This window comes from Mesorhizobium sp. M0715 (assembly GCF_040320355.1).
Classification (GTDB): domain Bacteria; phylum Pseudomonadota; class Alphaproteobacteria; order Rhizobiales; family Rhizobiaceae; genus Mesorhizobium.
This window is the reverse complement of sequence record NZ_JAMYPL010000026.1, coordinates 1-54,626: the sequence shown is the minus strand read 5'-3', so window position 1 is coordinate 54,626 and position 54,626 is coordinate 1. Positions and strand designations below refer to the sequence as shown.

The 54,626-nt window shown below is 63.1% G+C and carries 60 protein-coding genes and 1 pseudogene; 40 read left to right on the top strand and 21 right to left on the bottom strand.

Going from position 1 to position 54,626, the window contains the following annotated elements:
* Positions 1–20 precede the first annotated feature (20 nt).
* The 5 genes from NKI21_RS26025 to NKI21_RS26005 all read left to right on the top strand — a co-directional run bounded on the left by NKI21_RS26025 (position 21) and on the right by NKI21_RS26005 (position 6,336).
* Positions 21–2,057: a pseudouridine synthase gene (locus NKI21_RS26025; protein ID WP_352868058.1), complete on the top strand. Its 2,037-nt coding sequence runs from the start codon at positions 21–23 to the stop codon at positions 2,055–2,057.
* A complete protein-coding gene (rsmD, locus tag NKI21_RS26020) occupies positions 2,054–2,608 on the top strand; it encodes a 16S rRNA (guanine(966)-N(2))-methyltransferase RsmD (protein WP_127257966.1) in 555 nt (184 codons plus the stop codon). The genes NKI21_RS26025 and rsmD overlap by 4 nt, the downstream gene beginning before the upstream one ends.
* 134 nt (positions 2,609–2,742) lie before the next feature.
* Positions 2,743–4,131, top strand: coding sequence for a M16 family metallopeptidase (locus NKI21_RS26015; RefSeq protein WP_352868055.1), 1,389 nt, complete (start codon positions 2,743–2,745; stop codon positions 4,129–4,131).
* A gap of 4 nt (positions 4,132–4,135) precedes the next feature.
* Positions 4,136–5,476, top strand: a complete 1,341-nt coding sequence (locus NKI21_RS26010; RefSeq protein WP_352868053.1) for a M16 family metallopeptidase — start codon at positions 4,136–4,138, stop codon at positions 5,474–5,476.
* Positions 5,473–6,336, top strand: a complete 864-nt coding sequence (locus NKI21_RS26005; RefSeq protein WP_352868051.1) for a patatin-like phospholipase family protein — start codon at positions 5,473–5,475, stop codon at positions 6,334–6,336. The genes NKI21_RS26010 and NKI21_RS26005 overlap by 4 nt, the downstream gene beginning before the upstream one ends.
* A 42-nt stretch (positions 6,337–6,378) precedes the next feature.
* Here NKI21_RS26005 and NKI21_RS26000 read toward each other — a convergent pair whose 3' ends face one another.
* Positions 6,379–6,921 carry a dihydrofolate reductase family protein gene (locus NKI21_RS26000; RefSeq protein WP_352868049.1) on the bottom strand — a complete coding sequence of 181 codons (543 nt, stop codon included), beginning with the start codon at positions 6,919–6,921 and terminating at the stop codon, positions 6,379–6,381.
* Between the two features lie 128 nt (positions 6,922–7,049).
* On the opposite strand from NKI21_RS26000, the pseudogene NKI21_RS32400 reads away from it, so the two are divergent.
* From NKI21_RS32400 to NKI21_RS25990, 3 genes and pseudogenes are all read left to right on the top strand, one after another.
* Positions 7,050–7,251: pseudogene (locus NKI21_RS32400) on the top strand (patatin-like phospholipase family protein); the annotation flags it as partial.
* A 186-nt stretch (positions 7,252–7,437) separates the two neighbouring features.
* Positions 7,438–7,794, top strand: coding sequence for a MarR family winged helix-turn-helix transcriptional regulator (locus NKI21_RS25995; protein WP_352553916.1), 357 nt, complete (start codon positions 7,438–7,440; stop codon positions 7,792–7,794).
* Between the two features lie 17 nt (positions 7,795–7,811).
* The gene (locus NKI21_RS25990) at positions 7,812–8,546 is read left to right on the top strand and encodes an NADPH-dependent F420 reductase (RefSeq protein WP_352553918.1); all 735 of its coding nucleotides are present in this window, start codon (positions 7,812–7,814) and stop codon (positions 8,544–8,546) included.
* A 338-nt stretch (positions 8,547–8,884) separates the two neighbouring features.
* On the opposite strand, the gene NKI21_RS25985 is transcribed toward NKI21_RS25990, so the two are convergent.
* Positions 8,885–9,538, bottom strand: coding sequence for a TetR/AcrR family transcriptional regulator (locus tag NKI21_RS25985; RefSeq protein WP_352553920.1), 654 nt, complete (start codon positions 9,536–9,538; stop codon positions 8,885–8,887).
* Positions 9,539–9,665: 127 nt separating this feature from the next.
* On the opposite strand from NKI21_RS25985, the gene NKI21_RS25980 reads away from it, so the two are divergent.
* Positions 9,666–10,544, top strand: coding sequence for an SDR family oxidoreductase (locus NKI21_RS25980; protein ID WP_352868046.1), 879 nt, complete (start codon positions 9,666–9,668; stop codon positions 10,542–10,544).
* Positions 10,545–10,706: 162 nt separating this feature from the next.
* Here NKI21_RS25980 and efp read toward each other — a convergent pair whose 3' ends face one another.
* Complete coding sequence (gene efp, locus NKI21_RS25975) at positions 10,707–11,276, bottom strand: elongation factor P (RefSeq protein ID WP_127289004.1); 570 nt, start codon at positions 11,274–11,276, stop codon at positions 10,707–10,709.
* A 117-nt stretch (positions 11,277–11,393) separates the two neighbouring features.
* On the opposite strand from efp, the gene epmA reads away from it, so the two are divergent.
* Positions 11,394–12,434 (top strand): EF-P lysine aminoacylase EpmA, encoded by a 1,041-nt coding sequence (epmA, locus tag NKI21_RS25970; protein WP_352868043.1) that lies wholly within the window; start codon positions 11,394–11,396, stop codon positions 12,432–12,434.
* A gap of 113 nt (positions 12,435–12,547) precedes the next feature.
* Positions 12,548–13,798 (top strand): NAD(P)/FAD-dependent oxidoreductase, encoded by a 1,251-nt coding sequence (locus tag NKI21_RS25965; RefSeq protein ID WP_352808443.1) that lies wholly within the window; start codon positions 12,548–12,550, stop codon positions 13,796–13,798.
* Between the two features lie 24 nt (positions 13,799–13,822).
* Here the strand turns inward: NKI21_RS25965 and NKI21_RS25960 are convergent, their stop codons facing one another.
* Positions 13,823–14,239, bottom strand: a complete 417-nt coding sequence (locus tag NKI21_RS25960) for a VOC family protein (protein WP_013532348.1) — start codon at positions 14,237–14,239, stop codon at positions 13,823–13,825.
* 166 nt (positions 14,240–14,405) lie between these two features.
* Here NKI21_RS25960 and NKI21_RS25955 point away from each other — a divergent pair, with 166 nt between their 5' ends.
* The 6 genes from NKI21_RS25955 (at position 14,406) to lpxK (ending at position 20,037) form a co-directional block, all read left to right on the top strand.
* Complete coding sequence (locus NKI21_RS25955) at positions 14,406–15,749, top strand: TldD/PmbA family protein (RefSeq protein ID WP_352679973.1); 1,344 nt, start codon at positions 14,406–14,408, stop codon at positions 15,747–15,749.
* Positions 15,736–16,551 (top strand): 3'(2'),5'-bisphosphate nucleotidase CysQ, encoded by an 816-nt coding sequence (locus NKI21_RS25950; RefSeq protein WP_352868040.1) that lies wholly within the window; start codon positions 15,736–15,738, stop codon positions 16,549–16,551. The genes NKI21_RS25955 and NKI21_RS25950 overlap by 14 nt, the downstream gene beginning before the upstream one ends.
* A 103-nt stretch (positions 16,552–16,654) precedes the next feature.
* Positions 16,655–16,900 carry a DUF4170 domain-containing protein gene (locus NKI21_RS25945; protein WP_056593794.1) on the top strand — a complete coding sequence of 82 codons (246 nt, stop codon included), beginning with the start codon at positions 16,655–16,657 and terminating at the stop codon, positions 16,898–16,900.
* A 5-nt stretch (positions 16,901–16,905) separates the two neighbouring features.
* Positions 16,906–17,697: a lysophospholipid acyltransferase family protein gene (locus tag NKI21_RS25940; protein ID WP_352868037.1), complete on the top strand. Its 792-nt coding sequence runs from the start codon at positions 16,906–16,908 to the stop codon at positions 17,695–17,697.
* Positions 17,694–19,010 (top strand): lipid IV(A) 3-deoxy-D-manno-octulosonic acid transferase, encoded by a 1,317-nt coding sequence (gene waaA, locus NKI21_RS25935; protein WP_128305059.1) that lies wholly within the window; start codon positions 17,694–17,696, stop codon positions 19,008–19,010. The genes NKI21_RS25940 and waaA overlap by 4 nt, the downstream gene beginning before the upstream one ends.
* Before the next feature lies 1 nt (position 19,011).
* Positions 19,012–20,037 (top strand): tetraacyldisaccharide 4'-kinase, encoded by a 1,026-nt coding sequence (gene lpxK, locus NKI21_RS25930; protein WP_128305060.1) that lies wholly within the window; start codon positions 19,012–19,014, stop codon positions 20,035–20,037.
* A 121-nt stretch (positions 20,038–20,158) separates the two neighbouring features.
* Here the strand turns inward: lpxK and NKI21_RS25925 are convergent, their stop codons facing one another.
* Positions 20,159–20,392, bottom strand: a complete 234-nt coding sequence (locus tag NKI21_RS25925) for a DUF2093 domain-containing protein (RefSeq protein WP_031213688.1) — start codon at positions 20,390–20,392, stop codon at positions 20,159–20,161.
* Positions 20,393–20,469: 77 nt separating this feature from the next.
* On the opposite strand from NKI21_RS25925, the gene NKI21_RS25920 reads away from it, so the two are divergent.
* A complete protein-coding gene (locus NKI21_RS25920) occupies positions 20,470–21,105 on the top strand; it encodes a hypothetical protein (protein ID WP_352442456.1) in 636 nt (211 codons plus the stop codon).
* 39 nt (positions 21,106–21,144) lie between these two features.
* On the opposite strand, the gene NKI21_RS25915 is transcribed toward NKI21_RS25920, so the two are convergent.
* Entirely contained in the window at positions 21,145–22,071 is a 927-nt protein-coding gene (locus NKI21_RS25915; protein ID WP_128305062.1) for a LysR family transcriptional regulator, read from the bottom strand.
* Positions 22,072–22,162: 91 nt separating this feature from the next.
* On the opposite strand from NKI21_RS25915, the gene NKI21_RS25910 reads away from it, so the two are divergent.
* From NKI21_RS25910 to NKI21_RS25890, 5 genes are all read left to right on the top strand, one after another.
* Entirely contained in the window at positions 22,163–23,056 is an 894-nt protein-coding gene (locus tag NKI21_RS25910) for a DMT family transporter (RefSeq protein WP_128305063.1), read from the top strand.
* An 84-nt stretch (positions 23,057–23,140) separates the two neighbouring features.
* Complete coding sequence (locus NKI21_RS25905; RefSeq protein WP_352442455.1) at positions 23,141–24,016, top strand: alpha/beta fold hydrolase; 876 nt, start codon at positions 23,141–23,143, stop codon at positions 24,014–24,016.
* A 58-nt stretch (positions 24,017–24,074) separates the two neighbouring features.
* Positions 24,075–24,401, top strand: coding sequence for an antibiotic biosynthesis monooxygenase family protein (locus tag NKI21_RS25900; RefSeq protein WP_023813566.1), 327 nt, complete (start codon positions 24,075–24,077; stop codon positions 24,399–24,401).
* Between the two features lie 12 nt (positions 24,402–24,413).
* A complete protein-coding gene (locus NKI21_RS25895) occupies positions 24,414–24,809 on the top strand; it encodes an EamA family transporter (protein WP_352442454.1) in 396 nt (131 codons plus the stop codon).
* A 2-nt stretch (positions 24,810–24,811) separates the two neighbouring features.
* The gene (locus tag NKI21_RS25890; protein ID WP_352442453.1) at positions 24,812–25,162 is read left to right on the top strand and encodes an EamA family transporter; all 351 of its coding nucleotides are present in this window, start codon (positions 24,812–24,814) and stop codon (positions 25,160–25,162) included.
* A 72-nt stretch (positions 25,163–25,234) separates the two neighbouring features.
* Here the strand turns inward: NKI21_RS25890 and mutL are convergent, their stop codons facing one another.
* Together mutL and NKI21_RS25880 are read right to left on the bottom strand one after the other, a co-directional pair.
* Positions 25,235–27,109 carry a DNA mismatch repair endonuclease MutL gene (gene mutL / locus NKI21_RS25885; RefSeq protein ID WP_352442488.1) on the bottom strand — a complete coding sequence of 625 codons (1,875 nt, stop codon included), beginning with the start codon at positions 27,107–27,109 and terminating at the stop codon, positions 25,235–25,237.
* Positions 27,110–27,385: 276 nt separating this feature from the next.
* Positions 27,386–28,288 carry a LysR substrate-binding domain-containing protein gene (locus tag NKI21_RS25880; RefSeq protein ID WP_127288978.1) on the bottom strand — a complete coding sequence of 301 codons (903 nt, stop codon included), beginning with the start codon at positions 28,286–28,288 and terminating at the stop codon, positions 27,386–27,388.
* Between the two features lie 90 nt (positions 28,289–28,378).
* On the opposite strand from NKI21_RS25880, the gene NKI21_RS25875 reads away from it, so the two are divergent.
* The 4 genes from NKI21_RS25875 (at position 28,379) to NKI21_RS25860 (ending at position 32,800) form a co-directional block, all read left to right on the top strand.
* Positions 28,379–29,929, top strand: coding sequence for a trimethylamine methyltransferase family protein (locus NKI21_RS25875; RefSeq protein WP_013532332.1), 1,551 nt, complete (start codon positions 28,379–28,381; stop codon positions 29,927–29,929).
* A gap of 41 nt (positions 29,930–29,970) precedes the next feature.
* Positions 29,971–31,620, top strand: a complete 1,650-nt coding sequence (locus NKI21_RS25870; RefSeq protein WP_023813570.1) for an ABC transporter substrate-binding protein — start codon at positions 29,971–29,973, stop codon at positions 31,618–31,620.
* A 96-nt stretch (positions 31,621–31,716) separates the two neighbouring features.
* Positions 31,717–32,196 (top strand): DUF3828 domain-containing protein, encoded by a 480-nt coding sequence (locus NKI21_RS25865; RefSeq protein WP_023813571.1) that lies wholly within the window; start codon positions 31,717–31,719, stop codon positions 32,194–32,196.
* A gap of 4 nt (positions 32,197–32,200) precedes the next feature.
* The gene (locus tag NKI21_RS25860) at positions 32,201–32,800 is read left to right on the top strand and encodes a hypothetical protein (protein WP_023813572.1); all 600 of its coding nucleotides are present in this window, start codon (positions 32,201–32,203) and stop codon (positions 32,798–32,800) included.
* 9 nt (positions 32,801–32,809) lie between these two features.
* Here NKI21_RS25860 and queF read toward each other — a convergent pair whose 3' ends face one another.
* The gene (queF, locus tag NKI21_RS25855) at positions 32,810–33,271 is read right to left on the bottom strand and encodes a preQ(1) synthase (protein WP_010915503.1); all 462 of its coding nucleotides are present in this window, start codon (positions 33,269–33,271) and stop codon (positions 32,810–32,812) included.
* A 101-nt stretch (positions 33,272–33,372) separates the two neighbouring features.
* Here queF and NKI21_RS25850 point away from each other — a divergent pair, with 101 nt between their 5' ends.
* A complete protein-coding gene (locus tag NKI21_RS25850; protein WP_352868033.1) occupies positions 33,373–35,418 on the top strand; it encodes an oxidoreductase in 2,046 nt (681 codons plus the stop codon).
* A gap of 144 nt (positions 35,419–35,562) precedes the next feature.
* Here NKI21_RS25850 and NKI21_RS25845 read toward each other — a convergent pair whose 3' ends face one another.
* Positions 35,563–35,970, bottom strand: a complete 408-nt coding sequence (locus NKI21_RS25845) for a hypothetical protein (protein WP_127258021.1) — start codon at positions 35,968–35,970, stop codon at positions 35,563–35,565.
* 115 nt (positions 35,971–36,085) lie between these two features.
* On the opposite strand from NKI21_RS25845, the gene NKI21_RS25840 reads away from it, so the two are divergent.
* From NKI21_RS25840 to NKI21_RS25830, 3 genes are all read left to right on the top strand, one after another.
* Positions 36,086–36,511 (top strand): MarR family winged helix-turn-helix transcriptional regulator, encoded by a 426-nt coding sequence (locus NKI21_RS25840; RefSeq protein WP_128305073.1) that lies wholly within the window; start codon positions 36,086–36,088, stop codon positions 36,509–36,511.
* Positions 36,512–36,588: 77 nt separating this feature from the next.
* A complete protein-coding gene (locus tag NKI21_RS25835; RefSeq protein WP_023813576.1) occupies positions 36,589–36,831 on the top strand; it encodes a type II toxin-antitoxin system Phd/YefM family antitoxin in 243 nt (80 codons plus the stop codon).
* A gap of 8 nt (positions 36,832–36,839) precedes the next feature.
* On the top strand, positions 36,840–37,289 hold the full coding sequence (locus tag NKI21_RS25830; RefSeq protein WP_023813577.1) for a type II toxin-antitoxin system VapC family toxin: 450 nt from the start codon (positions 36,840–36,842) through the stop codon (positions 37,287–37,289).
* Here the strand turns inward: NKI21_RS25830 and NKI21_RS25825 are convergent.
* The gene (locus NKI21_RS25825) at positions 37,277–38,017 is read right to left on the bottom strand and encodes a polysaccharide deacetylase family protein (RefSeq protein WP_352442452.1); all 741 of its coding nucleotides are present in this window, start codon (positions 38,015–38,017) and stop codon (positions 37,277–37,279) included. The genes NKI21_RS25830 and NKI21_RS25825 overlap by 13 nt on opposite strands.
* A 133-nt stretch (positions 38,018–38,150) precedes the next feature.
* On the bottom strand, positions 38,151–40,217 hold the full coding sequence (locus NKI21_RS25820) for a putative bifunctional diguanylate cyclase/phosphodiesterase (protein WP_352611656.1): 2,067 nt from the start codon (positions 40,215–40,217) through the stop codon (positions 38,151–38,153).
* Positions 40,218–40,549: 332 nt separating this feature from the next.
* Between NKI21_RS25820 and NKI21_RS25815 the strand changes: the two genes are divergently transcribed.
* On the top strand, positions 40,550–41,737 hold the full coding sequence (locus NKI21_RS25815; RefSeq protein WP_352611657.1) for a glycine C-acetyltransferase: 1,188 nt from the start codon (positions 40,550–40,552) through the stop codon (positions 41,735–41,737).
* 52 nt (positions 41,738–41,789) lie between these two features.
* Entirely contained in the window at positions 41,790–42,824 is a 1,035-nt protein-coding gene (tdh, locus tag NKI21_RS25810; RefSeq protein ID WP_352678558.1) for an L-threonine 3-dehydrogenase, read from the top strand.
* 8 nt (positions 42,825–42,832) lie between these two features.
* Here tdh and NKI21_RS25805 read toward each other — a convergent pair whose 3' ends face one another.
* Together NKI21_RS25805 and NKI21_RS25800 are read right to left on the bottom strand one after the other, a co-directional pair.
* Positions 42,833–43,339, bottom strand: a complete 507-nt coding sequence (locus tag NKI21_RS25805) for a DUF2380 domain-containing protein (RefSeq protein ID WP_352678555.1) — start codon at positions 43,337–43,339, stop codon at positions 42,833–42,835.
* A gap of 154 nt (positions 43,340–43,493) precedes the next feature.
* A complete protein-coding gene (locus NKI21_RS25800; RefSeq protein WP_352611658.1) occupies positions 43,494–43,961 on the bottom strand; it encodes a MarR family winged helix-turn-helix transcriptional regulator in 468 nt (155 codons plus the stop codon).
* 87 nt (positions 43,962–44,048) lie between these two features.
* On the opposite strand from NKI21_RS25800, the gene hmgA reads away from it, so the two are divergent.
* The 5 genes from hmgA to NKI21_RS25775 are packed head-to-tail and all read left to right on the top strand — an operon-like array spanning position 44,049 to position 48,104.
* Positions 44,049–45,362, top strand: coding sequence for a homogentisate 1,2-dioxygenase (hmgA, locus tag NKI21_RS25795; protein ID WP_352868029.1), 1,314 nt, complete (start codon positions 44,049–44,051; stop codon positions 45,360–45,362).
* An 11-nt stretch (positions 45,363–45,373) separates the two neighbouring features.
* Complete coding sequence (locus NKI21_RS25790) at positions 45,374–46,261, top strand: MBL fold metallo-hydrolase (RefSeq protein ID WP_164893029.1); 888 nt, start codon at positions 45,374–45,376, stop codon at positions 46,259–46,261.
* On the top strand, positions 46,258–47,271 hold the full coding sequence (locus tag NKI21_RS25785; protein ID WP_352868026.1) for a fumarylacetoacetate hydrolase family protein: 1,014 nt from the start codon (positions 46,258–46,260) through the stop codon (positions 47,269–47,271). Before NKI21_RS25790 ends, NKI21_RS25785 begins: the two co-directional genes overlap by 4 nt.
* 4 nt (positions 47,272–47,275) lie before the next feature.
* A complete protein-coding gene (locus NKI21_RS25780) occupies positions 47,276–47,563 on the top strand; it encodes a hypothetical protein (RefSeq protein WP_352868024.1) in 288 nt (95 codons plus the stop codon).
* A gap of 4 nt (positions 47,564–47,567) precedes the next feature.
* The gene (locus NKI21_RS25775) at positions 47,568–48,104 is read left to right on the top strand and encodes a DinB family protein (protein ID WP_127288940.1); all 537 of its coding nucleotides are present in this window, start codon (positions 47,568–47,570) and stop codon (positions 48,102–48,104) included.
* Positions 48,105–48,123: 19 nt separating this feature from the next.
* On the opposite strand, the gene NKI21_RS25770 is transcribed toward NKI21_RS25775, so the two are convergent.
* From NKI21_RS25770 to hppD, 3 genes are all read right to left on the bottom strand, one after another.
* Positions 48,124–48,501 (bottom strand): type II toxin-antitoxin system VapC family toxin, encoded by a 378-nt coding sequence (locus NKI21_RS25770; RefSeq protein WP_352553954.1) that lies wholly within the window; start codon positions 48,499–48,501, stop codon positions 48,124–48,126.
* A complete protein-coding gene (locus NKI21_RS25765) occupies positions 48,498–48,722 on the bottom strand; it encodes a type II toxin-antitoxin system Phd/YefM family antitoxin (protein WP_023813589.1) in 225 nt (74 codons plus the stop codon). The genes NKI21_RS25770 and NKI21_RS25765 overlap by 4 nt, the downstream gene beginning before the upstream one ends.
* 68 nt (positions 48,723–48,790) lie before the next feature.
* Positions 48,791–49,903 carry a 4-hydroxyphenylpyruvate dioxygenase gene (gene hppD / locus NKI21_RS25760; protein WP_352868022.1) on the bottom strand — a complete coding sequence of 371 codons (1,113 nt, stop codon included), beginning with the start codon at positions 49,901–49,903 and terminating at the stop codon, positions 48,791–48,793.
* A gap of 138 nt (positions 49,904–50,041) precedes the next feature.
* On the opposite strand from hppD, the gene NKI21_RS25755 reads away from it, so the two are divergent.
* Positions 50,042–50,509: an Lrp/AsnC family transcriptional regulator gene (locus tag NKI21_RS25755; protein WP_023813591.1), complete on the top strand. Its 468-nt coding sequence runs from the start codon at positions 50,042–50,044 to the stop codon at positions 50,507–50,509.
* A 231-nt stretch (positions 50,510–50,740) separates the two neighbouring features.
* Here NKI21_RS25755 and NKI21_RS25750 read toward each other — a convergent pair whose 3' ends face one another.
* The 4 genes from NKI21_RS25750 to aztA all read right to left on the bottom strand — a co-directional run bounded on the left by NKI21_RS25750 (position 50,741) and on the right by aztA (position 53,883).
* Positions 50,741–51,079: a protein tyrosine phosphatase family protein gene (locus tag NKI21_RS25750; protein ID WP_127288934.1), complete on the bottom strand. Its 339-nt coding sequence runs from the start codon at positions 51,077–51,079 to the stop codon at positions 50,741–50,743.
* A 150-nt stretch (positions 51,080–51,229) separates the two neighbouring features.
* Positions 51,230–52,171 carry a zinc ABC transporter substrate-binding protein AztC gene (gene aztC, locus NKI21_RS25745; RefSeq protein ID WP_023810167.1) on the bottom strand — a complete coding sequence of 314 codons (942 nt, stop codon included), beginning with the start codon at positions 52,169–52,171 and terminating at the stop codon, positions 51,230–51,232.
* Positions 52,172–52,198: 27 nt separating this feature from the next.
* Positions 52,199–53,074: a zinc ABC transporter permease AztB gene (gene aztB, locus NKI21_RS25740; protein ID WP_031212890.1), complete on the bottom strand. Its 876-nt coding sequence runs from the start codon at positions 53,072–53,074 to the stop codon at positions 52,199–52,201.
* A complete protein-coding gene (gene aztA, locus NKI21_RS25735) occupies positions 53,074–53,883 on the bottom strand; it encodes a zinc ABC transporter ATP-binding protein AztA (RefSeq protein ID WP_352868018.1) in 810 nt (269 codons plus the stop codon). The genes aztB and aztA overlap by 1 nt, the downstream gene beginning before the upstream one ends.
* Positions 53,884–54,110: 227 nt before the next feature.
* Here aztA and NKI21_RS25730 point away from each other — a divergent pair, with 227 nt between their 5' ends.
* Positions 54,111–54,455 carry a RidA family protein gene (locus tag NKI21_RS25730; RefSeq protein ID WP_352721281.1) on the top strand — a complete coding sequence of 115 codons (345 nt, stop codon included), beginning with the start codon at positions 54,111–54,113 and terminating at the stop codon, positions 54,453–54,455.
* Positions 54,456–54,626: the final 171 nt, after the last annotated feature.

Here is a 54,626-nt window from a genome sequence, read left to right as displayed (position 1 = left end):
CGCAAACGGATAAAGGCCACATGGACGACAACGACAAGAAATTCCGACCCAGGAAGGGTCCGGCCAAGAGTGGGCCGAAAGCCGCGGGACCGCGCAGCCGTGATGGCGCCGCCGGCAAGGGCGGCAAGCCGTCCTTTGGCGCCAAGAAGCCTTACGCACCGCGTGGCGATCGGCCGATGGCCGCCGATGGCGAGCGGCCGAAGCGCGATTTCAAGGGCGGCGACAAGCCTTTCAGCAAAGGCCCGCGACCCGAAGGGAAGCCTTTTGAGAAGCGCGAAGGGCCGCGCAAGCCCTACGCACCGCGCGGCGACCGCCCGATGGCCGCCGAAGGCGAGCGCAAGCCCTATGAAAAGCGCGAGGGGCCGCGCAAGCCTTATGCGCCCCGTGGAGATCGCCCGGTGGCCGCCGAAGGCGAGCGCAAGCCCTATGAAAAGCGCGAGGGGCCGCGCAAGCCTTATGCCCCCCGTGGCGATCGCCCGGCTGCGGCGGCAGCGGGCGGCGAAAAGCGTTTCGACCGTCCCAAGCGTGATTTCAGTGACCGCGCGCCGCGCGACGCCGGCGATCGCCCGAAGCGTGACTTCGCCGACCGCCCCAAGCGCGATTTCAGCGACCGCCCCAAGCGCGACTTTGGCGATCGGCCGCAAGGCGCATCGGGTGGCAGCTTCAAGCCACGCCCGCGTCCCGCCGAGGGCGCGGAAGAGGCAGGCGAGCGCATCGCCAAGCGGCTGGCGCGCGCCGGCCTGGCCTCGCGCCGCGATGCCGAGGAGCTGATCGCCGCCGGCCGCGTCAAGGTCAATGGCCGCGCCCTGACTTCACCGGCCTTCAACGTCATGCCTGATGACATCATCCATCTCGACGGCATGGAAATCCCGCCGATCGAGCGCACCCGGCTGTTCCTGTTCCACAAGCCGGCCGGCGTCGTCACCACCAACCGCGATCCCGAGGGCCGCAAGACCGTCTTCGACGTGCTGCCGGCTGAATTGCCGCGGCTGATGACCATCGGCCGGCTCGACATCAACACCGAAGGCCTGCTGCTGCTCACCAATGATGGCGGCCTCTCGCGCGTGCTCGAACTGCCGGCCACCGGCTGGCTGCGTCGCTACCGGGTGCGCGTCCACGGCAAGGTCGAGGAAAGCGCGCTTGCGGGCCTGCGTGAAGGCATTGCCGTCGACGGCGTGTTCTACGGTGCCATCGAAGCGACGCTCGACCGTGAGCAAGGCACCAATGCTTGGCTGACGATCGGCCTGCGCGAGGGCAAGAACCGCGAAGTCAGGAACATCCTGGGTTCGCTCGGCCTCGACGTTACGCGGCTGATCCGCATCTCCTACGGGCCGTTCCAGCTCGATGACCTCGCCGAGGGCCATGTGCTGGAGATCAAGGGGCGCGTGCTGCGTGACCAACTCGGCGAGCGCCTGGTTGAGGAATCCGGCGCCAATTTCGACGCCGATGTCACCAAGCCGTTTTCCAACAAGCCGGTGCGGCGCACCGAAGTTCGCGAGCCGGAGCCGGAGCGGCCGAAATTCACCCGCGACGGTGAGCGCCGCCCGATCGGCGAGGGCGGTTTGATCAAGAACCGCAAACGCCGCGAAGGCAGCCGCGACGAGGCTCTGGGCAAGCTGTCGACAAGCCCTGACAGAAGCGCGGAGAAGAGTTTTGGCGAACGCGGCCCGCGTCCCGAACGCAGCTTCGGCGACAAGCCACGCGGCAGTTTTGGCGACAAACCGCGCGGCGGCTTCGGCGACAAACCGCGTGGTGCTTTTGGCGGCAAGCCGGGCGGCGGGAAAAAGTCCGAGCGCGAGCAGCGGCCGATCGAGCCGCCCGGCCAGCGCAAGGCCAATGTCTGGATGGCACCGGGCGCGCGGCCGATCGGCAAGGGCAGGGCCGACGCCGATGCCGCCAAGGCAGCTGAAGCCAAGGCGCGCAAGGCATCGTTCAAGCCGACCTATGGCAAACCGGCCGGTGCAAAGCCGTTCGGCAAGCCGCGGGGCGAACGTCCGGGCGGGGCCGGCGGCGGTGAGCGTCCGCGCAATGGTCCCCGAGGCGCCAAAGCGAGATGAGAATCGTCGGTGGTGAGTTTCGCGGGCGTCCGCTGGCGACGCCCCGTTCGAGCGCCATTCGTCCGACGACCGATCGCACCCGCGAGGCGGTCTTCAACGTGCTGGCGCATCGCTTTGCCGAGCAGTTGGACGGCGCGCGCGTGCTCGACCTGTTCGCCGGCACCGGTGCGCTGGGGCTTGAGGCGCTGTCGCGCGGTGCCTCCTATGGCGTCTTCATCGAGGAATCAGCCGAAGGCCGTGGCCTGATCCGCGACAATGTCGAAGCGTTCGGCCTGACCGGCCGCACCAAGATCTTCCGCCGCGACGCCACCGGCCTTGGCGAAGCGGGCACGCTGGCGCCGTTCGGCCTCGTCTTTGCCGACCCGCCCTATGGCAAGGGTCTTGGCGAGCGCGCCTTGCAGTCGGCGAAAGCCGGCGGCTGGCTTCGCCCCGGCGCGCTGTGCGTGGTCGAAGAGGCGGCAGTGGCGCCGTTCGAGCCGGGCCCCGGGTTTTCGGTGCTGGACGAGCGCAACTATGGCGAGACCGTTATCCGCTTTGTCGAGGCGGTCTGATACGCCTCGTATCCTTGGCCGTGCATCCATGAGCCGGCCTCTTTGCCGCCGCCTTTGCCGGCAACATGACCAACAATTCACTTTGCTTGTCGCCAGCACCTTGCCTATCGTCCGCCAAGAAACCGGAGCCATCGATGACATTTCAGGCTGAATGGCTGCGCGGAACGCTGTTGGCGACCTCTTTGGCTTTTGCGATAACCGGTCCGGTGCTGGCCGAGAGCCCCGTCTTGCCCAACACGGTTCCGGCCGAGTTCAAGGTCACGGATTTCCTGCTCGACAACGGCATGGAGGTGGTCGTCATTCCCGACCACCGTGCGCCGATCGTCACCCACATGGTCTGGTACAAGATCGGCAGCGCCGACGAGCCGCCAGGCAAATCCGGCATTGCGCATTTCTTCGAACATCTGATGTTCAAGGCGACGACCAACCATGCGGCCGGCGAGTTCGACCGCGCCATCTCCGATATCGGCGGCTCCAACAACGCCTTCACCTCTTACGACTACACCGCCTTCCACGAAACGGTGGCGCCGTCGGCGCTCGAGCTGATGATGAGCTTCGAGGCCGATCGCATGCGCAATCTCATTCTCACCGACGATGTGATCAAGACCGAGCGCGATGTCATCCTCGAGGAGCGCCGCTCGCGCATCGACAACAGCCCCGAGGCCGTGCTGGACGAGGAGGTCGATGCGACGCTGTGGCAGAACCAGCCCTATCGCATCCCGGTCATCGGCTGGATGCAGGAGATGCAGCAGCTGAACCGCGCCGACGCTGTCGCCTTCTACGACCAATATTACCGGCCCAACAACGCGGTGCTGATCGTTGCCGGCGATGTCGAACCGGACACGGTGCGGGCGCTGGCCGAAAAGACCTATGGCAAGGTGGCGCGCGGCCCCGATCTGCCGCCGCGCATCCGTCCGGTCGAGCCGGAGCAGAACACCAAGCGCACGGTGACGCTCGCCGATGCCCGCGTCAGCGTGCCGAGCTTTTCCACGCAATGGGTGGTGCCGTCCTATCACACCGGCAAGCCGGGCGAGGCGGAAGCGCTCGACCTCTTGGCGGAGATCCTTGGCGGCGGCAATCGCAGCCGGCTCTACCAGGCGCTCGTCGTCCAGCAAGGTATCGCATCCAGCGCCGGCGCCTTTTTCCAGGGCACCATGCTCGACGACACCAACTTCACTGTCTATGGCGCGCCGCGCGGCGATGCCAGGATTTCCGACGTCGAAGCGGCGGTCGATGCCGAAGTGGTGCGCATCGTCAAGGATGGCGTCACGCCATCGGAGCTGGAAAAGGCCAAGGACCGCTATGTCAGGTCGATGATCTTTGCCCGCGACAAGCAGGATTCCATGGCCAACATCTACGGCTCGACGCTGGCCACCGGCGGCAATGTGCAGGACGTCCAGCAGTGGACGGACCGCATCCGCAAGGTCACGACAGACGAGGTCAAGGCCGTCGCCGCGCGCTATCTCGTGCTCGCACGGTCGACCACCGGCTATCTCTTGCCGCAGCAACAGGCGGGGAATTGATTTGATGACGAGCACGAACGCGGTACGCGCACCCCTCACCACCCTTTTCCTCTCCATCCTCTTCCTCATCCTGCCGGCACTCACCGCGCGGGCCATGGACATCCAGTCCGTCACCTCGCCGAAGGGCATCACCGCCTGGCTGGTCGAGGACTATTCCGTGCCGGTCGTTGCCATCCGCTTTGTTTTCGGCGGCGGCTCGACGCAGGATCCGGTCGGCAAGGAGGGACTGGCCAATCTGATGACCGGCCTGTTCGACGAAGGCGCCGGACCGCTCGACAGCGAAGACTTCCAGATCAAGCTCGACGATGCCGGCGCCGAGATGAGCTTCGACGAGAGCCGCGACGGCATCTACGGCTCGATGCGCATGCTGGCCGAGCAGCGCGACCAGGCCTTCGACCTGTTGCGGCTGGCGGTCAACGAGCCGCGCTTCGACCAGCTGCCGATCGACCGCATCCGCGCCCAGATCCTTTCCGGCATCATTGCCGGCGAGAATGATCCCGACACGGTGGCGCAGAACAAATGGGCGCGTGCCCTCTATGGCGATCATCCCTATTCCCGCTCCGATCAGGGCACCAAGGAAAGCATCGCCACCATCACGCCCGATGATCTCAAAGCCCTGCACAAAGCGGTGTTCGCCCGCGGCGGCCTGCGTGTCGCCGTGGTCGGCGCCATCGACGCGGAGACGCTGAAGAAGAAGCTCGACATGGTGTTCGGCGACCTGCCGCAAAACCAGGCGCTGAGGCCGGTGGCCGATATCGACCCGAAGCTGGCGCAGCATATCGAGGTCGATTACGACCTGCCACAGACCTCGCTTCAGCTCGCTTTTCCCGGCGTGAAGCGCAAAGCGGCGGATTTCTTCCCCGCCGTTCTGATGAACGAGATCCTCGGCGGCGGCACCTTCACCTCGCGCCTGTTCCAGGAAGTGCGCGAGAAGCGCGGGCTGGCCTACAGCGTCAACTCCTCGCTCATCAACCAGGACCACGCCAACGCGCTGATTGTCAGCACCGGCACCCGCTCCGACCGTGCGGCCGAGACGCTGGGCATCATCCGCGATGTGGTCAAGCGACTGGCCGAACAAGGCCCGACCGAGGCGGAACTGGCGGCGACCAAGAAATACATGATCGGCGCCTACGCCATCAACAATCTGGACTCCTCCAGCGCCATCGCCTCGACGCTGGTCGAACTGCAGCTCGACGATCTCGGCATCGACTACATGCAACGCCGCGCCGGCTACATCAACGCGGTGACGCTCGACCAGGTCGAGGCGGCGGCGAAGAAGCTGCTGACCGCCGAGCCGACCATCATGGTCATCGGCCCGAAACTGGCCGGAGCCGGCAAGGGATGAGCCCGACCTTCGGCATCGCCTTCGGCGGCGGCGGCGCGCGCGGGCTGGCGCATATCCATGTCATCGAGGCGCTGGACGAGTTGGGCATCAAGCCGGTGGCGATTGCCGGCTCGTCGATCGGCGCCATCATGGGCGCCGGCATGGCATCGGGCATGACCGGCAAGGACATCCACGACTATGCCCGCTCGATCCTCGGCCGCCGCGCCCAAGTGGCGAGCCGCATGTGGCGGGCGCGGCCGGGCACCATCGCCGAAGCCATGCAGGTCCGCGTCAGCCAGTTCAACGTCGAGCGCATCCTGAAAGCCTTTCTGCCCGAGGCCATTCCCGAAACCTTCGCCGAGCTGAAAATCCCGCTCAAGGTGACGGCGACCGACTATTTCGGCCACAAGCTCGCTGTCTTCGAAGACGGCGACCTGCACTCGGCGCTGGCGGCGTCAGCTGCCATTCCCGCCGTGTTCCGCCCGGTGATGCGCGACGGCAGGCTGCTGATCGACGGCGGCATCTACAACCCCGTGCCGTTCGACCTGATCGAGAACGATGCCGACATCATCATCGGCGTCGACGTGGTCGGCGCGCCGGAGGAAGTCGACCGCAAGCACCCGACCTCCGTCGACCTGATGTTCGGCGCCACGCAGCTGATGATGCAGTCGATCATCGCCAACAAGCTAAAACAATGCCGCCCCGACATCCTGGTCCGCCCGGCGGTGTCGAGATACCGCGTGCTCGATTTCCTGAAGATCGACGCCTTGATGAACGAGACGGTGGATATCAAGGACGAGCTGAAGCGGCAGGTGGAGAAGGTGCTGGAGGCGAGGAATAGCGCCGCCGTTAAAGGGAGGCGGGGGAAACAGGTCGGGTGAGGTGCATCTTTCCTTCACCTGAGAGGAGAGAGCCCAACCGTCTTACGACTTAGCCATCACCGTTGCATACTCTAGCGCCACCACGCCGTTGCTAAATGGTTTTGCCGAAATCAATTCGAGCGACACCGGCTCGCCGGCTGGGAACAGCGGCTTGCCCTGGCCGACGGCGCCGGGATAGCTGAGCAGCCTGACGCGGTCGACCAGGCCGTGGCGCAGCAATTCCTGCGCGACGCTCAGGCTGCCATGCACATAGATGTTGCCGCCGCTGTCTTGCTTCAGCGTCCTGACCGCTTCCGGCAGGGAGCCCTTCAGCAATTGCGCCGGCTTCCAGTCGAGCGCCTTCAGGCTGGTCGAGGCGACATATTTCGGCAGCGCGTTGAACCGGTCGGCAAAATCTCCGATTTCCGTGGGCCAGGACCCGGCAAAGATCTCATAGGTCGTGCGCCCCAAAAGCATGGCGCCGCTGTCGGCAAGCTCCTCCTCCTTGAACCTGTTCATCTCGTCGTTCCAGATCACCCTGGGCAGCTTCTCGACCTCGGCAATGCCATCGACGCTGATGAATTCGGTGACGATAAGTTTTCGCATGGCGCGCTCCTTCTTTGGTCAAAGGACGGAATGCGCAGGCCTTTTGCGACACGTTTCATGAAAAATAGCACGGCGCCTTGTCGTTTTCGGTCAACGCCATAGACACGCATTGACCTCACTGGCCTGACGGCGCCACGCAATTGATGTGCAGTCGATCATCGCCAACAAGCTGAAACAATGCCGCCCTGACATCCTGGTTCGCCCGGCAGTGTCGAAATATCGCGTGCTTGATTCCTGAAGATCGACGCCTTGATGAACGAGACGTCTGACATCAATGGCGAGCTGAAGCGGCAGATGGAGAAGGTGCTGGAGGCGCGGCATGCGGTTTGACTCCAAGTGCAGCTGGAGGGTTGCATTCCTCCACAGTAACATTATCTAGTGCACTAGATACTAGTTCGCCAGTGAAGTCGGCTTGTCTCTTTGGGCTATGGTATGGCACCTCAAAAAAGCGCGTCACGTTTGGTTCGAATGCAAATCTCGTTCGCCCTGTACGGGGCGGCGGGCCGGATGGCACGCATGCACAAGCCGTTCCTCGATCCACTGGGCCTGACCTTTCCACAGTACCTTGTGATGCTGGAGCTCTATGCGTCCGCGCCCCGGTCCGTAGGTGATCTTGGAAACGCTTTGGGCATGGACACCGGCACGATCACCCCATTGCTCAAGCGGCTCGATACCTGCGGGATGGTGACGCGAATGCGAGATCCCGAGGACGAACGCCGGGTCCTTGTCGATCTCACACCTGCCGCTCACAGCATCAAAGACGAGGTCTGGAGCATCTCCGGCAAGATCAAGAGTGCCTGTCAAATGTCCGAGGACGAGATCATAGCGCTGCGAGACACTCTTCATGACTTCGCTCACCCTGCTAAAATTTGAAAACCAAAGGATGTAAAATGAAAATCGGAATCATTGGGGCCGGCAACATCGGCTCGCTGGTTGCAAAGAAGCTGGACGCCGCTGGCCACCAGGTGAAACTGGCGAACTCGCGTGGCCCCGAAAGTCTTGCGGACACAGTTGCCGGCACCGGCATCCAGGCCGTTGGGAGAGAGGCGGCAGTACTGGATGCCGATGTGGTCATCCTGTCAGTGCCCTTTGCCAAGAACCCAGACCTGGCAACGATTCTTGCCGGCGCCCCTGCTGGCGCAATCGTGGTGGACACCTCCAACTACTATCCAACCCGTGACAGCAAAATCTTCGAGGTTGATAGCGGCAAGCCGGAGACCGTTTGGGCCAGCGAGCAGGTGGGGCGCCCCCTTGTTAAGGCTTGGAACGCACTGCTAACGCAGACATTGGCAGAGGCCGGTTTGGAGGCCGGTGCTCCAGGTCGCATTGCCATCCCGATTTCGGGTGACGACGCCGCGGCCAAAGCACTTGTATCCGATCTCATCAGCGTCACTGGCTTCGATGCGGTGGATGCGGGTACTCTTGAGGAGTCCTGGCGACTGCAGCCGGGCACTCCCGCCTATTGCACTGAGTTGACCGCCCACGAACTCAAGACTGCGCTCACCGCCGCTGACAGGAAACGCGCTCCTTCGAACCGCGACGCCATCATGGCATCGTTCTCCAAGCCGGATGCAGAGTTCACCCGAGCTGGCGCAGTCGCAACCAATCGATCTCTCTCTGCCTGATTTAGATTGCGGCCGCCCGCGATAAGCGGGCGGCACGCAGCCTTCGCCAACTTACTGGGGCGCCTCTTTCACTAGGGCCATCGCCATGGACCCTCGCTCTCCACATGCCCTGAAAATTTCTGGAAGGGTTGATGCCTCACGAAACCGTGGCCCAGGGCGTCTTGTCGTCAACGACAATTTCGCCGTTATTCTTTCGATTTGCTAGCTGGAATATGCATCGATCGTCCTCATTGATGTTGCGCTTACTTTTTCTTCATCGAGCGGAGGCCGAATTTGCTCCATTCGCCGCCAAATTCTGGCGCTCGGCCTGCGGCCGCGTTTTTCGTCTGAGCTGACCATCAGGCGCTGCAGACGTCGAAGTTTCGATCAGCCGGCTCAACCGCAGCCTTGAGCAGCATCTTGGCCGCGTCGCGCGTTGCAAGAGGTTCAACGCCCCCCCTCATGGCTTGTGCGTTCACGAGCGAGCCCTGGATGAGCGCTAGGATCTGGACGACCACGCTCTCTTGATTTTTCAACTTCAAGGGCTGGATGAGCGACACGACAAACTCATGTAAGTTATGGAAATATGCTGCGAGCGTTGCCTGCACCTCTGGCGTTTCCGCGTCCGGTCCGAACTCGGCCAGCCCTCGAACGAAAGGACAGCCGCGGAAAGTAGGCTCCTGAAAGGACGCGTTCAGTGTGTCGAAAATAGCCAGCACGCGATCCAGCGGCACCGGTCCGGCTTGTTCTGTCGCAGTCGCCAGCATGTCGAACCACAGCGCGCTTTTGTGGCGCAGATAGGTAGCGGCAAGATTGGCCTTCGAGGGGAAGTGCTTATAGAACGTCATCTTTGCGACGCCGCTCTCGGCGATGATGCGATCTATTCCCACCGTATGGATGCTGTTTCGGTAAAATAGTTCAGACGCTGTTTTCAGAATTCGCTCTCGCGGAGCCAAGGCGTGCAACGACCGCGATTCCAGGTCGAGGTACTCACTCACATCCAAAGTTTTCATTCTCGCCTGCCGGGTGCGCGTTCGGTGTAGAAACAGAATAGTCTGTCTATTTTCTCTTTGCAACGGACATACAGGTCTGTATATTCCTGCTTGCCCCGTTAGGTGGGCAAGCGAGAGGATCGAGAAAATGTGCAGCAAGGTTGTAGTTGGTACCGGCGCGAGCAGCGGTTTTGGAAAGCTCACCGCCTTGGAGCTCGCCAGGCGCGGGCACGTAGTGGTCGCGACCATGCGCGACATCGAAGGCAAAAACAGCCAGACGGGCAGTGAGCTAATCAACGCTGCAAAAGCCGAAGGGCATGAGCTCCAGGTCATTGAGATGGATGTGACGGACGAAGCGTCGGTCAACGCTGCGATCGATCGGGTCGTCGAGCAACACGGCAGGATTGATGCGCTCATCAACAACGCGGGCACGATGTTCGTCGGCGTGACCGAAGCCTACACGGTGGCAGACATCGAGCAGCAATTTGCGGTGAACTTTTTTGGGGCCGTAAGGGCCGACCGCGCCGTCCTACCCCATATGCGTGCTGCGGGCAGCGGCGTGCTGATCCATGTCACCTCGTTGATGGGGCGTGTCATCTTTCCGTTCTTTGGTGTCTATTCCGCGAGCAAGTTCGCGCTTGAAGCGCTTGCCGAGGCATATCGATATGAACTGTCCAGCTTCGGCGTAGACTCGGTGATCGTGGAACCCGGGCCATTTCCGAGCAATCTGCTTCCATCTAGCCCAGCGCCCTCGGACGAGCAGGTCTTGGCGACATATGGCGCAGTTGCGTTGGTCCCAGGCCAAATCAAAAACAACTCCGATCAGGGACTTGATCCTGCGAATCCACCCCGCCCTCAGTTGGTGGCTGACGCCATCGCACGGCTAGTCGAGGCTACGGAACGGCGCCCATTGCGCACCGTCGTCATGCCAGAGGGCATGGACTTCGGGGTGGAGGGACTGAATCAGGCCGTCGCTCCTATTCAAAACAACCTGCTTACTGCGCTCGGTATGTCAAACATGATCTGATAGCGGAACCGCCATCACGTCGCCGCCTATGACCTCAACGTCAGCTTCCGGCGCACGGGCGCCGAAAGCCGTCGGTCTGATTGCGGGCCTTCGATGCCTCGTCTCTAAGGGTCGCTCGCTGAGGAATAACCGCCTTCACCCTGAAGCTAAAAGCCAGCCCCCTCAGTCCTTCGCGCGCTCCACATAAGCCCCGTCCGCCGTCATCACGACCACGCGGGTGCCTGGCGCGATGTGGGGTGGCACCAGGGTGCGCACGCCGTTGGACAGCACGGCCGGCTTGTAGGAGGACGAGGCCGTCTGGCCCTTGGTGGTCGGCTCGGTTTCCACCACTTCGAAGGTGGCGCGCTGCGGCAGCACCAGGGAGATGGCGATGCCGTTGAACTGCGACACCTGCACGGCCATGCCTTCCAGCAGGTAAGGCGCCATGTCGCCGACCACGGCTTCCGACACCGCGACCTGGTCGTAGCTTTCCGGGTTCATGAAATGAAAGCCTTCGCCGTCACGGTAGAGGAAGGTGTGCTCGCGCTCTTCCACATAGGCGCGCTCAACCTGTTCGGTGGTGCGGTAGCGCTCCGAAACCTTTACCCCGTCGCCGATGCGGCGCATATCGAGCTGCGTCACCGGCGTGCCCTTGCCTGGGTGGATGTTTTCGGCAAAGAGGATCACATAAAGCTTGCCGTCCTTTTCGACGACGTTGCCTTTGCGGAGCGAACTGGCGATGACTTTCACCACGGTTTTATATCCTGCAAGAAGAGTTGACTGGCGTTTGCCGGCTTGTGCGGCGCTGGATGGGGGCCTACCGCATCTTGGCCGCCGCCGCCAGCCCCCTTCCACCATGTTCCGAGCCGCATGACCGAAGCTTCGCCCTGGTGGACGCCGCATGTCCACGCCGACCGCCGCCCGCGGCTGATGCTGCGCAACGGCATCGCCGCCAGCCTGCGCGACTGGTTCGCCGCCCATGATTTCGTCGAGGTGCAGACGGCAGCGCTGCAGGTCTCGCCCGGCAACGAGGCGCATCTGACGGCCTTCGCCACGGAAGCGGTCGGGCCGGACGGTGCAAGGGCGCCGCTCTATCTCCACACCTCTCCGGAATTCGCCTGCAAGAAGCTGCTCGCCGCCGGTGAAGTCAGGATTTTCAGCTTCGGTCCGGTCTACCGCAACCGTGAGCGCGGGCCTTTGCACCATCCCGAATTCACCATGCTCGAATGGTACCGGGTGGGCGAGGCCTATGAGAGCCTGATGCAGGATTGCGCGGCCTTCCTGGCGCTGGCCGCGACAAGGGCAGGGGCTACTCTTTTCTCGTTTCGGGGCCGCGACTGCGATCCGTTTGCCGAGCCGGAACGGCTGACGGTGGCGGAGGCCTTCACTCGCTACGCCGGCATCGATCTGCTGGCAACGGTCGCCGCCGACGGCAGCACCGATCGCGACGCGCTGTATGCGGCGTTGACCCAGGCCGGCCTGCGCACTGCGCCCGACGATAGTTGGGCAGATTTGTTCAGCCGTGTGATGGTGGAAAAGATCGAGCCGTTGCTCGGGCAGGGGCGGGCGACCATCCTGTGCGAATATCCACTGGCCGAGGCGGCATTGGCGCGGCCGAGCCCGAGCGACCCGCGCGTCGCCGAGCGCTTCGAACTCTATTGCTGCGGCGTCGAACTCGCCAACGGGTTTGGCGAACTGACGGACGCCGACGAGCAGCGCCGGCGTTTCATCCTCGAGATGGATGAGAAAGAGCGCATCTATGGCGAGCGCTATCCGCTGGACGAGGATTTTCTTGCCGCCCTTGCCATCATGCCGCCGGCCAGCGGAATCGCGCTCGGCTTCGACCGGCTGGCGATGCTGGCAACCGGCGCGCAAAAGATCGAGGACGTGATCTGGACGCCGGTCGCCTGAGGCGCGGAAAGATCTGGCCTATTCGATTCCAGGGATCAAGACTGGACCGTGACCCCGAACCAAGAGACCACATGATCGGTACGGGATTTCAAGGTCAATCGGGAAGATCCACAGTGGCTGCTTCTGAAACGGTCGAAATCGCCATTGTCGGCGCCGGAGTTGTCGGGCTGGCGACGGCACTTCGCCTTGTCGCGGACGGCCGCGAAGTTCTGCTCATCGATCCGAACGAGCCGGGCTCCGGCGCGTCGTTCGGCAATGCCGGGACGATCGCCGAATATGCCTGCATGCCGGTCGGCACTCCTGCGGTGCTGCGGGCGTTGCCAAAGCTGCTGCTTGATCCCGACAGCCCGTTTTCGCTGCGCTGGCCGGCGCTGCTGCAGCTGGCGCCATGGCTCGTTCGGTTCATGCGGCAGTCGCTGCCGGCGGCCACCCGGGCCAATGCGCTGGCGCTCGCCGGACTGCTGGCCGACGCCCTCCCGGCCTGGGAGGAAACGGCTGGGGAGGCCGGGCTGGAGGACCTGCTGCGCCGCAATGGCTGTCTTTACCTCTATCGCCGCGAGAGCGATTTTGCCGCTGGCGCCGGCGGCCGGGCAATGCGCGCTGGGTTTGGCATCCACCAAGAGGTGCTGACCCCGGAAGAGGTGGCGGCACTTGAGCCGGGCCTGCCTGCGACAGTAGCGCATGGCGTGTATTTTCCCGACTCGATCAATGTCACCGATCCGGCAATGGTGATGCGGCGGTTGCTGGGCGCGGTGAGCGCCCGTGGTGCATCGGTAAAGCAGGCTGAGATCACCGGGCTGCAGGTCGAGGCTGGCGGTGTCCAGCTCAGCGGCCCCGGCGTTCGCATCAAGGCTGGCACGGTGGTGATCGCCGCCGGTGCACGGTCGCGCGCACTGGCCGCGCAGGCCGGCGACAGGATTCCGCTCGAGACCGAGCGCGGCTATCATCTGGAATTCCAGACCGACGCGCCGCTGCTCAACCGGCCTGTGTGTCCCGTCGATCTTGGTTTCTACCTGACGCCGATGGCTGGCCGCTTGCGGGTCGCCGGCACCGTCGAACTCGGCGGCCTGGTCGCGCCGCCAAATCCGCGCCGGCTGGCGCTGCTTGACCGTGGCGCCAGGCAAATTTTTCCCGGGCTCGGCTCGCCTGCCTCGCAATGGCTCGGCTTCCGGCCGTCCCTGCCGGATTCCAGGCCGGTCATCGGCCCTTCACACGCCAGTTCCCGGGTGATCCATGCTTTCGGTCATGGCCATCTCGGCCTGACGCTCGCCCCGATCACGGCGCGGCTGGTCGCCGACTTGATCGCTGGACGCGAAGATCCGGCTCGGCTCGCACCCTTCGCGGCGGGCCGTTTCGGCCGTTGATCGACCGATGCCCTCGATCCTGAGCTAATGCGCGAAAACCTGCTCCAAAGAGCGAAAGCCCTTGAATTCCAAGGCATTGCCCGAGGGGTCCCGGATGAACAGCGTTGCCTGTTCGCCGGGCTCGCCCTTGAAGCGGACCATCGGCCGTTCCAGCCAGTCGATGTCGTCGCGCGCCTCCAGCCGCGTCGCCAGGCGCTGCCAGTCGTCCATCAGAAGCACAGCGCCGAAATGCGGGATCGGCACGACAATGCCGTCGACCTTGCCGTCACTGGGAGCTTGTGCGGCCTGCGGCCGCAGATGCGCAGACATCTGGTGGCCGTAAAGGTCGAAATCGACCCAGGTCGCTGACGAGCGGCCGATGGCGCAGCCCAGCACCTCGCCATAGAAAACGCGGGTTTCATCGAGATCACGGACCGGAAAGGCGAGATGGAATGGCGTCATCGAAATGCTCCGTGCAGGCTGCGAACCGATTTTGCGTCACAGGGTTGGCGATTTGAACCGTCCACCCTGCATTTTGATTGAAGCCTATGCCATTGCACAAGCCGGACCGGAACAATAGATGGGTGGGCAACGGCCGCACACCGGCCGCATCAGCAGGATTTCAGGCATGACCGATATATCAGACGCAGCAAAATTGACCGACCGCGTCGCGGCCCTGGTCGAGGCTGCCAAAAAGGCCGGCGCCGATGCCGCCGACGCGGTGGCCGTGCGCGGCCGCTCGACTGGGGTGTCGGTGCGTCTCGGCAAGGTCGAGGCTACCGAAGCCTCCGAGAGCGAGGATGTCGCGCTGCGCGTTTTCGTCGGCGGCCGCGTGGCGAGTGTCTCGGCGACCGCGGCGTCCGACCCGAAAACACTGGCCGAGCGCGCTGTGGCGATGGCGAAAGTGTCGCCGCAGGATCCTTATCAGGGGCTAGCCGACCCGGCATTGCTGGCCAAACAGACGCGCGATCTCGATCTGTTCGACGCCACCGAAGTGTCGGCAGACCAGTTGAAGGAAGCCGCATTGGCGGCGGAAGCGGCAGCGCTTGCCGTCAAGGGCGTGACCAATTCGGCCGGCGCCAGCGCCGGTGCGGGGCTGGGTGGTCTGGTGCTGGCCACCTCGCACGGCTTCCTCGGCCACTATGTCGGCTCGCGGTTCTCGCGCTCGGCCAGCGTCATCGCCGGCGAGGGCACCGGCATGGAGCGCGACTATGAATTCTCCTCGCGCCAGCATTTTGCCGATCTCGATGCGCCCGAGGACATCGGCCGCAAGGCCGGCGAACGCGCCGTGCGCCGCATCGGCGCGCGCAAGGCGGCGACCGGGCCGGTCGACGTGGTATTCGACCCGCGCGTCGCGCGCGGCATAGCCGGCCATCTGGCCGGCGCCATCAACGGCGCCTCGGTGGCGCGCAAGACGTCCTTCCTGCGCGACATGATGGGCAAGCAGGTGGCCGCCTCCGCCATCACCGTCACCGACGAGCCGCTCCGGCTGCGTGGCCAGGCCTCGCGGCCGTTCGACGGTGAAGGCGTCGAGGGCGAAAAGCTGTTGATGGTCGAGAAGGGCGTGCTCAACCACTGGTTCCTGTCGACCTCGGCTGCAAGGGAACTGGGCCTCGTCACCAACGGCCGCGGCGCGCGCGGCGGCTCTTCCGTGACACCATCCTCCACCAATCTCGCCATCGAACCGGGCGAGCGGTCGCCGGAAGAGCTGATCAAATCGCTCAAGACCGGCTTCTACGTCACCGAAGTGTTCGGCCAGGGCGTCGACATGATCACTGGCGAATACAGCCGTGGCGCTTCCGGTTTTTGGATCGAGAATGGCGAGCTTGCCTATCCGGTCGCCGAGGTCACCATCGCCTCGAACCTGAAGACGATGTTCCTCAACATGGTGCCGGCCGATGACCTCGACCGCAATTTCGGCACCGCCGCGCCGACGCTCCTGATCGAAGGCATGACCCTTGCCGGAGCATGACCTGACCATAGCCGGGGCCATCTCCGGCGCCTCTGGGGACTTGCCGCTGCTGCGCGATGCCGCCCGCGAGGCGGGGGTCATCGCCATGCGCTACTTCGGCAACAGCCCACAAGTCTGGATGAAGGGCGGCACATCGCCGGTCAGCGAGGCCGACCATGCCGCCGACGCCTATCTGCGCGAAACATTGCTGGCGGCGCGGCCGGATTATGGTTGGCTGTCGGAAGAAACAGTTGACGATCCGGTCCGGCTTTCGGCACGCCGCACCTTCGTCGTCGACCCGATCGACGGCACACGCGGTTTTCTGGAAGGCCAGCGCACCTGGTGCGTCAGCGTCGCCGTCGTCGAGCGTGGCCGTACGCTGGCCGGCGTGCTGGAATGCCCGGCGATGGAGGAGACCTATTGGGCGCTGCCCGGCCAGGGCGCCTTCCGCAACGGCAAGCGCATTGCGGTTCGCAAGCTGCCGGACACGGCCGAGATCTCCGGGTTGAAGCAGTTGACCGACCTGATGCCGGCCGAATGGCAGGCGCGCCTGAAGCGGGCGCCCTACAGCCCTTCGCTCGCCTATCGGCTGGCCATGATCGCCAATGGCTCGCTGGATGCGACTTTCGTCAAGCCGAATGCGCATGACTGGGATATTGCGGCGGCCGACCTCATCCTGCGCGAGGCCGGCGGCCAGCTGCTCGACCAGCATGGCCACGCTCCGCTCTATGCCGGCGAGGTGACTCGTCACGGCGCACTTGCTGCCGGCAGCGGTGAATTGCTGGCCGTGCTCGCCGGCGTCATCGCCGGTCTGGACGCGTGAAAGCGTTTTCCCGGGCGAGATGAATTCATCTCGCCCTAAAGGTTCCAAAGTCGGCGGCTTTGGTCTAGACCTGTCACAAACTCACGATATGTGAAGGACCGACATGGCCGCGGAAGACGGAAAGAAACAGCTTTTGCATCTGGTGTTCGGTGGCGAACTGAAGAAGCTTGGCGGCACCGATTTCCGCGATCTCGACGGGCTCGACATCGTCGGCATCTATCCCGACTATCAATCCGCGCACACGGCATGGAAAGCCAAGGCGCAAGCCAGCGTGGACAACGCCCACATGCGTTATTTCGTCGTTCATCTGCACCGGCTGCTGGACCCCGACAACAAGGCTGCCGGTTGACTTCGATGGAGCATGACCTGGCGAAAGGGCCAGCAAGCGATGCCGCGCCCACGGGCAGGGGACGCAGCCGCACGACCAAGGCCTTCTGGCGCAAGATTCGCCAACCGCTGGCGCAGTCGCGATTCGTCAAGAACGCCATCGCCAGCCTTCTCGCCCAGTTCGTCCGCTTCGTGCGCCTCACCAATCGCGTCGTCGAGGGATCGGCGCGGTTTTCGGGCGGGGCCTATACCGAGTTCGAGCCTGGCATCATCGCCTTGTGGCACGGCCAGCATCTGCTGACGCCGGCCTATTATCCCAAGCGCAAGCCGCTGGTCGCCATGGTTTCGCGCAGCGCCGATGCCGAGCTCAACGCCTTGATGCTGGAAAAATTCGGCATCGAGGCGGTGCGCGGCTCCGGCGGGCGGGAAAATGCCAGGCACCTCGACAAAGGTGGGGCAAAAGCGCTTATCGCCCTGAAAAAGTCGCTCGCCGTCGGCAAGAACGTCGCCATGATCGCAGATATTCCGCACGGCACGCCGAGAGACGCAGGGCTTGGCATCGTTCTCCTGGCCCGCCTCTCGGGCCGGCCGCTTGTGCCCGTCGCCATCACCACCAGCCGCCGCAAGGTGCTGGAGAAGAGCTGGGACAAGACCACCATCAACCTGCCGTTTGGCCGTTCGTCGATCGTCATTGGCCAGCCGATCTTCGTGGCGGCCGGCGCCGATGACGCCGAAATGGAGCGCAAGCGCCAGGAAGTGACGACCGCGCTCAATGCCGCGACCGCCGAGGCCTACCGTCTCGTGGATGCTCCGCGATGAGCGGCCGCTGGGCACGGGCCATGCTGTCGGCTTACCGGTTCGCGGGTGCGGCAGCCTATCCGCTGGTCGGGCCCTATGTTGCCTGGCGCACCTCGCGCGGCAAGGAAGACCGCTACCGCCGCCGCGAGCGCTATGGCGTCGCCGGCCGCGCGCGCCCCGACGGGCCGGTGATCTGGATCCACGCGGCGAGCGTCGGCGAGACCATAGCCGTCGTGCCGCTGGTCGAAAGCATTCTCGACTACGGCGTCAACATCGTGCTGACGACCGGCACGGTCACCTCGGCGCAGGTCGCCGACGAGCGTCTCGGTGATCGGATCATCCACCAATACGTACCGCTCGATCTCAAGCCGGCGGTCAGCCGGTTCCTCGATCACTGGCAGCCGGACCTGGCGATCATCGCCGAATCCGAGATCTGGCCGATGACCATCCTCGAGCTTGGCGCGCGCCGCGTGCCGCAGGTGCTGGTCAATGGCAGGCTGTCCGACCGCTCGTTCAAGTCGTGGAAGAAACGGGCCAACATCGCCGAGGCGTTGTTCGAGAACCTGGCTCACGTCGTGGCGCAGTCGGATGTCGATGGCGAGCGGTTTCTGGCGCTAGGCGCGCGGCCGGTCACCGTGTCGGGCAATCTCAAGGTCGATACCTCGCCGCCGCCCGTCGACGAACGGGCGCTGGCGACGCTGCGGCGGCAGGTAGGCACGCGCCCGACCTGGGCGGCGATCTCGACCCATGACGGCGAGGAAGTGGTCGCGGCTGAAGTCCACGCGACGCTGCACAAGCGCCACCATGGTCTCCTGACGATCGTCGTTCCGCGTCATCCCGATCGCGGCGAGGCGCTTGCGGCGCAGATTTCCGGCATGGGCCTGAAGGTCGCGCGGCGCAGCAAGGGCGACAGGATCGCCGCCGACACGGATATATTGCTCGGCGACACGATCGGCGAGATGGGGCTCTATCTCCGGCTGACCGAAATCGCCTTCGTCGGCCGCTCGCTGACCTCCGAGGGTGGCCAGAACCCGCTGGAGCCGGCCATGCTCGACACGGCGGTTCTCGCCGGGCGCAATGTTCAGAATTTTCGCGAGGCCTACCAGCGTCTCCTCGACAGCGGCGGCGCCAAGCTGGTGCGCGATCGCGACATGCTGGCCGGCGCCGTCAATTTCCTCCTGACCAACGAAGTGGCGCGCCACGAGATGATGGCGGCGGGTGTAGCGACCGTCGACGAGATGCGCGGCGCGCTGGCGCGCACGCTGAAATCGCTTGAGCCCTACATCCAGCCGCTGGTCGTCAAGTCGCGCCTGAAGGGCGCGAACGGGCGCTAGCGTGGCCTCCGAAGCACCACCATTCTGGTGGGAAGAGCCGGACTGGCGGGTCTTGGCGCTGTCGCCGCTATCGGCCATCTATGCCGCCGCCGCCGGTCGCGGCATGCGGCGGGCCAAGCGCGAGAAGATCGAAGCACCCGTTCTGTGCATCGGCAATTTCACGGTTGGCGGCACCGGCAAGACACCGGTGGCCATCGCGCTCGCCGAAAAGGCCAAGCGCATGCATCTGAAACCCGGTTTTCTGTCGCGCGGCCATGGCGGCTCCTTCGCCGAGCCGCATGTCGTCGATATCCATCACGACAGCGCCAGGCATGTCGGCGACGAGCCGCTCCTGTTGGCCGAACACGCGCCGGTGGCGGTGACGCCGAATCGTGCCGCCGGCGCCCGGCTGCTGCTGGAACGGAATGGCTGCGATTTCCTGATCATGGATGATGGCTTCCAGAGCGCCCGCATCCACATCGACTATGCGCTGGTCGTCGTCGATGCGCGCTATGGGATCGGCAATGGCCGCGTCATTCCGGGCGGTCCGCTCAGGGCCAAAATCGTCGACCAGCTGGTCTTCACCAGCGGGCTGTTGAAAATGGGCGAGGGCATCGCCGCCGACAGCGTGGTCCGCCAGGCGGCACGCGCCGGCCGGCCAATCTTCGAGGCCCATACAGAGCCAAGCAGCAAGGCAGGGCTTGCCGGCAAGCGGTTCCTCGCCTTCGCCGGTATAGGCCATCCCGAGAAATTCTTCGACACGGTGCGCGAAGCCGGCGGCGAACTGGCGTTGACGCGGCCGTTTCCGGACCATCATTTCTATGCCGAGGACGAACTTGCCGAGTTGGCGGCGACCGCGCACGCCGAAGGGCTGGTGCTCATCACCACCGCCAAGGACGCCGCCCGGCTGCGCCACGGCGCCTCACAGGACTTCCTCGACCGGCTCGAGGTGCTCGAGATCGACACGGTCTTCGAACTCGACCACGTTCCCGAGCGCATCATCGACGAGACGCTCGATGCCTGGCGCCAGCGCAAGCTGAAGGGCTAAAGCAATTCCAGGAAAAGTGTGAAACGGTTTTCCTGGGAAAAAGCGCATAGCGCTTTCCCTTGGGAATTGCGTCAAACAAAGAGCTGGAGCGGTTCGCCGTTCCGTGAAACGGGGAACTGCTCTAACCGCGCTTACGCAGCTCCGGATGCATTTCGATTTCGCGGCGCAGCGAGGCGGTGGCGCTGATGTAGGGCTCCTGCCTGGCGACGCTCCAGTATTTCAACTCGTCGAGCGGAATGCTTTCGCCTGTCACCGCGCAACGCACGAACGCGCCGGGACTGGTAACCTGGAAGTCGCCATCCAGATAGCGGATGCGGGCTTCCTTGCCGCCGGGGCCTTCGAAACGGTTCATCATGCGGGGACGCCAGGGTTCATGAGGATTTCATCGCCATAAATTCCCGGCGAGGTCAAGCATGCGACAAGCCTGAGACAATGCTGAACGCTTATTGTGAGGCGGAAAAATGGTGTTGGCAGGCCGCAATGGACATTTCCTCCACTCGTCTTCCCGCCTTGCTCAGGGAAGTGATGACGCCGCAGGTAGTGCCCTCGGGGCAGGCTGATCCAGTCATGACGGCACTGGTCAAGGCGCTGGTCCAGCCGCCGGCGCCGTCTCTGCTCGCACAACAGACAGCGCCAGCGCTGTTGACTTTGCCGGCCGCGCCGATGGCCGTCAAATCGCAGCAGATCGCATCGGCTGGCATCGTCGATGCCTATCTTGCCCAACTTGAGACGGGCGAAGAGGCGGCGTTGGCAACGATCGCGGCGAGAAAGGCAGAACCCGAAGCCGAAACGCTGCGAGCCTTCTTGCCGCCTTCGACAACGGCCAATGACAATGCCCCTGCCAAGGTTGCGGGGCTGTCATTGCTGTCGCTTATCCCGCCGCAGGCTCCAGTCCCGCGCAACGCTGCCGCCCTGGGTACATTGGCGGGCAGGCACAGGCCGGCCAATCAATCCCATGGTGCGGTGCCGAACCCTGAGCAGTTGCTGGTGAAAATTGGCTTTGTTTCGATAATGGCCGGTTTTCTGGGAGCCGTGATCCTCGGGTTCGTTCTGTTGTTGCTTCGCTGAGCTTCGAATCGGCCGGTTCTCGATATATGTCCGAGAGGCCTATCGCTCGGCTTCGATAAACGCCTCGATCTTGTCCGGAGCCAGCCCGGCCTCTGCCGCGATGCGGCGGGCGAGGTCGGCGGCTGCGGCACGCGGCCGCCCGATCGGCCGGTCAAGCCAGTAGGACACCGGATTGAGCGCGGTGCGCTCATCGACGGGAGTGATGCGGCCCGATTGCAATTGATGCCCGGTCAGGGGTGGGCGTGCCAGCGCGATGCCCAGCCCATAGGCGGCGGCGTCGAGCACCAGATTGTAGTCCTCGAAGCGGCGGTCCTGCGGGCGCGGGCGATAATCCATGCCTTGCGCGGCAAACCAGGCGCGCCAGGCAGACGCGTCGGAATCGTTGATCAGCGGATATTTGAGCAGCCGGGCCGGGTCGCCGCGGCCGATCTCGCGGGCAAGCCCGGGTGACGCGACGGGGAAGACATGTTCCTCGAAAAGCTGCACCGAGACGCGGCCCGGAATGCCGCCGCGTCCACAGCGGATGGAGAGATCGATGCCCTCATCGGCAAGGTCGGCCTGGCGGATGTCGACATCGAGCACGATGCGCAGCTTCGAGGGATTGTTCTCCAGAGCCGCCATGCGCGGCATCAGCCACAGTCCGCTGACCGAGGGGATCGAGGTCAGTCGCACCACGGCGGTGCCACGCGGCTCGACCCAGCGGTCGGAATGGGTCGATATCAGCGCAAAGGCTTCCGCCGTGCGCAGATGCAGCCGGTTCCCCTCGATCGTCAGCGAGACGCCGCGCGCACCACGGTCGAAGACTTTCAATCCCAGCCAGTCCTCGAGCTTGGCGATCTGCCGGCTGACGGCGCCATGGGTGATGTTGAGCTTTTCGGCGGCCGCCGAAAAGCTGCCTGTCCGCGCCGCCGCATCGAAGGCGCGGAGCGTCTCGAGCGGCACCATTGTGTCCGAGCTGTGATCCATAGTCACAGGTGATCCTCGATTTGGTCGTTTGTCAACCGGCCTGAAATGGCGTTTTCTGCCTCTCAGGACCGAAGAATGCGAGGGCAGTGAGATGAGCGCGATGACGGGCACGTTGAATTCGACACAGCGGATGGACACCACGGCAGCCATTGCTGTCGCGCTGACGGTGGTCGGCTGGGCTTCTGCCTTTCCCGCCATCCGAGCCGGTCTCGCCGCCTTCGGGCCGCTGGAATTGGGTGCATTGCGCTTTGCCATCGCCGCGGTGCCGGCGGCGATCTTCCTGGCCGTCAAGCGCCCGGCGCTGCCCAGGCTCGACGAAGTGTGGCGCTTGGTCTTCGGCGGCGCCATCTTCGTCGCGCTCTACACCGTCATGCTCAATTTCGGCGAACTGACCGTCTCGGCCGGTGCCGCCGGCTTCATCATCAATGTCAGCCCGATCTTCACCGCCATCATGGCGATGGTCCTGCTGGGCGAGCGCTTTTCGGGCATGGCCTGGGCCGGCACGGTGATTTCCTTCGCCGGCATAGGCGTCATCGCCATGGCCGACGGGCATGGCCTGTCATTTAACACCGGTGCTCTTCTGGTGCTTGGCTCGGCCTTGTGCTCGGCCGTCAACACCATCGTCCAGAAGCCGCTGTTTGCCCGCCATCATCCGTTGACCATTTCGGCTTCGAACATGGTGCTCGGCGCACTATGCCTGGCGCCCTTCCTGCCGTCGGCCTTTTCGCAGGCGGCGGTTGCCGACACGGCAGGCCTCGGCGCCGTCATCTTTCTCGGCATCGTGCCCAGCCTCATCGCCTATGCCGCCTGGGCGACCGCGCTGTCGCGTCTGCCCGCCGCACGTGCCTCCAACTTCCTCTATCTGGTCTCGCCGATGTCCGCGCTGATCGGCTTCTTCTGGCTGGGCGAAGTCCCCACGCTGCTCGGCATAATCGGGGGCGCGCTGGCCCTGGGCGGTGTCATCGTGGTGAATTTGAAGAGATGAATATTGCCGTCCGTCCGCTTCCCTCATTCGGAACGATCCCTCGGTCAAAGGCGTTTAGCCGGTGTTTATTCGACGGAGGTCCGAATGCCGGGTGCAACGACGCACCGACGCATCCAACTGGATGATCTATCCATTTTCTATCGCGAGGCAGGGCCGCCAGAAGCACCTGTCTTGCTCTTGCCGCACGGCTATCCCTGCTCTTCGTTCCAATTCCGCCGACTGATGCCGGCGCTCGCCGACCGCTGGCGAACGATTGCATTCGACTGGCCGGGCTTCGGATACAGTGGCACACCAGATCCGGCCGCCTTTGGCTATAATTTCGACGCCTATTCCGACGTGCTTTCCAAACTTGCCGGTGAATTCGGTCTCGAACGCTACGCCTTGTGGCTGCATGATTATGGCTCGCAGATAGGACTCCGGCATGCGATCTCGCACCCGGAGCGGATCAGCGCCCTGATCATCCAGAACGGCGACATCTACGAAGACGTGCTTGGACCCAAATACGCCACGATCAAGGCTTGGTGGACCGACAAGTCGCCCGACAAGCACCGTCCGCTCGAGGCCGCCGTGAGCGAGGACGGGTTCCGGGGCGAGTTCATCGGGGAAGTGGCTGACGACGTTGCAATCCGCGTGCCGCCCGATCTCTGGAGCCTTCACTGGCCATTGATGAACACGCCGGTTCGTCGGCAGATCGCCGTCGGTCTGATGGAGAAGCTGGAAGCCAATCTCAATTGGTTTCCGCGTTACCAGGCTTATTTGCGTGAACACCACCCGCCCACGCTGATCGTTTGGGGGCCAGAGGACGGCTATATGCCCGCGGCGTCGGCGCAGGCCTATAATCGCGATCTGCCCGATGCGGAACTGCATCTGATCGAGGGGGCGGGTCACTGGCTGCTCGAGACACATTTCGACGACGCGCTGCCGCTGGTCCGCGATTTCCTGGCTCGTGTTCACGGCTGATCTCACCCGGCGTCGCTTGCTGCGCTCAGTTGTTGTCCCCTGTCTGAAGGAGAACCTCATGCCGACCAAACCGACCATCGCGCGCATCTGGCGCGGTCGCACCCGCCGCGACGTCGCCGACGCCTATGAGCCATACCTGCGTGCCGAGGGTATTCCGCCCCTCGAGAAGACGGCGCTTGGCGTCCAATTGCTGCGCGAAGACCGCGATGCCGAGACGTGGTTCACAACCATCTCGTATTGGGCCGACATGCAAGCGATGACGGCCTTTACCAGAGGCGAACCGACCAAAGTCCATCATCTGGACCGCGATGCCGAGTTCCTGATCGAGCTGCCGGAGCGGATCGACATCCACCGGATACTTGTCGATCGTCAGGGACTGCGCTGAGCGGCGAATCTGGTGGTTCGCAATCTCGCCTTCTTCGCGGTGATGTCGCTGATCTGGGGGCTGACCTGGGCGGCGATCAAGCTCGGTCTCAATGACGTGCCTCCGCTACTGCTGGCGGCGGCGCGCTATTTGCTGACCGCCGCGCTTCTGGCAACAGCGGTGCGTGGAGCCGGCGCGGCATTCGCCCACGGGCGAACGGGGCGGACGGTGGTCTCGGCATTGCTGGTCAATACCGGCACCTACGGTCTGCTTTTCTGGGGAATGCAGCACGTGCCCTCGGGATTGTCGGGGCTGGTCAACCTGGCGCTGATCCCGATCCTGCTGTTCGCGATTGCCGCATTCACCGGCGAGGAGCGACCGACCTGGCGCCACGCTTCCGCGCTCGCTCGGTCAAACCACTGGCGCTGACAATGGTCCAGGCTGCGATCGGCGGTGTTGCACTGCTTGCGCTGTCGCTCGTGCTGGAGCCGATCTCGGGTGAGACGCTCGAGGCGCTGCACACGCCGGCCGCCATCGGCAGTCTGCTGTTCCTGTCGCTGTTTGGCACGATCGTCGCCTATACGCTCTATCTCGTGCTGATGCGTGATTGGGGCACCGTCCGTGCCGGGCTCTACGCCTTCGTTTCGCCGATCGTCGCTTTAGCGGCCGGAGCCTGGCTCTTCGGCGAGGCGGTCGGCTGGGCTGAAATCGCCGGTGCGATCCTCCTGCTGGCGGCGGCTGCGATCGCGCTGCTCGGGCCGCCAGGCGAAAATCGCGGGTGACCGCATTGTCGGCCGATCTCCTTGGCTTGCCGGTCTCAAGTGGTGAAGCGATGGCCCGCAATCCGTCCGCAGCTATCGCCGCCCGAAAAGCCGTTCGATATCCGCCAGCTTAAGTTCGATGTAGGTCGGGCGACCGTGATTGCAGGTGCCCGAGCCGGGCGTCGCCTCCATCTGCCGCAGCAGGGCATTCATCTCCTCGGCCTTGAGCAGGCGGCCGGAGCGCACAGAGCCGTGGCAGGCCATGGTCGCGGCTATTTTGTCCAGCCGCTCCTTCAGCGTGTCGACCGTGTCGTTGTCGGCGATCTCGTCGGCGAGGTCGCGCACCAATTGCCCGACATTGGTCTCGCCCAGCATCGACGGCGTCTCGCGCACCGCGACGGCGCCGGGGCCGAAGCGCTCGATGCCGAGACCGAAGCGGGCCAGCGTTTCCGAATGCAGCGCAAGCCGCTCGGCATCCTCCTCCGGCAGGTCGATGATCTCGGGCAGAAGCAGCATCTGCGAGGGCACCGGGCGCGAGTGCAGCGCATTCTTCAGCGCCTCGTAGACCAGCCGTTCATGCGCCGCATGCTGGTCGACGATGATGAGCGAATCCCTGGTCTGGGCGACGATGTAGTTCTCATGCACCTGGGCGCGCGCCGCGCCCAGCACCGCGCCGAGCAGCGTCTCGGCCGCTTCATCCTGCCCTGCGCGTGCATCGGCGCTATGCTGCGGACCGGCATCGAAAGCCGCTTGCTCGTTTTCATGCAAGCCGCGCTGCTGGAAGCCCGCACCCTCGAAACCCATATCGAGCGGCCGCTGCGACGACCGGGCGGGATCGAAGCCGGACGGACCCGAGGCGCGGTAGGCCGCGTCGTAGCTGCGGTGGCCGTTTGCCGCTCCACCGTGGCCGTAGGATGCGGTCCCTGGCCGGAACGCCGCCATCATGCCGGCGGCCCCCGTGGTGGCGGCGCGGACGCCGGCATCGGCCAGTGCCTGTCGGATTGCCCCGACGATCAGTCCGCGCACAAGGCCGGGATCGCGGAAGCGCACATCGGCCTTGGCTGGATGAACATTGACGTCGACGATGGCCGGGTCGAGCGTCAGGAACAGCACCGTCACCGCATGGCGGTCGCGCGGCAGGACGTCGGCGTAGGCACCGCGTATGGCGCCGGCGATCAGTTTGTCGCGCACCGGGCGGCCGTTCACATAGGCATATTGCTGCAGCGCGTTGGCGCGGGTGAAGGACGGGATCGACACGTGGCCGGTCAGATGCACGCCTTCGCGCATCGCGTCGAGGGCAATAGAATTGTCCGGAAAGTCGGCGCCCATCACCTGGGCGACACGGCGCAGGCTGCCTTCCGCGCTGTCATCCGCCGCCGGCAATTCCAGCGTCGAGCGGTCCGAGCCGGCCAGCGTGAAGCGCACGGCGGGGAAGGCGATGGCGATGCGCTTGACAACATCGCTGGTGGCCGAGCTTTCGGCGCGCTCGCCCTTCATGAACTTTAATCGGGCCGGCGTTGCGAAGAACAGGTCGCGCACCTCGACCGTGGTGCCGCGATTGGCCGCCGCCGGCCTGACAGGCAGGACGCGGCCACCCTCGATGCCGATCTCGGCGGCGCTGTCACTTGCTGCCGTGCGCGAGCGGATCGAAAGTCGCGACACCGAGCCGATCGACGGCAGCGCTTCGCCGCGGAAGCCCAGCGAGCGGATGTCGTTGATATCCTCGGTGAGCTTGGAGGTGCAGTGTCGTGCGATCGCCAGCGCCAGCTCCCGTTCGGGAATGCCGGAGCCGTCATCGGTGACGCGGATCAGGTTCAGCCCACCGCCGGCTGTGACGATCTCGACGCGCGAAGCACCGGCATCGAGCGCATTCTCGACCAGTTCCTTGACCACGCTCGCCGGACGCTCGATGACTTCGCCGGCGGCGATCTGGTTGATCATCGTTTCGGAAAGCTGGCGGATGGGCATGGCGCCACTATAGGCGGATTCGACGCCGATGAGAAAGCATTCGATGTCGGCGGAATAGCGATGATGCTGGCAGGACAGCACCCCCCTCTGGCCTGCCGGCCATCTCCCCCGCAAGGAGGGAGATCGGATGTCGCCACGGCTTTCGCCAATCTGCAGCGCTGCAGGAAGGGTGGCGAGGCTGGAACTGCCAATCTCCCCACTTGCGGGGGAGATGTCCGGCAGGACAGAGGGGGGTGCTGTCCCGCCGACTTCCAAGGGACAGGGAGGCACTGCCCCTCACGCCTGAGCCGCCAGCCAGTCTCGCACCTTGCGGGCGTTGTCGCTGAGTTCCCGGTTCTTCGGCCAGACGACATAGAACGCCTTGCCGGTCTTCAGCACATGATCCGTCACCGGCACCAGCAAGCCCGACGCCAGCAACCGCTCGGCGAGGTGCCGCCAGCCGAGCGCGATGCCTTGGCCTTCCATGACGCCCTGAATCACCAGGCCGTAATCGTTGATGCGCAGGCCGCGCGCGGTATCGCTGAGATTGGCGCCCGCCGACTGGAACCATTCGTCCCAGCTGGCCGCCTCGCGATACGGCTCCTCCAGATGGATGAGGCGGTGCGTGGCCAGTTCGGCAGCGGATTTGGGCAGGCCGAACTTTGCCGCATAGCTGGTGCCGGCGACGGGAAATATCTCCTCGTCCGCCAGCGGCAACGAGTGATAGTCCGGCCAGTCCCGCGGCGCGCCGCCGCGCACGCCGAGCGGAATGCCTTCGGCGATGATGTCGAGGTCGCGGTCGGCGGTCTGGATACGCAGGTCGATGCCCGGCAGTTCGTCGCGGAACTGCTGCAGGCGCGGCATCATCCAGAACGAACCGAACGCGGTCGAGGCGGCCAGCGTGACATGACCGCCGGTCGCCTGCAGGCGTAGATCCTCCGCCGATTTGCGGATATGCGAAAGCCCAAGCGAGACATCGGCATGGAAGCGCTCGCCGGCCTCGGTCAGGAGAACCTGGCGGTGGCGGCGCTGGAACAGCTTGGCGCCAAGCTGCTCTTCCAGCCCGCGCACGGCATAGGAGACGGCGGCCTGCGTCATGCCGAGCTCGCGGCCGGCGGCGGTGAAGCTCGAAAGCCGCCCGGCCGCCTCGAAGACGATCAGGCTGCCGGCCGAGGGCAGGAGGTGGCGCAGGCTTCGCATAAGCTGAGCTTATACAAGAGATCAGGATTTTCCAGCGTCACATCACCATTTTGTCGCGCTAGGCTCCTTCATGAGTGGAATGGAGTTGCCATGAACGCACCGGCCCCTGAAGTGACCGAACATGCCAACCGCCGCAGTGGCGGCCGCCTGGGGCGCAAGGCGCTGCGCGGAGCCCCCGTAACGTCGTTCCCGACCCTGGTCCGCCAGATCCCCGTCTACCAGATGGTCCCCGATGAGGCGGTCGAGCTGATCCACGAGGAGTCGCTCCTGATCCTCGAAGAGGTGGGATGCGAATTCCGCGACGACGAGGCTATCGCGCTGTGGAAGGCGGCGGGCGCGGATGTCTCGGAAACTCGTGTGCGGATCGACCGGGCCCTGCTGATGGAGCTGGTATCGAAGGTCCCGTCGGAGTTCACGCTCAATGCGAGGAATCCGCAGCGTACGGTGCGGGTGGGCGGCAACAATACCATCTTCGTGCCGATGTATGGCGCGCCTTATGTTCGCGATCTCGACAACAACAGGCGCTACGGCACGCTGGCCGACCTCAACAATTTCCACAAGCTCGCCTACATGGCGCCGGCGCTGCATTCATCGAGTTCGGTCATTTGCGAGCCGATGGAAATCGCGGTACCGAAGCGTCACCTCCACATCATCCATTCCGCGCTTAAGCATTCCGACAAGCCGTTCATGGGCATCGTCACGTCCAAGGAGCGGGCGGAAGACACGATGGCGATGGCAGGCATCGTGTTCGGCGAGGATTACGTCCGCGACAATCCGGTCCTGGTGTCGATCACCAACTGCAATTCGCCGCTGGTGTGGGACGCCACCATGCTGGACGCGATGAAGGTCTATGCGCGAAGCAACCAGCCGCTGATCCTCGCACCCTTCGCACTGTGCGGCGCCTCGACTTCGGCGTCCGCCGTGGGCGCGGTTGCGCAGGTCAATGCGGAAGCGCTGGCGGGCGTCGCCTTCACGCAACTGCTGCGCCCAGGGTCGCCGCAGATCTACGGGCAGTTCATGGTCACGGTGGACATGAAGACCGGCGCTCCGATGGGCGGCACGCCCGAGGCGGCGCAGATGATGTATCTGATGGGAGCCTTGGCGCGGAAATACCGGCTGCCGTGGCGCACGTCCGGCTTTCATGTCGGGTCGAAGCTCAACGACGCCCAAGCGGGTTACGAGGCGAACATGCTGATGCATGCCGCCATCCTCGCCGGCGCCAACTACATCTGGCACTCCGCGGGATGGCTCGAGGCCGGCCTGACCTGCGGCTATTCGAAATTCGCCACCGACTGCGAACAGCTCATCGGCTGGTACAAATATGCCGGCGGTCTGCCGTTCGACGATTTCAAGGAAGCCATGGCGGCCATCCGCGAGGTGGGACCGCAGGGCCATTTCCTCGGCACCCAGCATACGCTCGAACATTTCGAATCCGCCTTCTTCATGCCCTCGATCATGGACTTCAATTCGTTCGAACAGTGGAAGGCGGAAGGGGCGAAGGACCACGACACGCGCGGCCGCGAGAAGGCGCGCAACATGCTGGCGGATTACGAGGAGCCGAAGCTCGATGAAGGCATCGCCGATGGCCTGATGGATTTCATCGCGCGGCGCGAGGAGAGGCTGCCGGACAGCGTCAGTTGACGCGAAGAACCAAGATCAAGGGAACCAGACGGGAGGAAAAAATGGCATTCTTCAGAAGCAGTGGCGATCGCGTGCCGAGCGCTATCGAGGCAATGGCGGTCGAAGCACGCGCGGGTCGTGTCGACCGGCGCGAGTTCCTGGCGCTGGCAAGCGCCTTCGGCGCATCGACGGCGCTTGCCTATGGCATGATCGGTCTTGCCGTGCCGGATCGGGCCTTGGCCGAAGAGCCGAAGAAAGGCGGAACGCTGCGCGTCTCGATGTCGGTGAAGGGACAGAAGGATCCGCGCACTTACGACTGGGTGGAACTGGCGAACATTTCGCGTTGCTGGCTGGAGCCGCTTGTCCGCTATACCAGGCAGTTCACCTTCGAGCCGGTTCTGCTCGAAAGCTGGGATATCAATGACGACGCCACCGAATATGTGCTGCATGTGCGCAAGGGCATCACATGGAACAACGGCGATGCCTTCAACGCCGATGACGTCGCTCACAATCTGACGCGCTGGTGCGAGAAGAATGTCGCCGGCAATTCCATGGCCGCCCGTGTCGGCGCGCTGATCGACACAAAGACCGGCAAGGCCAGGGATGGTGCGATCACCAAGGTCGACGACAACACGGTCAAGCTGAAGCTAAGCGAACCAGACATTTCACTGATCCCGAATTTCACCGACTATCCGGCGCTCGTCGTCCATCGCAGCTTCGATGCCGATGGTGCCGATCCGATCAAGAAGCCGATCGGCACGGGACCGTTCGAACTGGTCTCCTACGATGTCGGCCAGAAGGCGGTCGTCAAGCGTCGTGAGAATGGCAAATGGTGGGGTGGTGAAGCGCCGCTCGACAGCGTCGAGTTCATCGACTACGGCACCGATTTCAACGCCACCGTTAACGCGTTCGAATCGGGTGAGATCGACCTCAATTTCGAGTCGCCCGCCGACTTCATCGACATTCTCGACAAGATGGATCTGGTGAAATCGGAGGTGGCGACGGCGACGACGCTGGTTGCGCGCACCAACATTACCCACAAGCCCTATGACGACAAGCGGGTGCGCAACGCCCTGCAAATGGCCGTCGACAACAATGCGGTCCTCCAACTTGGTTACGCCGGGCGAGGCACCCCTGGTGAAAACCACCACGTTGCCCCGATCCATCCGGAATACTATCCGCTGCCCAAGAAGACACGCGACGCCGCCGGCGCCAAGAAGCTGATGGCGGAAGCCGGACAGGCTGACTTCGAGCATGAGCTGATCACCATCGAGGACGATTGGCAGAAGAATACCGGCGACGCCATTGCCGGCCAGCTGCGCGATGCCGGGATCAAGGTGAAGCGCACGGTGCTGCCGGGTTCGACCTTCTGGAACGACTGGACGAAATATCCCTATTCGATGACGATCTGGTACATGCGCCCGCTTGGCGTCCAGGTGCTGGCGCTCGGCTATCGCACCGGCGAGGCCTGGAATGAATCGGCATATTCCAACCCCGATTTCGACGCCAAGCTCAAGCAGGCGCTATCGCTCATCGACGTGGAGAAACGACGCGAGGTCATGAAGGATGTCGAGCAGATCCTGCAGGATTCGGGCGTCATTATTCAGCCGTTCTGGCAGAAGCTCTACAGCCACCAGAACAAGAAGGTGAAGAACTATGGTGTCCACCAGACATTCGAGATGGACCTTCAGAACGTCTGGCTGGACGGCTGAAACAAGGCGCTGCAGGACTTCATGAGCCGCAAAAAAGCCGATATGCAGGATACGTGGTATTGATAGGCTCAAGCCATCAAAAGCCGGAGATTCTGCATGAGACTGACAGTGCTCGTTGCCGCCCTTTCGATAGCCCTGCCGGCCGCCGCCGTCGCCGGACCGGCGTCCGATGCGGTGAAGTTCTTCTATGTCCCGGCGGTCAAGTTCGAGGCCGACGAACAATATCGGGACCGGTTCACCGAACCGGTGACGAAACTGTTCGAGTTGAACGACCAGGCAACGAAGAAGAACCCGGACCAGGTCGCCTGCATCGATTTCGATCCTGGTCTCGACGCCCAGGATTTCGATCAGAAAACCGTCTCGAAAACGCTGAAACTGTCTGAGAAGCTGGATGGCGATAACGCACAGGTCACGGTATCCTTCAGCCTGTTCTCCGAGGGCGATGATTCCAAACGTGAAATGCTCTGGTCGCTCAAGAAGATCGACGGCAAGTGGAAGATATCGGACATCGCTTCCAAGACCAGCGACTGGACGCTCAGTGCGCTGGAATGCATGGCCGGCCAGACGCCGGAGTGAAGCGATGGCCCATCGCCGGTTGCTGGCCCTGTCGGGTGTGTGTCTGCTGGCGGCTCTGAGCGGCGCCGCCGCGCAAGGCCTGTTGGGTGCGCCGCCGGCTGACGCCGCGCCGGGCGACAGCGGGGCTCCGCCCGCAAATGCACCCGGAACCGGAGTGGAACCGGCAACGCCGCCTGTTGGATGGTCGCCAGCCGAAGCCGCGCCGGCCGCACCGATCCAGCCGGGCTCGCCGACCGCTGTGGTGCGGCCGTTTTACGATCAGGTCGGGCTGGAGATCGATCCAGCCGAGCGAAGCCATTTCATCGACCCGGCCAAAACCGTGCTCGACAAGAGCGACGCCTTGCGCAAATCCGGGCAGGGCGAGTGCCTCGACCCCAACATGGCGCTCGATAATGCCGATTACGACAAGGCCGAGATCGACAAGAGCCTGAAGACGCTCGAGGCGATCAACGGCGACCAGGCCAAGGTCATCGTCGCCTTCGTCATATCGGGCAACCCGCACCGGCTGGAATGGAAATTCAAGAGGGTCGACGGCGACTGGAAGATATCGGACCTGCTGTCGGTGACCGGCGAATGGGCACTCAGCCAATATCAGTGCGAATGATGGGCGAGCTCAACCCCGCCCGCGATAGGGCGCCACCCCGGTGTCGGGCAGCCAGGCGCCTTCGGGCGGAGCGCCCGTTTGCCAGAACACATCGATCGGAATGCCGCCGCGTGGATACCAATAGCCGCCTATGCGCAACCACAGCGGCTTGGTTGCCGCCACGATGCGGCGGCCGATCATGACGGTGCAGTCTTCATGGAAGGCGCCATGGTTGCGAAACGAGGTCATGAACAGCTTGAGCGACTTCGATTCCACCAGAGCCGCATCGGGTGCGTAGTCGATGACGATATGGGCGAAGTCCGGCTGGCCGGTGACGGGGCACAGCGAGGTGAATTCCGGACAGGTGAAGCGCACGATCGCCGGCGGTCCGTCACCACGCGAAAACGGTACGGTCTCCAGGACCGCTGCTTCGGGGCTTTGTGGCGTCTCGACGTGCGCGCCGAGCTGGGTGAGAGTTTTGGTGTCGATCATGGGCGCAATCCTTGTCGCATGCGCCCGGAGTGCGTGCGGGACGACATGCTTGAAAACGAATTTTGCCGCTCATTAGCACAATTTGAAACCGCAGGAAGACGATGACCAGCAACGATCCGCTTCTCCAGCCCTACCAGCTCAAACATTTGACGCTGAAGAACCGGGTCATGTCGACCAGCCATGAGCCGGCCTATTCCGAGGACGGCATGCCGAAACAGCGCTACCGGCTCTACCATGCAGAGAAGGCCAAGGGCGGCATGGCGCTGACCATGACCGCCGGCTCGGCGATCGTCTCGCGCGACAGCCCGGCCGCCTTCGGCAATCTGCATGTCTATGACGACAGGATCGTGCCGTGGCTGGCCGAGCTCGCCGACGCCTGCCACGAGCACGACTGCAAGGTGATGATCCAGATCACCCATCTCGGCCGCCGTACCGGCTGGAACAAGGCCGACTGGCTGCCGGTGCTCTCGGCCTCGCCGGTGCGTGAGCCGGCGCATCGCGCATTCCCGAAGACGATCGAGGACTGGGACATCGAGCGCATCGTCGCCGACTATGCTTCAGCCGCCCAGCGCTGCGAGGCCGCCGGCCTCGACGGCATCGAGTTCGAATCCTACGGCCATCTGATGGACGGCTTCTGGTCGCCGGCCACCAATCATCGCGACGACGAATTCGGCGGCTCGCTGGACAATCGCCTGCGCTTCACCAACATGGTGCTCGATGCCGTGCGGGCAGCTGTCGGCGACAAATTCGTCGTCGGCATCCGCATGGTCGCCGACGAAGATTTCGAAAAAGGCCTGTCGAAGGCGGAGGGGATCGAAATCGCCAGGCGGCTGGCGGGCTCCGGCAAGGTCGATTTCCTCAACATCATTCGTGGCTCGATCGAGAGCGATGCGGCGCTGACCAAGGTCATCCCGGTAACCGGCATGCGCTCTTCGCCGCATCTTGATTTCGCCGGAGAGGTGAGGGCGGCGACGAAATTCCCGACCTTCCACGCGGCGCGCATATCCGACGTGGCCACCGCACGCCACGCCATCGCCACCGGCAAGCTCGACATGGTCGGCATGACCCGCGCCCAAATCGCCGATCCGCACATCATCAAAAAGGTGATGGAGGGGCGCGAGCATGAGATCCGCCCGTGCGTGGGCGCCACCTATTGTCTCGACCGCATCTATGAGGGCGGCGAAGCGCTTTGCGTCCACAATGCCGCGACCGGCCGCGAGGCCGAAATCCCGCATATCATCGTCAAGACCGAAGGACCGAAGCAGAAAATCGTGGTCGTCGGAGCCGGCGCCGGCGGGCTGGAGGTTGCGCGGGTCGCGGCCGAGCGCGGCCACAAGGTGATGGTGCTTGAAGCATCGAGCCAGGCCGGCGGCCAGGTGCGATTGGCGACGCAGAACCCGCGCCGCAAGGAACTGATCGGTATCATCGACTGGCGGCTGGCTGAACTCGACCGGCTCGGCGTCGAGATCCGCTACGACACTTGGGCGGAAAAAGACGATGTCCTGGCGCTGTCGCCCGATGTGGTGGTGGTCGCTACCGGCGGCCTGCCGCAGAACCCGCCGCTGACGGCCGGCGACAACCTTGTCACCTCGAGTTGGGACATCATGGCCAGCAGCGTCAAGCCGGCCGAAAATGTGCTGCTCTATGACGACAATGGCGGCCATCAGGGCATGGGCGCCGCCGAACTGATCGCCAATGCCGGCTCGAAACTCGAGCTTGTATCGCCGGAGCGTTTCTTTGCCCCGGAAATGGGCGGCATGAACCATGTGCCCTATATCAGGGCCTTTCAGGAAAAGGGCGTCACCATCACCATCAACACGCGGCTGCGTTCGGTGCGGCGCGAGGGCAATCAACTGATCGCAGAGCTGGCTTCGGATTTCGCCGATGGCTGGCGCGGCGAGCGCAGGGTCGACCAGGTGGTGGTCGAGCACGGTACGCTGCCGCTCGATGATCTCTACCTATCGCTAAAGCCTCTGTCGAAGAATGGCGGTGCGGTCGACTACGAACGGCTGGTGAGTGGTGGCGACATCTTTCCCAAGCGCAATCCAGAAGGCGGCTTCGTGCTGTTCCGCATCGGCGACGCGGTCGCCTCGCGCAACATCCACGCCGCCATCTATGACGGCATCAGGTTCGGCTTGCGTATCTGAAATTAGCTATTGCGAGGATCGGTGGCGCGCGGTCGGACCTGCGTACGAGAGCCCGTATACTTCGGTCTGGCCGCGCGCCCGCACGTCATTGGCTCGTCGCCAGACAACGTACGATTCTGTGAGCTTGTGCTGCGTGGGCGGCGCTCAAAACATTCTGGCCGTGGCCATGCACAGCACGGTCAGCACCAGCAGCCCCCCTGCGATGCGCTCGCCTCTTGTCATCTTCGCGCGCAACTGGCTTTCCGTTGCCGCATCGGCACCGGCAAGCTGCCTGCTGGCTGAGCCCACCAGCGCGCCTTGCACGCCGGCGGCGATCAGGGCCGTCACGATGCCCAGCGCCAGCACCTTCTCCATCGAGCCGAAAACGCCCTCGTGAAAGAAATACCAGAGCAGTATGCCGGTCAGGAAAACCAGACCGGCAGCGCCCATTTGCGGCCGGAAGAACCGTTCCGCCCGGATGTCCGGGTCACGGCCGACCGCGATCGTCGTACCCGCCCAGAATACACCTGCCATGACATGAAGGCCGATAACGACGATGTAGACATATTGCATAACCGGATTTCCTCTTTAGCCCGCCATCTCTCGGTAATTAGATATCAAATGGTTAGATGTCAATGTATAAGTCGCGCCAGTTCCATCCGTGCATGACACCGTCTAGTGTCCTGCAATGACACCCTTCGAACGCCCGCCAGTCGGCATGAATCTCGGACGAACCGCCAAGCTGGTTGCCCAGGCCTTCGACGCTGCCCTGGTCGAGGCCGGTGGCACGCTGCCGGTCTGGCTCACTCTGCTGTCGGTCAAGTCGAGCAAGCTTGCCAATCAGCGTGAACTCGCCGGCATGATCGGCATCCAAGGCGCGACGTTGACCCACCATCTCAACGCGATGGAGGCGCAGGGCCTGCTGACGCGCCGCCGTGATCCCGTCAACCGCCGGGTTCATCTGGTCGAACTGACCGCGGCCGGAGAAGCGATGTTCGAGACATTGCGTAAGGCTGCGCTTTCCTTTGACAAGCGGCTGCGGGTCGGACTGTCCGACGAGCGGCTGGCGGAGTTCGCGCAGGTGCTGGCCGTGTTGCGGGCGAATGTGGGATGATCTTGGGGGGATCGACAGGCCTTGTTTGATCCGAGTTGCTCTGCTATATGACCACTCTAGTCATTTTGGAGCAAGCTATGCGCGAGATTCAGTTGAAGGATGCCAAGGCAACACTTTCAGCGGTGGTCGATCAAGCCGTCGCCGGGACGCCTGCCGTCATCACCCGTCACGGGCGCAAGCAGGCTGTCATTCTGTCTTTCGAAGACTATGAAAGGCTTTCGCGCGTGCCAAGTTTTGGACAATTGTTGGCGGCCTTCCCTGGTGACCTTGGCGATATTCCGCCTCGTTCCCGCAAACCGGCTCGCAAGGTCGCGTTGTAACGCGGTCGATGTTTCTGCTGGATACCAATATCATCTCGGCAATGGCGCCGTCCAAGAAAGCGGATCGGCATGCATTGGCGACTTGGCTCGACCAGGCGAGCAACCATCTGTTCCTGTCCGTTGTCACCGCATCCGAAGTTGCCGCTGGAATAGCGAAGGCCGAACGTGAGGGTGCGACAACAAAGGCGAACTCGCTGCGCGGCTGGTGGCAAGCGGTTCAGCACCTTTATGGAGAAAGAGTGCTTCCCTTCGATTTGCGCGCCGCGCATGCTGCCGGACTAATCCTGGATCGGGCGAGGGCGCACCGGCCTGGATTTGAAGACATAGCGATCGCTGCCACTGCCGAGGTTCATGGTTTAACGATACTGACGGACAACGAGCGTCATTTCGCGCCACTTGGTGTGCCAATGCTCAATCCGCTGAAGAGCTTGCCGTCTTTGCCGGCTCAGTCGTCGTAGCCCTGGATTGTCCCAAAAGTGTAATGGCGCAGCTTCAGAGCGGTGATCAGGTTTGTCAGCTTCGTCTTGCCGTCGAACGCGTTCTGGAACATCTCGTCATGCATCAGCAGGATCAGCTTGCCGGGCTTGACGAAGCGGCCATAGCCGAACAGGTGATCGATCTCGCTGACCAGATGATCGACGCTCTGCACCGGCTCGCCGTTGTCCTTGTGCACCCATTCATGGTCCCAGCCGTAGAGATAGAAGCCTGAGGCCGCGACAAACTCGTAATCGGGCTCTTCACGCCCCTCCTGGGCGAGGCCAAGCGAAGTGTCGTTCTTCGACATGGAGGGCAGCCTGAACACGTCGCGCCCCGGCAGTCTTGCATGCACCAGGGGCTTCAACCCGAGCACCGCGTTTGCCCGTACCATGTCGGCGACGACACCCTCGGTGTCGCCGTAAAAATGCCGGTAGTGATTGTAAGCATGGCTGTAGCTGTGGTTGCCGAGCGTCACCAAAGGAAGCTGCCTGGCACGCTGGACGAGCGCTCTGTTGGCGGCGCTAGCCTGTGCGTGCATGCCGACCATGAATAGGGTTGCAGGAACCTGCTCGGCTTCCAGCACATCGAGGATGTTGCTTGTGCCGTTCAGCGGCCCATCGTCGAAGGTAAGATAGATTATGCGATCGGCCCCTTGGGCGGGAACCGCAAAAATCAAAAGCGCCGCCAGCACAAACCGAAACGGTGTCATCGGCCCCGATATCCGGTTGCGATCACGACAAGGCCGCCATGTCCACAACGGCTTGTCAAGGCGAGCCGGTGCATGTCGCCCAAAAGTGCGCAGCGGTTTTGGGATAACGACATGCACAAACAAAAAGGCAAACCTATGCCAGGCTTCCTTGCAGCACCGTCAGCTTGGCCTTCTTGGGCATGCGGGCGGTCAGCCATTCCAGCGCCTTGTCGTGCGGCATCGGGAAGGCGATGGAGTAGCCCTGCACCTGGTCGCAGCCGATCGCCATCAGCGAATTGAGCTCGGCCTCGGTTTCGGCGCCCTCTGCGACGATCGAGATGCCAAGGCCACGCGCCAGCTCGGTGATGGCGCGGACGATCTTCGAGTTGTCGCCATTCTCATGGATGTTCTGGACGAAGCGGCGATCGATCTTCAGCCGGTCGATCTCGTTCGGGTTGACATGGCTGAGCGAAGCATAGCCGGTGCCGAAATCATCGAGTTCAAGATGGACGCCGGCTGCCCGGATGTGCCGCAGCTTGGCCGCGATGCCCGTCTTTTCGTCATCGAGGATGACGGATTCGACGATTTCCAGCGACAGTTTCTGCGGCGGCAGCCCGGCCTTTTCCAGCGTCTCGAACAAAAACACATCGAAGTCGTGCTCGCGCAGCTCGGTGCCGGAAACATTGACGGCAAGCCGTCCGAAGGCAATGCCGGCGCGATTCCATTCGGCGGCCTCGTTGATCGCCTTGGTGATGACGATGCGGCCGATCTCGGGCATGAAGCCGCATTTCTCGGCGACCGGAATGAACTCGCCGGGCGGGATCATGCCGCGCTCCGCATGGTTCCAGCGCACCAGCGCCTCGATGCCGCTGATCGTGCCGTTGGTCAGCGATACCTGCGGCTGGAAATAGACCTGGAACGCCCGCTCGGCGATGGCGACCTTGATGTCGTGCTCGAGCTGCTTGCGATAGTCGAGTTCGCGGCGCAGCTCCTCGGAGAAGAAGGAGAAGTTGCCGCCACCAAGCTTCTTGGCGGAGTAAAGCGCCAGATCGGCATGGACCAGCAAATCCCCAGCATTGTCGGCGTCGATCGGATAGACCGCGATGCCGGCGCTGGCGCCTGGGAGAATGGTCGTGCCCTGGAAGACGATCGGCTCGTTGATGTGTGCCAGGATGCGCCGCGCCAGCATATTGATGTCTTCGGTGCCGCCGGCGCCGCCGAGGATCATGACGAACTCGTCGCCGCCCAGGCGCACGCACAGATCCGACGCCCGGCAGGAATCGCGCATGCGCTGTGCCGTGACGACCAGCACATAGTCGCCGGCGGCGTGGCCGAGCGTATCGTTGATCTGCTTGAATCGGTCGAGATCGAGCTGGACGACGGCAAGGCGTTCGCGACGCCGGTGCGTGCCCTTGATCAGCGTGTCGAAATGATCGGTCAGGAACGTGCGGTTGTGCAGGCCGGTGAGGCCGTCATGCACCGCGATGAAGGCCATGGAATTGCGCGCGTCGATCAATTCATTCGTCTTGCGCAGGATGGCGTTCGACATCGGCCTAAAGATGAACAGCGCCACCAGTATGATGACGCCGATTGTGGCGTAGAACAGCGTGCGATGGAGAGCGAGCAGCTTCTCGGAGCGGTCGTCGGCGTCGGCAGTGATGCGCTGGCCGAGCGCGGCATAGCCCGACAAGGTCGCATTGGCGACAGAGGCGTCGAGATTGACGCGCTCGCCGCCGCCCTTGTAACCGCCATTGCCGCTGAATTGCGATTCATAGGCCGAGATCAGGCGGTCGCCATTGGCGATCAGCCCGACCGAGAAATAGTCGAGGTGGAAGGGCTTGGCGAAAAGGACGCTTTCGATCGACTTCGGGTCGAGCTTGGCCGGCGATTGCGGATCGGCTCCCGTCTGATCGAGCAGCAGGTCGTAGTTCGTCTCGAACTCCGCCGTTGCCTGCTTGAGCGCGCTGACCAGCGCCGGCTGCTTGTCGCGTGAACCGGCACCCGTTGCACCGGCAAGGAAGACGATGCGCTGCGACAGCGTCTTTTGCGTGCTGACGATGTCGAGCAAGTTGTGATTGTGCTGTTGGGTGGCCATCATCTGCTGCAGCAGGATGAAGGAGGCGATCACCATGGCCGCAATGATCAGCAGGGCCAGCCAATAGCCAGCCTTGATCAGCAGTATGAGCTTGCCTGAAACGGTTTGCACCGGCTGCTGCGACATTTTCGGGGGCGGCCCTCTCGCCTACGGATTCTTGCCAAAAGATTCTTGTATGAGCACCATTGAACTGCAAACGTTAACAGGACCGGAAATCGACGGCTGCCCGGAAAGGGGCAGCTGTCGAAAGATCGCGAAATGGTTATCGGCTCGTTTAGCGCCGTACCGGCATTTGAGCGGTCATCGGCCAGAACCGTTTGTCGCGGCGTCGTTTCCGCGGCTGCATGATGATCGACATCGGGGCCGCATCGTGCTGCCTGCCACCGATCCGGTCGTTTTTGCGATGGATTTTTCGCGCGGACGAGACGACAGTCAGCCCACATCAAACGAGGCCGACCATGACCGCAGCATTCCTCTCCCACATCGACAGCGAGCTCGCGGGGCTCAAATCGGCAGGCCTCTACAAGTCGGAGCGGTTGATCACTTCGACGCAGTCGGCCGAGATCGAGGTCGGCGGCGACAAGGTGCTGAATTTCTGTGCCAACAACTATCTCGGCCTCGCCGATAGCGCCGATTTGCGCAATGCTGCCAAGCAGGCGCTCGACCGCTATGGCTACGGCATGGCATCGGTGCGCTTTATCTGCGGCACGCAGGAAGAGCACAAGCAGCTCGAATCCACGATTTCCTCTTTCCTCGGCATGGAAGACACCATCCTCTACGGCTCCTGTTTCGATGCCAATGGCGGCCTGTTCGAGACGCTGCTGGGCGAGGAAGACGCCATTATCTCGGATGCCTTGAATCATGCCTCGATCATCGATGGCGTGAGGCTGTCTAAGGCCAAACGTTTCCGCTACGCCAACAACGATATGGCCGATCTCGAGGCGCGCCTGAAGGAGGCGAAAGACTGCCGCTTCCGGTTGATCGCCACCGACGGCGTGTTTTCGATGGATGGCATCATCGCCAATCTCAGGGGTGTCTGCGACCTCGCCGAGAAATACGACGCCATGGTGATGGTCGACGACAGCCATGCCGTCGGCTTCGTCGGCCAGAACGGCCGCGGCTCGGCCGAACATTGCGGCGTCGAGGGCAGGGTCGACATCGTCACCGGCACGCTCGGCAAGGCGCTTGGCGGGGCCTCCGGTGGCTACACCTCGGGCAAAGGCCAGGTGGTCGACTGGCTGCGCCAGCGCTCACGGCCGTATCTGTTCTCCAACACGCTGATGCCGGCGATCGCCGGCGCTTCGATCAAAGTGTTCGAACTGATCAAAGACGGCGATGGGCTGCGCGACAAACTCTACGACAATGCGGCGCGCTTCCGGTCGCAGATGGGCAAACTCGGCTTCACGCTGGCCGGAGCCGATCATCCGATCATCCCGGTGATGCTGGGTGATGCCAGCCTGGCGCAGGAGATGGCGGCGCGCATGCTGAAGCGCGGCATCTATGTCATCGGCTTCTCCTTCCCGGTGGTGCCGAAAGGGCAGGCCCGCATCCGCACGCAGATGTCGGCGGCCCATTCCAGCGCCGATATCGACCGCGCGGTGGAAGCGTTTGCCGCCGTCGGGCGCGAACTCGGGGTCATTTCCTGAAAGGCCGGAATCGAAAAGCGCTTCCGGATCAAGAGATTCAAGGGACAAAAGCATGTCGAACATGATGAAGGCGCTGGTGAAGGCCAAGGCCGAGCCAGGCATCTGGATGGAAGAGGTGCCGGTGCCGGAGATCGGCCCCAACGACGTGCTGATCAAGATCAAGAAGACGGCGATCTGCGGCACCGACGTGCATATCTACAATTGGGACCAGTGGGCGCAGAAGACGGTGCCGGTGCCGATGGTCACCGGCCATGAATTCGTCGGCACCGTTGCCGATTTCGGCGCTGCGGTCACCGAATACAAGGTTGGCAAGCGCGTGTCGGGCGAAGGCCACATCGTCTGCGGCCATTGCCGCAACTGCCGGGCGGGCAGGGGGCATCTGTGCCGCAACACGCTCGGCGTCGGGGTCAACCGTCCGGGCGCTTTCGGCGAGTATCTGGCGATCCCGCAGCACAATGTCGTGCCGATCCCCGATGATGTGCCCGACGAGATCGCCGCCATCTTCGATCCCCTGGGCAATGCCGTTCACACCGCATTGTCCTTTGATCTGGTCGGCGAGGATGTGCTGGTGACCGGCGCCGGGCCGATCGGCATCATGGGCGCGCTCGTCGCGCAATGCGTCGGCGCGCGCAAAGTGGTCATCACCGACATCAACCCGGTGCGGCTGGCGCTGGCCAAGAAACTCGGCGTCCAGCATGTCGTCGACGCCTCGAAGGAAAAGCTGCGCGACGTCATGCCGGCGCTTGGCATGACCGAGGGGTTCGACGTCGGCCTCGAAATGTCGGGCGCCGCCCCCGCTTTCCGCGACATGATCGACACCATGAACAATGGCGGCAAGATCGCCATTCTGGGCATCGCGCCGACCGGCTTCGAGATCGACTGGAACAAGGTCATCTTCAAGATGCTGCATCTCAAGGGCATCTACGGCCGCGAGATGTTCGAAACCTGGTACAAGATGATCGCGCTTGTGCAGGGCCCGCTGGATGTCTCCGGCCTGATCACGCACCGCATCGGCATCGACGATTTCCAAGCCGGCTTCGATGCGATGCGCAGCGGCAGTTCCGGCAAGGTGGTGATGGACTGGTAGATGCCGCCCTACCGCAGAATTCTGTTTTTCATCAGCCATTTCACGGAGCGGGGCCACGCGTGGTTCGCACCCATGCGAAGATCGGTAAACCCCTCCGAAACATGTCTCCCGGTTTCGGCGTCAAGGATGCGAATGAACATAGTATGTTCTGTTCGGTTGACGCGCGTTACGACGCCAAGCAAGGCAAGCGACGCGCCGTGCTCCTTGGCAATCGGGCCTTCACAACCAGCGCAGTTGCGCAATCCGTGCGGCGCAGCAGCCTGTGTATCCCTCGCCGGCACATCAATTACTGTAAAACCCCCAGACTGGGAGAGCATGTCCCTCGCAACTTGTGCCGATTCCGACAGATAGCGCCTGTCATATTCATCCGGGGGAATTATTCCCGCCCCGGCGCTCTTATCCTCCAATTCGAAAGGGAACACTTCGATCGACATCGGCTTTGTCTGCTGGGCCTGCGCAAATGTGCAGGTGCCTACAAGCAGCGTCACCAGGACACTTAATGTGCGAATGCTCATCGTAGTCCTCCCGTCGGTGTGATGGGCATTATACGCGGCCTGACAACGCAAATCACGATCAAATCGAAGGCAATGCTATGCTTTGGCTGTGGTGGGAGCTCCCACGCAGTCTCGCTCGAACTCTGTCGTTCAGAGTGATTGGCTTGATCTTGGACTAGCTCGGGACCAGACTGGTCTCCAATGCAGCCAGTCCGCTGGTGATCGCCGCGCGCTCTTCAGCACTTAGTCTTGCCAGCAAATCCCGTTCGAACGCCTTCGCCAGCGGCACCATCTCGCGATAGGCGGCAAGCCCCGTTCCGGTCAGCGTCAAATGTTCGATACGGCGGTCTTTTTCGTCCGGTTTTCGCGTCAGCCAGCGACGCCGTTCGAGTTCGGCGACAGCGCGCGAAACCTTTGTCTTGTGCATGGCCGACTGTTCGCCCAGCGCCGTCGCCGTCATCGTGCCACGCTGTCCGAGCCCGGCCAGCGTGCGCCATTCGGGACGCGTGAGGCCGTGACGATCCTTGTATATCCTCGAGAATTCCCGGCTGACGGCCTCGGCAAGCCGGTGCAGCCGGTAGGGCAGGAAATTTTCCAGATTGAGAATTTCAGGCGCGTCGGACGCTTCGCTCTTGATCACCATTTTTCAAAGTCGCCATTGATGGTTACATTTTCAATGGTTACAAATGAAACCAGTTTGGTCAATTGATATCCATTTCGGGAGGAAGCAATGGCCTTTTCCTATATGCCGGGCTTCGGCAACGACTTCGAAACCGAGACGCTGCCCGGTTCGCTGCCGCAAGGACGGAATTCCCCGCAGCGGCCGGCCTACGGCCTCTACGCCGAGCAGCTTTCGGGCTCGCCCTTCACCGCGCCGCGCGGCACCAATGAGCGCTCCTGGCTCTACCGCATCCGGCCAAGTGTGAAGCACACCGGCCGCTTCAAGCCGGCGAGCTATCCCTTGTGGAAGAGCGCGCCCAATGTCGGTGATCACGAACTGGCGCTTGGCCAGTACCGCTGGAATCCGGTGCCGATGCCGAAGGAGCCGACCGATTTTATCAAGGGCATGCGCAGCATCACCACATCAGGCGACGTGCTCGGTCAGGCGGGCATGGCAGCGCATGTCTATGTCGCCAACACCTCGATGGTCGACGACCATTTCTTCAACGCCGACGGTGAATTGCTGGTCGTGCCGCAGGTCGGCGCCTTGCGCTTCGTCACCGAGATGGGCGTCATAGAGCTTCGGCCCGGCGAGATCGCCGTGCTGCCACGCGGTCTGGTCTTCAAGGTCGAGCTGGTCGACAAGGAAGTGCGCGGCTATGTCTGCGAAAACTACGGTGCCAAGCTGACGCTGCCCGACCGTGGCCCGATCGGCGCCAATTGCCTGGCCAATCCGCGCGATTTCAAGACGCCTTGCGCCTGGTTCGAGGAGAAGGAAACGCCTTGCCGGCTGACGGTGAAATGGTGCGGCAATTTCCATGTCACCGAGATCGGCCATTCGCCGCTCGACGTCGTTGCCTGGCACGGCAACTACGCGCCCTACAAATATGATCTGGCGACCTTTTCGCCGGTCGGAGCGCTGCTGTTCGACCATCCCGACCCGTCCATCTTCACGGTGCTGACCGCACCGAGCGGCGAGGAGGGCACGGCCAATATCGACTTCGTCATCTTCCCGCCGCGCTGGCTGGTGGCCGAAGATACCTTCCGGCCGCCCTGGTACCACCGCAACATTATGAGCGAGTTCATGGGCCTGATCCATGGCCAGTACGACGCCAAGGAAGAAGGCTTTGTGCCCGGCGGCATCAGCCTGCACAATCTGATGCTGGCCCATGGGCCGGATGCGCCTGGCTTCGAAAAGGCCTCGCGCGCGGACCTGAAACCGGTCAAGCTCGACAACACCATGGCGTTCATGTTCGAGACCCGATTTCCGCAGATGCTGACCCGCTACGGCGCCGAACTCGAAACCCGGCAGGACAATTACATCGACTGCTGGGCGGATCTGAAGAAGCGTTTCAACGGCACGCCCGAGGGCGACTGGTCTTGAGCACCGAGCCAATGCCGGATCGGCTGGTGCTTCTTGGCTCGAAGGGCGGCCCGGCACTGCGGCCGGGTGGCCCATGGCCAAGTTCGTCGCTGCTGCAGATCGGCGGCCGCAGCATCGTCGTCGACTGCGGACTTGGCGTCACGCGTGGTCTGGTCAACGCGGGTGTCAGCCTGAAGGGACTCGACCTGATCTTCATCACGCATCTGCACTCCGACCATGTGCTGGAACTGGGGCCGCTGATCCACACCGCCTGGACGGCGGGTCTGGCGGCGCCGGTCCACGTGTTCGGTCCGCCCGGCACGGATCATTATTGGCAGCGCTTTTGCCAGGCGATGGACTTCGACATCGAAATCCGCGTCGTCGACGAGGGCCGGCCGGATATTCGAGACCTGGTTTCGATCGTCGAATTCGGCGAAGGCCAGGTGCTCGAGCAGGGCGGCTTGACGGTTTCGGCGCTGCGCGTCGAGCATCCGCCGGTGACCGACTGCTTTGCCCTGCGCTTCGAACACGGCGGGAAAAGCGTGGTGTTCTCCGCTGACACGGCCTTCTTTCCGCCGCTCACCGAATTCGCCCGGAGTGCGGATATCCTCGTCCATGAAGCCATGCTGGAGGAAGGCATCGAGCGGCTGGTGGCCAGGACCGGCAATGGCGCGCGGCTGAAAGAGCATCTGCTTGCCAGCCACAGCTTTGCCGAAGAGGCCGGCAGCATCGCCAGCGATGCCGGGGTGAAGAGACTGGTGCTCAATCACCTCATTCCAGCCGACGATCCCGGGATCGGCGAGGCCGACTGGACTGCCGCTGTCAGGAAAACATGGGCTGGCGACTTGACGATCGCCCGCGACGGCCTTGTTGTGGGCTTAAGCAGCGGGAAAGCTGCACAAGGAGAGGAAATCGCATGAAGCTTGCCACATTGAAGGACGGGACGCGCGACGGAAAACTCGTCGTCGTCTCGCGCGACCTGACACGCTTCACCGACGCCTCGTTCCTGGTGCGCACGCTGCAGGCGGCGCTCGACGACTGGCGCCGCATCGCCCCGCATCTCGCGACAATAGCGGAATCGCTTGAGAACAATGCGATGCCGGCGGAGCGCTTCCACGAGCATGACGCCCACTCGCCGCTGCCGCGCGCCTATCAATGGGCCGACGGCTCGGCTTACGTGAACCATGTCGAACTGGTGCGCAAAGCACGCAGCGCCGAGATGCCGGCAAGCTTCTGGACCGACCCGCTGATCTACCAGGGCGGCTCGGACGCCTTCATTCCGCCACGTGACCCGATCCGCATGGCTGACGAAGGCTTCGGCATCGACATGGAAGGCGAGGTCGCCGTCATTGTCGACGACGTGCCGCTGGGCGCCAGTCTCGAAGAAGCAAGGGCAGCGATCCGACTGGTCATGCTGGTCAACGATGTCACGTTGCGTGCGCTCACCGGGCCGGAGCTGGCGAAGGGGTTTGGTTTTTTCCAGTCAAAGCCGTCCTCGGCGTTTTCGCCGGTCGCGGTGACGCCCGACGAACTGGGTGACGCCTGGGACGGCGGCAAGGTCAGCCTGCCGCTGCTCGCCGACCTCAACGGCAAGCCGTTCGGCCGGGCCAATGCCGGTATCGACATGACCTTCGACTTCCCGGCGCTGATCGTTCACGCGGCAAGGACACGGCCATTGGCCGCCGGCACGATCATCGGCTCGGGGACCGTCTCCAACAAGCTCGACGGCGGGCCGGGCAAGCCTGTTTCGGCCGGTGGCGCCGGCTATTCCTGCATCGCCGAACTGCGCATGATCGAGACGATCGTGTCAGGCGAACCCAAAACGCCGTTCCTGCGCTTCGGCGACACGGTGCGCATCGAGATGAAGGACAAAACGGGGCATTCGATATTCGGCGCCATCGAGCAGAAGGTCGAAAAATACGAGAGGTGAGGGCATGACGGGGGTCTATCTGCTGGCTGGTGTCTGGGCACCCGCCATACTGGCGGTCTTCATCCAGGCGATCCGGCTGAGTTACCGCATCGAGGCGCGCTCGCCCGACCTGACCAACCGCAGCGGCTTTCCGCGCAAGGCGATGATGTTCCACACCATCACCAACATCAAAGTCGCGCGGGATGAGGAGACGCAAGCCATGCGGCGACGCATGAACGGGCTGCTGTTGATCGTTCTTGCCGGATTCGCGATCATGGGGGCAGGCTTGCATCTGGTGCGGGCAGGGGGATGATCTCGTGAACCTTCTCGACCATCTGCGCCGTATGGCCGGCAACAATCTGTGGTCGAACGACCGGCTCTACCGCGCGGTGCTGTCCCTCCAGCCCGGTGAGTTCGAGGCCGAACGCACCAGCTTCTTTCCGTCGATCAAGGCAACGCTCAACCACATCCTTGCGGTCGATCTTCTCTATCTCGATTTTCTCGAAGAGGGTGGTCTCGGTGCTGCCGCCCATGACGACTTCGTGCCCCTCGACGAGCCGGCGGCGTTGTTTGCCGCGCAGGTCGCAGCCGACCGGCGGCTGATCGCCTTTTGCGATAGGCTGTCGGCCGACGATCTCGATCGCCGCGTCATCACCGACCGGCGCGAGGACGGCATGATCCCCGAGCGCATCGGCGATATCCTCGCCCATGTCTTTCTGCACGACATCCATCACCGCGGCCAGGTGCACGCAATGCTTTCGGGCACGTCGGTCAAGCCGCCGCAATTGGATGAATTTCTGCTCTGTTATGATGCGAAGCTGAGGGAGAGAGAGGTCGAGCGGTTGGGTTTGTGAGAGCGACTTGTCTCGCTAATCATCCCAGAGCGACATCATAACGGGCAAAACACGGGTCGGATGTAAGGATTGCTAGGTTCTCCATTTGCGCCTGCGCGATCAGCAGTCTGTCGAATGGATCACCATGATGGTGGGGTAGGCTGCTGACGGCGTTCGCATGCTGCAAAGTGACGGCAAGTGGCTGAAATTGCATTCTGGGAAGCAGCGTTGGCAGATCGTCCGGCGCGTTGAGTTTTCCGATTGAGCGTTTGATGGCAATTTCCCAGACGCTTGCCGCGCTCGCGAACACCACCGCTTCCGAAGCCAAGATAGCGCGGTGGTGCTGGCTGAGACGTGGATCGTCTGAAATCGACCACAGGATGATATGCGTGTCGGCGAGAAACGGGCCGACCGTCATTTCACGTACTCGTCCCATTCGGGACCGAGTTCATCAAAATCGTCCGCAATCCAAATCTTGCCCTTCAAGGCGCCAATACGCGGCAGTGGTTCGGCCGCTGCCGGCGGTACGATGCGCGCGGCCACCTTGCCGTGGCGTGTGAGAACGATCTCCTCGCCGGCTTCCGCGCGGCTGACGAGTTCCGACAATTTGGCCTTGGCCTCGGCGATGGAAACATTCATAGCGCGATCCTTATGACCATAATTTAGGTCATAATTGGTCGCGCCGCAAGAAGCCCGGTTCGAATCTACTACTCCGCAGCCTGAACCTTGATCACCCCGCGCTTGATCTGGTCCTGCTCGATGGATTCGAACAGCGCGCGGAAGTTGCCCTCGCCAAAACCTTCGTCGCCCTTGCGCTGGATGAACTCGAAAAAGATCGGGCCGATCACGGTCTTCGAAAAGATCTGCAGCAGGATCTTGGTCGTGCCGCCGTCGACGACGCCTTCGCCGTCGATCAGGATACCGTGCTTCTTCATCCGCTCGATCGGTTCGTCATGGCCATTCACGCGGTCATACGACATGTCGTAGTAGGTCTCCGGAGGGCCGGGCATGAACTTCAGGCCGTTCTCGGCCAACCTGTCGGTGGCGGCGTAGATCTCGTCGGTGCCGACAGCGATGTGCTGGATGCCCTCGCCATTGTACTTCTTCAGATACTCGGCGATCTGGCTGGTCTCGTCCTTGGACTCGTTGAGCGGAATGCGGATCTTGCCGCAGGGCGAGGTGATGGCGCGGCTGACCAGGCCGGTGATCTTGCCGTCAATGTCGAAGAAATGGATCTGCTTGAAGCCGAACAGATTGCGGTAGAAATCCCACCATGTGTCCATCTGGCCGCGGTAGACATTGTGGGTCAGGTGATCGAGATAGTAGAAGCCGACGCCTTGCGGCCGCGGGTCGCGCTCGCCCAGCCACTCGAACTCGGCATCATACGCCGAACCCTTCTTGCCATAGGTCTCGATGAAATAGAGCAGCGAGCCGCCAATGCCGACGATTGCCGGCACGTCGAGCGCCTTGTCGGCGCCTTCGTAAGGCGTGGCGCCCTTGGCAACGGCGTGATCGAAAGCGTGCTTGGCATCGACAACCCGCCAGGCCATCGAGGCAGCACAAGGCCCATGCCTGTCGACGAACTTCATCGCGTGCGAGCCAGGCTCGGCATTGACGACATAGTTGATGTCGCCCTGCCGCCAGATGGTGATGTCTTTCGTGCGGTGCTTGGCCACCGCGACATAGCCCATACGGGTGAACAGTTCAGCGAGCTTCTGCGGCTCCGGATGCGCGAATTCGACAAACTCGAAACCATCGGTGCCGGCCGGGTTGTCCTTGCTGATCTTGGCGGGCGGGGCGTCGTGCGGGAAGGGACCCATGATATTCCTCCGAAAGCTGGCCTGGCCTGAAAAGGCCCTTTGACACGATCATAACGCGGAGGAGGCGCACGGTGCTTGCATTCAAACGCTTGAAATGATGATGTCATGCGGGAAGCGTGCATGATATGAGGAAAAGCCATGGATGAGACGCGCATTGATCAGTTTGATCGCAAGATAATGGCGCTATTGCAGGGTGATGCGCGGCTGACCAACAATGATCTTTCGGAGCGGGTGAACCTGTCGGCGTCGCAATGCTCGCGCCGCCGCCAGCGGCTCGAGGAGGATGGCTTTATCAAGGGCTATCGGGCGGTGCTCGACCGCGACAAACTCGGTTTTTCGCTGGTCAACGTCATCTCGGTCACACTCGCCACGCACAATCACGACAATGCGCGGCGCTTCGGTGAACTGGTGGCGCGGCTGCCCGAGGTGCAGGAAGCGCACGCGCTGACCGGCGAGATGGATTACATCCTGAAAGTGGTGACGCCCGACCTGAAGTCGCTGTCGGAATTCGTCAACGGCGTGCTCTTGCCGCACGAATCCGTGCAGCATGTAAAAACGGCGATCGTGCTGGAGACGCTGAAGGAAACCGGCGCGCTGCCGATTTAGGCAGAACGGATTTCAGTTGATACGTCGGAGGGGCAGCACCCCCCTCTGTCCTGCCGGACATCTCCCCCGCAAGGGGGGAGATTGGATGTCGCGAATCCCTTCGCCAATCGCCAACGTTGCAGGAAGAGCCTTGGCGGCGAAGCTGCCGATCTCCCCCCTTGCGGGGGAGATGGCCGGCAGGCCAGAGGGGGGTGTGAAGGATCGCCAGCCTACGGAATGACGGAAGGCCGTTCAATCCTTCGACTGCTGGATCAACCCATACAAATTGGTGCAGCGGGCGCCGGAGCGGCAATAGGCGAAGACCGGGCCGTCGAGCTCGTCGAGCGCTTCGGCCTGATCCTCGACATTCTCGGCGGTGATCTGGCCGCTGATGACGGGGATGTAGCGGAAGGCAAGCCCTGCGGCTTCGACCGCTGCCTTGACGGTGTCGGCAGAAGGCTGGCCGGGCTGTTCGTCATCGGGCCGGTTGCAGATGACGCTCTTGAAGCCGGCTTCCTTGATGGCGGCGACGTCCTCAGGCTGGATCTGGCCCGAAACCGAATAGTCCTCGCTGATTTCGCGGTATTCCATGGCAGCATCCTCGCAAACTGGTCAGGCGGCAGTCTTGCCACTCCCCGACATGGGCGGCAATCCATACCGAAGGAATTCTCTGCCAAATAGACACTGCGTGCCGGAAAATCCAACCGGGCCGATGCGGCCCGGCTGGACGATCCTTCAAACTCAGCTGCCGAGAATGGCGCCTTTGATCTGACGGATGTTGTTGTGCATCATGTCGATATAGGTCGCAGCCGGGCCGTCGGGCTGCGACAGCGCATCCGAATAGAGCGTGCCGCCGACCTTGATGCCGGTTTCGCTGGCGATCTGTTCGATCAGGCGCGGATTGGTGATGTTCTCGACGAAGATCGCAGCCGCCTTGTCCTGCTTCACCTGATTGACCAGTTTGGCGACGTCTGCGGCGGATGGCTCGGAGTCGGTCGAGATGCCTTGCGGGGCGAGGAAGGTCAGGCCATACGCGTGTTCGAAATAGCCGAAGGCGTCATGCGAGGTGATGACGACGCGCTTGCTCTCCGGGATCGAGGCAATCGCAGTTTTCACTTCACCTTCGACCGCGTCGAGCTTCCTCGTGTAGGCGGCGGCATTGGTCTGGTAGCTGACGCAGCCGTCCGCATCCGCCGCGCAGAAAGCCTCGGCGATGTTCTTCACGTAGATCCTGGCATTGGCGATCGACTGGAAGGCGTGCGGATCGGTGACCGTCTTGCCGCCGCCGGTGCCGGCACCTTCGGCCGCGTCGGCATCGGCGAATTCAGGCTTGAAATCGATCGGCGTCACGCCCTTGGTCAAGGTAATGATAGACGCCTTGGTGGCGCTGGCATCGACCAGCCGCTGCAGGAAACCTTCGAAATGCAGGCCGTTGACCAGCACGATGTCGGCCTTGGCCATGGCCACAGCATCGGCCGGGCTCGGCTCGTAGACATGGGCGTCGCCATCCGGCCCGACAATGGTGGTGACGTCGATGCGGTCGCCGCCGACATTTTTGGCGAAATCGGCAATGACGGTGAAGCTGGCGACCACTTTCAGCGGTGCCGCCAAGGCCGACGATGCGCCAAAGGCGGTTAATGTTATAACGCTCATAGCCAAGGCGGCATGGATCGATTTCAGCATAGACGGGTCTCCTTCTAGGGGCGGGGATCAGGCCGTTCTGTGACGGTGATGGATGATGCGCGCGCGCAGAATGCCGCGCGTGCCAAACAGGATCGAGGCGAAATAGACGACGCCGGCCGACAGGATGATGGCCGGGCCGGACGGCAGCGACGCGTGATAGGACAAAAGCAGCCCGGCGACGCAGGACGCGAAGCCGATCAGCACCGCCAGCACGCACATCGGCTCGACGCGAACTGTCCAGAAGCGGGCGGCTGCGGCCGGCAGCATCATCAGCCCAACCGACAGAAGCGTGCCGAGTGCCTGGAAGCCGCCGACAAGGTTGAGCACGACAAGGCCGAGGAAGATGAAATGCACCGGACTGCCGAGCCGGCTGACCGAGCGCAGGAACAGCGGGTCGAGGCATTCGGCGACCAGCGCCCGCCAGAAGATCGCGAGGCTGACCAGCGTCACCGCGACGATGCCGCCGATCAGCGTCAGGGCCTCATCGTTGAGCGCCAGCACGGTGCCGAACAGCACGTGCATGAGATCGACGCTGGAACCGCGGATCGACACCATCAGCACGCCGATGGCGAGCGAAATCAGATAGAACGCCGCCATCGAGGCGTCCTCGCGCTGGATGGTGAAGCGCGAGACGGCGCCGGCGCCGAGCGCGACGATGACGCCGGCGATCAGGCCGCCGATGGTCATCGGCAGGATCTCCAGTCCATAGAACAGGAAGCCGGCGGCTGCACCGGGCAGGATGGCGTGCGCCATCGCGTCGCCCGACAGGCTCATGCGTCGCAGCATCAGGAAGACGCCGATAGGGCAGGCGCCGAGCGACAGCATCAGCGAACCGATCAAAGCCCGCTGCATGAAGCCGAAATCGGCGAAGGGCGCGATGACAAGACCGTAAAGCATGTCCATCAGGCAGCCCTCGGTCCGACGCCGTGTTGATGGTCACGGTGATCGTGGCCATGGTGATCGTGACCATGAGCGTCCTCGCCCGGCTCGCACCAGGGTGCATTTTCTTCCCAGGCTTCGTGGAAGCGGCGGGCGCGCAACAGGTTATCAGGCTTCAGCGTTTCCCTGGTTTCGCCCCAGGCGATCGGCTGGCGGGCGAGAAGCAGCGTTTCGGGGAAATTCTGCCGCACCAGGTCCAGATCGTGCACGACAACCATGATGGTGCGTTCCTCGCCATGCCAGTGCTTGATCAGGGCAATGAGGTCGCCGACCGTCTTGGCGTCGACAGCATTGAAGGGTTCGTCGAGCAGGATGAGGTCGGCGTCCTGCAGCAGGACACGCGCAAACAGCGTGCGCTGCAACTGGCCGCCCGACAGCGTGTCGATCGGCCGCTTCTCGAAACCGCCGAGGCCAACCGCCATCAGCGCCTTGCTGACGTCTTCGCGATCTTCCTTGGTGTAGCGGCCAAGCAGGCCGCGCCGTGGCCACAGGCCGAGCGAAACCAGATCCACCACCCGTGCCGGAAAGGAGCGGTCGAGCTCCGATTGCTGCGGCAGATAGGCGGCACGTACACCGGGCGCGCGGATAACCTCGCCGGCCATCGGCTTCAGGACGCCGACAATGCCTTTCATCAGCGTCGATTTGCCGGAGCCATTGGCGCCGACCACAGCGGTCAGCGAGCCCTTGCGGATGGTGCCGTCGAGATGATGGATCGCCGGATGGCTGCCGTAGCCAAGCGTCAGGTCGCGGAATGTCAGGCAGGTATTTGTCATTCTGCGATCCGTAGGCGACGAAATCCGGCTGCTGGCAGCGGCCGACTGGATATGTGATGTTATTACATTAGTCAACAAGCCAATCCGGCGGAATTGCGGCCGCAGGGTCAACTTGCCGTGTTTGCACATCCATATGCCGTTGGCCCAAGGGGATTCGACCTGACGATCTTGCCCGAAGCCGGTCGCGACTCTAAAGAAGCGCAACCGCCACAGGAAGGAACCATCCAATGAGCATTCGTCGCATCGATATTGGCCCGCGCATGAGCCAGATCGTCATCCATGGCAATACCGTCTATCTGGCTGGTCAGGTCGGCCAGCCAACCGGCAACGTCGCTTCGCAGACCAGGGACATCCTGGCGGCCATCGACGAACTGCTGGCCAAGGCCGGTTCCGACAAGACCAAGATACTGCAGGCGATCATCTGGCTGGCCGACATGAGCACCTTTGCCGAGATGAACGCGGAGTGGGACAAGTGGGTGCCGCAGGGCAACACGCCAGCCCGCGCCACCGGCGAAGCAAAGCTCGCCACCCCGGACTATCTGGTCGAGATTATTATTACCGCGGCGATTTGATCGGCGGCCTTCTACCTCCCCCTTGTGGGGAGGTCGGACCGAAGGTCCGGGTGGGGGTCGGCGCCGCTGCCCTCCGCTATGGCTCCGGGCGTTTGGCGGTGGAAAAAACAAAAAGTTTGGGGTTTGGCCCCCCACGGGGGTGGACACCCAACCCCCACGGCGGGCGGGACA

Coding starts and splice junctions, on each gene's coding strand:
- NKI21_RS25875 (WP_013532332.1), top strand. CDS start 28,379: ATGAACGCACCGGCCCCTGAAGTGACCGAACATGCCAACCGCCGCAGT.
- waaA (WP_128305059.1), top strand. CDS start 17,694: ATGAGCGGCCGCTGGGCACGGGCCATGCTGTCGGCTTACCGGTTCGCG.
- aztB (WP_031212890.1), bottom strand. CDS start 53,074: ATGGACATGCTTTACGGTCTTGTCATCGCGCCCTTCGCCGATTTCGGC.
- NKI21_RS25850 (WP_352868033.1), top strand. CDS start 33,373: ATGACCAGCAACGATCCGCTTCTCCAGCCCTACCAGCTCAAACATTTG.
- NKI21_RS25750 (WP_127288934.1), bottom strand. CDS start 51,079: ATGGAATACCGCGAAATCAGCGAGGACTATTCGGTTTCGGGCCAGATC.
- NKI21_RS25980 (WP_352868046.1), top strand. CDS start 9,666: ATGTGCAGCAAGGTTGTAGTTGGTACCGGCGCGAGCAGCGGTTTTGGA.
- NKI21_RS25805 (WP_352678555.1), bottom strand. CDS start 43,339: ATGAGCATTCGCACATTAAGTGTCCTGGTGACGCTGCTTGTAGGCACC.
- NKI21_RS25955 (WP_352679973.1), top strand. CDS start 14,406: ATGACCGATATATCAGACGCAGCAAAATTGACCGACCGCGTCGCGGCC.
- rsmD (WP_127257966.1), top strand. CDS start 2,054: ATGAGAATCGTCGGTGGTGAGTTTCGCGGGCGTCCGCTGGCGACGCCC.
- NKI21_RS25920 (WP_352442456.1), top strand. CDS start 20,470: ATGCTGAACGCTTATTGTGAGGCGGAAAAATGGTGTTGGCAGGCCGCA.
- NKI21_RS25960 (WP_013532348.1), bottom strand. CDS start 14,239: ATGACGCCATTCCATCTCGCCTTTCCGGTCCGTGATCTCGATGAAACC.
- NKI21_RS25785 (WP_352868026.1), top strand. CDS start 46,258: ATGAAGCTTGCCACATTGAAGGACGGGACGCGCGACGGAAAACTCGTC.
- NKI21_RS25990 (WP_352553918.1), top strand. CDS start 7,812: ATGAAAATCGGAATCATTGGGGCCGGCAACATCGGCTCGCTGGTTGCA.
- NKI21_RS25890 (WP_352442453.1), top strand. CDS start 24,812: ATGGTCCAGGCTGCGATCGGCGGTGTTGCACTGCTTGCGCTGTCGCTC.
- NKI21_RS25995 (WP_352553916.1), top strand. CDS start 7,438: ATGCACAAGCCGTTCCTCGATCCACTGGGCCTGACCTTTCCACAGTAC.
- aztA (WP_352868018.1), bottom strand. CDS start 53,883: ATGACAAATACCTGCCTGACATTCCGCGACCTGACGCTTGGCTACGGC.
- NKI21_RS25840 (WP_128305073.1), top strand. CDS start 36,086: ATGACACCCTTCGAACGCCCGCCAGTCGGCATGAATCTCGGACGAACC.
- NKI21_RS25730 (WP_352721281.1), top strand. CDS start 54,111: ATGAGCATTCGTCGCATCGATATTGGCCCGCGCATGAGCCAGATCGTC.
- NKI21_RS25880 (WP_127288978.1), bottom strand. CDS start 28,288: ATGCGAAGCCTGCGCCACCTCCTGCCCTCGGCCGGCAGCCTGATCGTC.
- NKI21_RS26015 (WP_352868055.1), top strand. CDS start 2,743: ATGACATTTCAGGCTGAATGGCTGCGCGGAACGCTGTTGGCGACCTCT.
- NKI21_RS25940 (WP_352868037.1), top strand. CDS start 16,906: ATGGAGCATGACCTGGCGAAAGGGCCAGCAAGCGATGCCGCGCCCACG.
- NKI21_RS25910 (WP_128305063.1), top strand. CDS start 22,163: ATGAGCGCGATGACGGGCACGTTGAATTCGACACAGCGGATGGACACC.
- NKI21_RS25830 (WP_023813577.1), top strand. CDS start 36,840: ATGTTTCTGCTGGATACCAATATCATCTCGGCAATGGCGCCGTCCAAG.
- NKI21_RS26025 (WP_352868058.1), top strand. CDS start 21: ATGGACGACAACGACAAGAAATTCCGACCCAGGAAGGGTCCGGCCAAG.
- NKI21_RS26000 (WP_352868049.1), bottom strand. CDS start 6,921: ATGCGAAAACTTATCGTCACCGAATTCATCAGCGTCGATGGCATTGCC.
- hppD (WP_352868022.1), bottom strand. CDS start 49,903: ATGGGTCCCTTCCCGCACGACGCCCCGCCCGCCAAGATCAGCAAGGAC.
- NKI21_RS25915 (WP_128305062.1), bottom strand. CDS start 22,071: ATGGATCACAGCTCGGACACAATGGTGCCGCTCGAGACGCTCCGCGCC.
- NKI21_RS25945 (WP_056593794.1), top strand. CDS start 16,655: ATGGCCGCGGAAGACGGAAAGAAACAGCTTTTGCATCTGGTGTTCGGT.
- NKI21_RS25985 (WP_352553920.1), bottom strand. CDS start 9,538: ATGAAAACTTTGGATGTGAGTGAGTACCTCGACCTGGAATCGCGGTCG.
- NKI21_RS25770 (WP_352553954.1), bottom strand. CDS start 48,501: ATGACGGTCGGCCCGTTTCTCGCCGACACGCATATCATCCTGTGGTCG.
- NKI21_RS25865 (WP_023813571.1), top strand. CDS start 31,717: ATGAGACTGACAGTGCTCGTTGCCGCCCTTTCGATAGCCCTGCCGGCC.
- NKI21_RS25790 (WP_164893029.1), top strand. CDS start 45,374: ATGCCGGATCGGCTGGTGCTTCTTGGCTCGAAGGGCGGCCCGGCACTG.
- NKI21_RS25755 (WP_023813591.1), top strand. CDS start 50,042: ATGGATGAGACGCGCATTGATCAGTTTGATCGCAAGATAATGGCGCTA.
- NKI21_RS25815 (WP_352611657.1), top strand. CDS start 40,550: ATGACCGCAGCATTCCTCTCCCACATCGACAGCGAGCTCGCGGGGCTC.
- NKI21_RS25835 (WP_023813576.1), top strand. CDS start 36,589: ATGCGCGAGATTCAGTTGAAGGATGCCAAGGCAACACTTTCAGCGGTG.
- epmA (WP_352868043.1), top strand. CDS start 11,394: ATGACCGAAGCTTCGCCCTGGTGGACGCCGCATGTCCACGCCGACCGC.
- NKI21_RS25825 (WP_352442452.1), bottom strand. CDS start 38,017: ATGACACCGTTTCGGTTTGTGCTGGCGGCGCTTTTGATTTTTGCGGTT.
- NKI21_RS25860 (WP_023813572.1), top strand. CDS start 32,201: ATGGCCCATCGCCGGTTGCTGGCCCTGTCGGGTGTGTGTCTGCTGGCG.
- queF (WP_010915503.1), bottom strand. CDS start 33,271: ATGATCGACACCAAAACTCTCACCCAGCTCGGCGCGCACGTCGAGACG.
- NKI21_RS25925 (WP_031213688.1), bottom strand. CDS start 20,392: ATGATGAACCGTTTCGAAGGCCCCGGCGGCAAGGAAGCCCGCATCCGC.
- NKI21_RS25900 (WP_023813566.1), top strand. CDS start 24,075: ATGCCGACCAAACCGACCATCGCGCGCATCTGGCGCGGTCGCACCCGC.
- NKI21_RS25870 (WP_023813570.1), top strand. CDS start 29,971: ATGGCATTCTTCAGAAGCAGTGGCGATCGCGTGCCGAGCGCTATCGAG.
- NKI21_RS26010 (WP_352868053.1), top strand. CDS start 4,136: ATGACGAGCACGAACGCGGTACGCGCACCCCTCACCACCCTTTTCCTC.
- hmgA (WP_352868029.1), top strand. CDS start 44,049: ATGGCCTTTTCCTATATGCCGGGCTTCGGCAACGACTTCGAAACCGAG.
- NKI21_RS25800 (WP_352611658.1), bottom strand. CDS start 43,961: ATGGTGATCAAGAGCGAAGCGTCCGACGCGCCTGAAATTCTCAATCTG.
- NKI21_RS25905 (WP_352442455.1), top strand. CDS start 23,141: ATGCCGGGTGCAACGACGCACCGACGCATCCAACTGGATGATCTATCC.
- mutL (WP_352442488.1), bottom strand. CDS start 27,109: ATGCCCATCCGCCAGCTTTCCGAAACGATGATCAACCAGATCGCCGCC.
- NKI21_RS25820 (WP_352611656.1), bottom strand. CDS start 40,217: ATGTCGCAGCAGCCGGTGCAAACCGTTTCAGGCAAGCTCATACTGCTG.
- NKI21_RS25780 (WP_352868024.1), top strand. CDS start 47,276: ATGACGGGGGTCTATCTGCTGGCTGGTGTCTGGGCACCCGCCATACTG.
- aztC (WP_023810167.1), bottom strand. CDS start 52,171: ATGCTGAAATCGATCCATGCCGCCTTGGCTATGAGCGTTATAACATTA.
- NKI21_RS25845 (WP_127258021.1), bottom strand. CDS start 35,970: ATGCAATATGTCTACATCGTCGTTATCGGCCTTCATGTCATGGCAGGT.
- NKI21_RS25765 (WP_023813589.1), bottom strand. CDS start 48,722: ATGAATGTTTCCATCGCCGAGGCCAAGGCCAAATTGTCGGAACTCGTC.
- NKI21_RS26005 (WP_352868051.1), top strand. CDS start 5,473: ATGAGCCCGACCTTCGGCATCGCCTTCGGCGGCGGCGGCGCGCGCGGG.
- tdh (WP_352678558.1), top strand. CDS start 41,790: ATGTCGAACATGATGAAGGCGCTGGTGAAGGCCAAGGCCGAGCCAGGC.